General features: G+C 44.3%; 48 protein-coding genes and 1 riboswitch. Of the genes, 32 read left to right on the top strand and 16 right to left on the bottom strand.

Annotation, left to right across the window (positions count from 1 at the left end; genetic code table 11):
• Nucleotides 1-66: 66 nt before the first annotated feature.
• The gene (gene clpS / locus ED652_RS03855; RefSeq protein WP_009846337.1) at nucleotides 67-387 is read left to right on the top strand and encodes an ATP-dependent Clp protease adapter ClpS; all 321 of its coding nucleotides are present in this window, start codon (nucleotides 67-69) and stop codon (nucleotides 385-387) included.
• A gap of 39 nt (nucleotides 388-426) precedes the next feature.
• Nucleotides 427-2700: an ATP-dependent Clp protease ATP-binding subunit ClpA gene (gene clpA / locus ED652_RS03850; protein WP_122053531.1), complete on the top strand. Its 2274-nt coding sequence runs from the start codon at nucleotides 427-429 to the stop codon at nucleotides 2698-2700.
• Nucleotides 2701-3063: 363 nt separating this feature from the next.
• Here clpA and infA read toward each other — a convergent pair whose 3' ends face one another.
• The 3 genes from infA to aat all read right to left on the bottom strand — a co-directional run bounded on the left by infA (nucleotide 3064) and on the right by aat (nucleotide 4772).
• Nucleotides 3064-3282, bottom strand: coding sequence for a translation initiation factor IF-1 (gene infA / locus ED652_RS03845; protein WP_001040192.1), 219 nt, complete (start codon nucleotides 3280-3282; stop codon nucleotides 3064-3066).
• A gap of 81 nt (nucleotides 3283-3363) precedes the next feature.
• Entirely contained in the window at nucleotides 3364-4062 is a 699-nt protein-coding gene (locus tag ED652_RS03840; RefSeq protein WP_122053530.1) for an arginyltransferase, read from the bottom strand.
• A complete protein-coding gene (aat, locus tag ED652_RS03835) occupies nucleotides 4059-4772 on the bottom strand; it encodes a leucyl/phenylalanyl-tRNA--protein transferase (protein ID WP_122053529.1) in 714 nt (237 codons plus the stop codon). The genes ED652_RS03840 and aat overlap by 4 nt, the downstream gene beginning before the upstream one ends.
• A 53-nt stretch (nucleotides 4773-4825) precedes the next feature.
• Between aat and ED652_RS03830 the strand changes: the two genes are divergently transcribed.
• Together ED652_RS03830 and aroA are read left to right on the top strand one after the other, a co-directional pair.
• Entirely contained in the window at nucleotides 4826-5281 is a 456-nt protein-coding gene (locus ED652_RS03830; RefSeq protein WP_122053528.1) for a glycine zipper 2TM domain-containing protein, read from the top strand.
• Nucleotides 5282-5443: 162 nt separating this feature from the next.
• Nucleotides 5444-6724 (top strand): 3-phosphoshikimate 1-carboxyvinyltransferase, encoded by a 1281-nt coding sequence (gene aroA / locus ED652_RS03825; RefSeq protein ID WP_017111055.1) that lies wholly within the window; start codon nucleotides 5444-5446, stop codon nucleotides 6722-6724.
• Between the two features lie 62 nt (nucleotides 6725-6786).
• Here aroA and ED652_RS03820 read toward each other — a convergent pair whose 3' ends face one another.
• Nucleotides 6787-7032: a YciN family protein gene (locus ED652_RS03820; protein WP_017105775.1), complete on the bottom strand. Its 246-nt coding sequence runs from the start codon at nucleotides 7030-7032 to the stop codon at nucleotides 6787-6789.
• A 440-nt stretch (nucleotides 7033-7472) separates the two neighbouring features.
• Between ED652_RS03820 and topA the strand changes: the two genes are divergently transcribed.
• The 4 genes from topA (at nucleotide 7473) to ED652_RS03800 (ending at nucleotide 14383) form a co-directional block, all read left to right on the top strand.
• Entirely contained in the window at nucleotides 7473-10103 is a 2631-nt protein-coding gene (gene topA / locus ED652_RS03815; protein ID WP_122053527.1) for a type I DNA topoisomerase, read from the top strand.
• A gap of 523 nt (nucleotides 10104-10626) precedes the next feature.
• Nucleotides 10627-11856, top strand: coding sequence for a glucose-1-phosphate adenylyltransferase (gene glgC / locus ED652_RS03810; protein WP_076668920.1), 1230 nt, complete (start codon nucleotides 10627-10629; stop codon nucleotides 11854-11856).
• Entirely contained in the window at nucleotides 11846-13300 is a 1455-nt protein-coding gene (glgA, locus tag ED652_RS03805) for a glycogen synthase GlgA (RefSeq protein ID WP_122053526.1), read from the top strand. The genes glgC and glgA overlap by 11 nt, the downstream gene beginning before the upstream one ends.
• A gap of 285 nt (nucleotides 13301-13585) precedes the next feature.
• A complete protein-coding gene (locus tag ED652_RS03800; protein ID WP_065111048.1) occupies nucleotides 13586-14383 on the top strand; it encodes an alpha/beta fold hydrolase in 798 nt (265 codons plus the stop codon).
• Between the two features lie 124 nt (nucleotides 14384-14507).
• On the opposite strand, the gene ED652_RS03795 is transcribed toward ED652_RS03800, so the two are convergent.
• From ED652_RS03795 to torD, 5 genes are all read right to left on the bottom strand, one after another.
• Nucleotides 14508-14825 carry a DUF2007 domain-containing protein gene (locus ED652_RS03795; protein WP_017111051.1) on the bottom strand — a complete coding sequence of 106 codons (318 nt, stop codon included), beginning with the start codon at nucleotides 14823-14825 and terminating at the stop codon, nucleotides 14508-14510.
• A gap of 63 nt (nucleotides 14826-14888) precedes the next feature.
• Entirely contained in the window at nucleotides 14889-15569 is a 681-nt protein-coding gene (locus ED652_RS03790; RefSeq protein WP_122053525.1) for a TVP38/TMEM64 family protein, read from the bottom strand.
• A 133-nt stretch (nucleotides 15570-15702) separates the two neighbouring features.
• A complete protein-coding gene (locus tag ED652_RS03785; RefSeq protein WP_076668914.1) occupies nucleotides 15703-16293 on the bottom strand; it encodes a TfoX/Sxy family DNA transformation protein in 591 nt (196 codons plus the stop codon).
• Between the two features lie 127 nt (nucleotides 16294-16420).
• Nucleotides 16421-16506, bottom strand: a riboswitch (cyclic di-GMP riboswitch).
• A gap of 170 nt (nucleotides 16507-16676) precedes the next feature.
• Nucleotides 16677-17681: an HTH-type transcriptional repressor PurR gene (gene purR, locus ED652_RS03780; RefSeq protein ID WP_017105767.1), complete on the bottom strand. Its 1005-nt coding sequence runs from the start codon at nucleotides 17679-17681 to the stop codon at nucleotides 16677-16679.
• Between the two features lie 317 nt (nucleotides 17682-17998).
• Nucleotides 17999-18646, bottom strand: coding sequence for a molecular chaperone TorD (torD, locus tag ED652_RS03775; protein WP_122053524.1), 648 nt, complete (start codon nucleotides 18644-18646; stop codon nucleotides 17999-18001).
• A 288-nt stretch (nucleotides 18647-18934) separates the two neighbouring features.
• On the opposite strand from torD, the gene torR reads away from it, so the two are divergent.
• On the top strand, nucleotides 18935-19648 hold the full coding sequence (gene torR / locus ED652_RS03770; protein WP_122053523.1) for a two-component system response regulator TorR: 714 nt from the start codon (nucleotides 18935-18937) through the stop codon (nucleotides 19646-19648).
• A gap of 169 nt (nucleotides 19649-19817) precedes the next feature.
• On the opposite strand, the gene elyC is transcribed toward torR, so the two are convergent.
• Nucleotides 19818-20672, bottom strand: a complete 855-nt coding sequence (gene elyC / locus ED652_RS03765; RefSeq protein ID WP_029223559.1) for an envelope biogenesis factor ElyC — start codon at nucleotides 20670-20672, stop codon at nucleotides 19818-19820.
• 115 nt (nucleotides 20673-20787) lie between these two features.
• Here elyC and cmoM point away from each other — a divergent pair, with 115 nt between their 5' ends.
• From cmoM to fdhF, 5 genes are all read left to right on the top strand, one after another.
• The gene (cmoM, locus tag ED652_RS03760; RefSeq protein ID WP_122053522.1) at nucleotides 20788-21573 is read left to right on the top strand and encodes a tRNA uridine 5-oxyacetic acid(34) methyltransferase CmoM; all 786 of its coding nucleotides are present in this window, start codon (nucleotides 20788-20790) and stop codon (nucleotides 21571-21573) included.
• A gap of 125 nt (nucleotides 21574-21698) precedes the next feature.
• Complete coding sequence (mukF, locus tag ED652_RS03755; protein ID WP_017105762.1) at nucleotides 21699-23036, top strand: chromosome partition protein MukF; 1338 nt, start codon at nucleotides 21699-21701, stop codon at nucleotides 23034-23036.
• Nucleotides 23017-23817 (top strand): chromosome partition protein MukE, encoded by an 801-nt coding sequence (gene mukE, locus ED652_RS03750; protein ID WP_102308654.1) that lies wholly within the window; start codon nucleotides 23017-23019, stop codon nucleotides 23815-23817. The genes mukF and mukE overlap by 20 nt, the downstream gene beginning before the upstream one ends.
• The gene (gene mukB / locus ED652_RS03745) at nucleotides 23814-28274 is read left to right on the top strand and encodes a chromosome partition protein MukB (RefSeq protein ID WP_122053521.1); all 4461 of its coding nucleotides are present in this window, start codon (nucleotides 23814-23816) and stop codon (nucleotides 28272-28274) included. Before mukE ends, mukB begins: the two co-directional genes overlap by 4 nt.
• A gap of 325 nt (nucleotides 28275-28599) precedes the next feature.
• Nucleotides 28600-32829 carry a formate dehydrogenase subunit alpha gene (gene fdhF / locus ED652_RS03740; RefSeq protein ID WP_122053520.1) on the top strand — a complete coding sequence of 1410 codons (4230 nt, stop codon included), beginning with the start codon at nucleotides 28600-28602 and terminating at the stop codon, nucleotides 32827-32829.
• Between the two features lie 125 nt (nucleotides 32830-32954).
• Here the strand turns inward: fdhF and ED652_RS03735 are convergent, their stop codons facing one another.
• The 6 genes from ED652_RS03735 to ED652_RS03710 form a co-directional block, all read right to left on the bottom strand.
• On the bottom strand, nucleotides 32955-33935 hold the full coding sequence (locus ED652_RS03735; RefSeq protein WP_017105758.1) for an alpha-L-glutamate ligase-like protein: 981 nt from the start codon (nucleotides 33933-33935) through the stop codon (nucleotides 32955-32957).
• A 3-nt stretch (nucleotides 33936-33938) separates the two neighbouring features.
• On the bottom strand, nucleotides 33939-35444 hold the full coding sequence (locus ED652_RS03730) for an inactive transglutaminase family protein (protein ID WP_017111041.1): 1506 nt from the start codon (nucleotides 35442-35444) through the stop codon (nucleotides 33939-33941).
• Between the two features lie 17 nt (nucleotides 35445-35461).
• Complete coding sequence (locus tag ED652_RS03725; RefSeq protein WP_065103269.1) at nucleotides 35462-36202, bottom strand: ATP-dependent zinc protease; 741 nt, start codon at nucleotides 36200-36202, stop codon at nucleotides 35462-35464.
• A 287-nt stretch (nucleotides 36203-36489) separates the two neighbouring features.
• A complete protein-coding gene (gene cmoB / locus ED652_RS03720) occupies nucleotides 36490-37461 on the bottom strand; it encodes a tRNA 5-methoxyuridine(34)/uridine 5-oxyacetic acid(34) synthase CmoB (RefSeq protein ID WP_017105756.1) in 972 nt (323 codons plus the stop codon).
• 182 nt (nucleotides 37462-37643) lie between these two features.
• A complete protein-coding gene (gene cmoA / locus ED652_RS03715) occupies nucleotides 37644-38372 on the bottom strand; it encodes a carboxy-S-adenosyl-L-methionine synthase CmoA (RefSeq protein WP_017105755.1) in 729 nt (242 codons plus the stop codon).
• 139 nt (nucleotides 38373-38511) lie between these two features.
• Nucleotides 38512-39417, bottom strand: coding sequence for a DUF72 domain-containing protein (locus ED652_RS03710; protein ID WP_122053519.1), 906 nt, complete (start codon nucleotides 39415-39417; stop codon nucleotides 38512-38514).
• A 314-nt stretch (nucleotides 39418-39731) separates the two neighbouring features.
• Here ED652_RS03710 and aspS point away from each other — a divergent pair, with 314 nt between their 5' ends.
• The 18 genes from aspS to ED652_RS03620 all read left to right on the top strand — a co-directional run bounded on the left by aspS (nucleotide 39732) and on the right by ED652_RS03620 (nucleotide 57575).
• On the top strand, nucleotides 39732-41504 hold the full coding sequence (gene aspS, locus ED652_RS03705) for an aspartate--tRNA ligase (protein WP_017111038.1): 1773 nt from the start codon (nucleotides 39732-39734) through the stop codon (nucleotides 41502-41504).
• A gap of 211 nt (nucleotides 41505-41715) precedes the next feature.
• Nucleotides 41716-42237: a crossover junction endodeoxyribonuclease RuvC gene (ruvC, locus tag ED652_RS03700; protein WP_004736470.1), complete on the top strand. Its 522-nt coding sequence runs from the start codon at nucleotides 41716-41718 to the stop codon at nucleotides 42235-42237.
• A gap of 197 nt (nucleotides 42238-42434) precedes the next feature.
• Complete coding sequence (locus tag ED652_RS03695) at nucleotides 42435-43895, top strand: methyl-accepting chemotaxis protein (protein WP_122053518.1); 1461 nt, start codon at nucleotides 42435-42437, stop codon at nucleotides 43893-43895.
• 92 nt (nucleotides 43896-43987) lie between these two features.
• Nucleotides 43988-44599, top strand: a complete 612-nt coding sequence (ruvA, locus tag ED652_RS03690; RefSeq protein ID WP_017111036.1) for a Holliday junction branch migration protein RuvA — start codon at nucleotides 43988-43990, stop codon at nucleotides 44597-44599.
• 73 nt (nucleotides 44600-44672) lie between these two features.
• Nucleotides 44673-45689, top strand: a complete 1017-nt coding sequence (gene ruvB / locus ED652_RS03685; protein WP_017105751.1) for a Holliday junction branch migration DNA helicase RuvB — start codon at nucleotides 44673-44675, stop codon at nucleotides 45687-45689.
• A 552-nt stretch (nucleotides 45690-46241) separates the two neighbouring features.
• Nucleotides 46242-47828 (top strand): cytochrome ubiquinol oxidase subunit I, encoded by a 1587-nt coding sequence (gene cydA / locus ED652_RS03680; RefSeq protein WP_029223557.1) that lies wholly within the window; start codon nucleotides 46242-46244, stop codon nucleotides 47826-47828.
• A 13-nt stretch (nucleotides 47829-47841) separates the two neighbouring features.
• Complete coding sequence (cydB, locus tag ED652_RS03675; RefSeq protein ID WP_017111035.1) at nucleotides 47842-48978, top strand: cytochrome d ubiquinol oxidase subunit II; 1137 nt, start codon at nucleotides 47842-47844, stop codon at nucleotides 48976-48978.
• Between the two features lie 31 nt (nucleotides 48979-49009).
• Nucleotides 49010-49117: a cytochrome bd-I oxidase subunit CydX gene (cydX, locus tag ED652_RS03670; RefSeq protein ID WP_000270284.1), complete on the top strand. Its 108-nt coding sequence runs from the start codon at nucleotides 49010-49012 to the stop codon at nucleotides 49115-49117.
• Nucleotides 49110-49412, top strand: coding sequence for a cyd operon protein YbgE (gene ybgE / locus ED652_RS03665; RefSeq protein ID WP_017111034.1), 303 nt, complete (start codon nucleotides 49110-49112; stop codon nucleotides 49410-49412). The genes cydX and ybgE overlap by 8 nt, the downstream gene beginning before the upstream one ends.
• A gap of 173 nt (nucleotides 49413-49585) precedes the next feature.
• Nucleotides 49586-50023, top strand: a complete 438-nt coding sequence (gene ybgC / locus ED652_RS03660; protein ID WP_017105747.1) for a tol-pal system-associated acyl-CoA thioesterase — start codon at nucleotides 49586-49588, stop codon at nucleotides 50021-50023.
• Complete coding sequence (gene tolQ / locus ED652_RS03655; protein WP_017111033.1) at nucleotides 50013-50696, top strand: protein TolQ; 684 nt, start codon at nucleotides 50013-50015, stop codon at nucleotides 50694-50696. The genes ybgC and tolQ overlap by 11 nt, the downstream gene beginning before the upstream one ends.
• Nucleotides 50697-50699: 3 nt before the next feature.
• Nucleotides 50700-51143, top strand: a complete 444-nt coding sequence (tolR, locus tag ED652_RS03650) for a protein TolR (protein ID WP_017105745.1) — start codon at nucleotides 50700-50702, stop codon at nucleotides 51141-51143.
• A gap of 13 nt (nucleotides 51144-51156) precedes the next feature.
• Nucleotides 51157-52224, top strand: a complete 1068-nt coding sequence (gene tolA / locus ED652_RS03645; RefSeq protein ID WP_122053517.1) for a cell envelope integrity protein TolA — start codon at nucleotides 51157-51159, stop codon at nucleotides 52222-52224.
• A 12-nt stretch (nucleotides 52225-52236) separates the two neighbouring features.
• Nucleotides 52237-53589, top strand: coding sequence for a Tol-Pal system beta propeller repeat protein TolB (gene tolB, locus ED652_RS03640; protein ID WP_122053516.1), 1353 nt, complete (start codon nucleotides 52237-52239; stop codon nucleotides 53587-53589).
• 111 nt (nucleotides 53590-53700) lie between these two features.
• Nucleotides 53701-54243 (top strand): peptidoglycan-associated lipoprotein Pal, encoded by a 543-nt coding sequence (gene pal, locus ED652_RS03635; protein WP_017105742.1) that lies wholly within the window; start codon nucleotides 53701-53703, stop codon nucleotides 54241-54243.
• 33 nt (nucleotides 54244-54276) lie between these two features.
• Entirely contained in the window at nucleotides 54277-55062 is a 786-nt protein-coding gene (ybgF, locus tag ED652_RS03630) for a tol-pal system protein YbgF (RefSeq protein ID WP_029223556.1), read from the top strand.
• 207 nt (nucleotides 55063-55269) lie between these two features.
• Nucleotides 55270-56331, top strand: coding sequence for a quinolinate synthase NadA (nadA, locus tag ED652_RS03625; protein ID WP_017105740.1), 1062 nt, complete (start codon nucleotides 55270-55272; stop codon nucleotides 56329-56331).
• A 212-nt stretch (nucleotides 56332-56543) separates the two neighbouring features.
• Nucleotides 56544-57575 carry a potassium channel family protein gene (locus ED652_RS03620; RefSeq protein ID WP_017105739.1) on the top strand — a complete coding sequence of 344 codons (1032 nt, stop codon included), beginning with the start codon at nucleotides 56544-56546 and terminating at the stop codon, nucleotides 57573-57575.
• Nucleotides 57576-57671 lie beyond the last annotated feature (96 nt).

Below are 57671 nucleotides of genomic sequence, written 5' to 3'. Positions count from 1 at the left end.
AATGTGGTAAATTTGAGTTAACTAAACATTCACTACTTCCGAAAAATAACCCTTAGCAAAGCTAATATGAGCAGAAACTTTGAATGGGCATCTCCAGGCTCAGATTTACTGGAGAAAGAGAGAACGAAAGTAAAGCCACCGGCAATGTATAACGTTGTATTACATAACGATGACTACACGCCTATGGACTTTGTAATCGAGATCCTAGAGCGATTTTTCTCACTAGATATCGAAAAAGCAACGGAAGTGATGCTCAAGGTTCATTATGAAGGTAAAGCTATTTGTGGCACATACAGTGCTGAAATAGCCGAAACAAAGGTAGCGCAGGTAACGATGTACTCAAAGGAAAATGAGCATCCGCTACTATGTACAATGGAGCAAGTGTAAATTGCTCGAACAACACTGTTGTTCCCTTAGGAGGTACTTATGCTAAATAAAGAATTAGAGACGAGTTTAAATGGCGCATTTTCTCGTGCGCGAGACAAGCGACATGAATTCATGACTGTCGAACACCTCCTACTAGCATTATTAGAAAATGATGCGGCCAAGGAAGCGCTCCAAGCTTGTCAGGCTGATCTCGATGCTCTTCGCAATGAGCTCGATATTTTTATCGACCAAACGACCCCACTTATCCCTGAAAGCGACGAGACTCGTGAAACCCAGCCCACGCTGAGCTTTCAACGAGTACTTCAGCGCGCTGTTTTTCATGTTCAATCTTCAGGTCGCAGCGAAGTAACAGGTGCAAATGTACTTGTGGCTATTTTTAGTGAGCAAGAATCTCACGCGGCGTATCTTCTTAAGAAAAACGACATCAGCCGCTTAGACATAGTGAATTTTATTTCACACGGTATTACCAAAGGCAGTAATGAAGGCGATAGCGGTTCATCACCTGATTCATTTGGTGGTGCAGAGAATGCCGAAGAAGCTAACTCAGAAGATCGTCTAGAAAATTTTGCGACCAACCTTAACGAAGTAGCGAAGCAAGGTAACATTGACCCACTCATCGGTCGTGACAAAGAGCTAGAACGTACCGTTCAAGTTCTGTGTCGTCGTCGTAAGAACAACCCTCTATTAGTGGGAGAGGCGGGTGTGGGTAAAACTGCTATCGCTGAAGGTCTTGCATGGCGCATCGTTGAAGGCCAAGTCCCTGAAATTATTCAGAGCAGCGTGATTTACTCTTTGGATATTGGTTCACTGCTTGCGGGAACGAAATATCGTGGTGACTTTGAGAAGCGCTTTAAAGCGATTCTGAAGCAACTCGAGAAAGAAGAAGACGCTATCCTGTTCATCGATGAGATCCATACCATTATTGGTGCGGGTGCAGCATCGGGTGGTCAGGTGGATGCGGCAAACCTAATTAAACCGCTATTAAGCAGCGGTAAATTACGTTGTATTGGCTCAACCACTTACCAAGAGTACAGCAGTATTTTTGAGAAGGAGCGTGCTTTATCTCGTCGCTTCCAGAAAATCGATATTGTTGAACCATCGCTAGATGACACGACCAAGATTCTGATTGGCTTGAAGCCTAAATACGAAGCTCACCACGAAGTACGTTACACCAACAAAGCGTTACGTGCTGCTGTGGAGTTGTCTGCTAAGTATATTAATGAACGTCACCTTCCAGATAAGGCGATTGACGTTATTGATGAAGCGGGTGCTCGTAGTCGTTTGGCGCCAGCAAGTCGTCGTAAGAAGACAGTGAGCGTGGCTGATATCGAGTCGATGGTTGCGAAAATGGCTCGTATTCCTGAAAAGTCAGTATCGTCTTCAGACAAAGATACGCTGCAGAAACTGGATGACCGCATGAAAATGTTGGTATTCGGACAAGACCCAGCGATCGATGTATTGAGCGAAGCGATCAAGCTAACTCGTGCAGGATTAGGAGCAGACAATAAACCTGTTGGTTCATTCTTGTTTGCTGGCCCTACTGGTGTCGGTAAAACAGAGGTGACTGTTCAACTGTCTAAATTGATGGGTATTGAGCTTCTGCGCTTTGATATGTCGGAGTACGGTGAGCGTCACTCGGTAAGCCGCTTGATCGGTGCGCCTCCTGGTTATGTTGGTTATGATCAAGGTGGTCTGCTAACCGATGCTGTCATTAAGAACCCACACTCTGTTGTGCTACTTGATGAGATCGAGAAGGCACACCCAGATATCTTTAACTTGTTATTACAGGTGATGGACAACGGTACGCTAACCGACAACAACGGTCGCAAAGCAGATTTCCGCAATGTGATCCTAGTGATGACAACCAACGCTGGTGTCGCAGAAACCGAGAAGAAATCGATCGGTTTGATCCAACAAGATCATGCGCCAGACGCGATGAGCGAAATCAAGAAGGTCTTCACACCAGAGTTCCGTAACCGTCTTGATAATATCATCTGGTTCAACAGCCTTGATCCAAGTGTGATCAGTCAAGTTGTTGATAAGTTCATTGTTGAGCTTCAGGTCCAACTGGACGCTCGTGGTGTATCTTTAGAGGTTTCTGAGGATGCTCGTCATTGGTTAGCTGAAAGAGGCTATGACAAGACCATGGGCGCTCGTCCGATGGGACGTGTGATTCAAGAGAAGCTTAAAAAGCCTCTTGCTAATGAGTTGCTGTTCGGGAGCTTGGTTGACGGCGGTACTGTGAAAGTGTCACTGAAGAAAGATGAACTGGACTTCGTTTACGTAGGCGCCAAAGAAGAAGTGATGCACTAAGAAGCTAGGGAATCACAGTTAACTACTATTAGTAACTAACGATGAGTAGACGCACTTAAACGTAATACTTTGATAAAAACGCATGACTTAGGTTGTGCGTTTTTTTGTATCTGCGTGCTCGAAAAGACAGCTAGGAATGCGTGTAGATACAACTAGAGCGTAGTAGTGAGTATTTACTTGGTGATATAGAGTTAGGGCTAAACATTGAAGGGTGAGGCTTTAGCTGGGTGTGACGCGGGTTAGGAACTCTACCTTAGGAAATAGAGTGACTTATAAAGCGATTATCTAATCTGTTTGCCTTTGTATAGGCGGTAAAAAACGGAGCACAGAGCTCCGTTTTTTATCGTATTCGATAATTAAAAATTAACGAGCACGGAAGACGATGCGGCCTTTAGAAAGGTCGTATGGAGTCATCTCAACAGTTACTTTATCACCAGTAAGAATACGGATGTAGTTCTTACGCATTTTACCAGAGATGTGTGCTGTCACTACGTGACCATTTTCAAGCTCAACACGGAACATCGTGTTTGGTAGAGTATCAAGGACAGTGCCTTGCATCTCGATTACGTCTTCTTTAGCCATCTAATCCTCTTTCGAAACTTGGCGGTTTTCAACGGCTTGATTGTGCCGTTAAAATCAAAATATGTAAAGTTGTCGCGTATTCTACCCTTGCCACCGCTGATTTACTAGCCTTTGATGACGTTGAAATCGTACTTTATAGTTCATCGCAGGACATTCATCGATTTGATAACCCAAATATAACCAATGTTTCTGTTCTTTCTGGGCGTGCTGGATTTGAAACAGAACACCTAGTGTTCCCATAGAGATGTCGATATCAGGATCGAAGAAGGTATAAAATGCGCTTGTGCAGTGAGACATCACATCAGTGACGGCGATGCCGACTAACTGGCTATCATCATAGATGTGCATGAACTTTGTGGCAAGCCATTCATTTTTAGAGAATTGTAGAAACTCTTCTTTTTTTGGGGGATACATGGTTCCGGAACGGTGACGAGCGGTTATATAGCGACTATATAAGTCAAACCAGTTGTCATCCATCTCGTCTTTCAATTCCCAACGTAGTGATTTGGCTTTGTTGAGGATTCGTCGTTGGCTTTTGGAAAACTTGACCTCGGGAATCGAGAGGCGAATAGCTTGGCACGCAGAGCAATTATCGCAATGTGGCTTATAAATGGTCGCTCCACTGCGGCGAAATCCGTTGGCCAGCAGGACTTCATAATTATCTGAAGTATGCATGTGTTCATCAAGCGTGACCGCCACTCTTTCTTGAAGATGTGGCAGGTAGCTGCAAGCATGGTTATCGGTCAATCCAATTCTGATTTGTTGTAAATCTGAACTCATGAAGGCGTTCCCTCTAGCCATTGTGATTTAAAACATCCATCGCTAAGTTGATTTTCTTTAAGTATTTTCAAAGCACTAAGGAACTCATCTCTTTCTACTTCGATAGCGCCTAATGAGTCCAAGTGAGGATTCATGACTTGGCAGTCGATGAGCTTTCCTCCAAATTGCTTAAAGTGTCTGCAGAAATACCATAGCGCAATTTTGGAGGCATTGGTCTTCAAGCTAAACATCGATTCACCACAAAATACCTGACCTCTCTGCAAGCCGTATAGGCCTCCAATCAGCTCATCGTCTTGCCAAACTTCTACCGAGTGACAAAAACCTAATGCTGATAATTCACGGTAGGCGGTTTGCATGTCTTCGTTTAACCACGTTTCTTCTTGAGGTCTGAGCGATGAACAGTAACCAATCACTTTATCGGTCGCTTGGTTAATGCTAACTCGATAATTGTGCTTTCTTTGAAACTTTTTAAGACTTTTTGATGGTTCGAATGTCTTAGGATTAAATACTGCTCGCGGTGCAGGGCTCCACCAAAGTATAGGCTCCCCAGGCCCATACCATGGAAATATACCTTGGCTATAAGCGTTTAAAATTCGCATCGGAGACAAATCACCCCCAAAGGCGAGCAAGCCATTCGGTTCGTCGAGGGCTTCAAAGGGCGAAGGAAACTCTATACTAGTAGTATCAAGCTCGGTTAGGTATATAGTCATAAGTACCGCATTACAGATTAATCAATGACCAAGAGGTCTTTAGGAGTTTTACCATGAAAAAGTTGCTTTGGATTTTACTTGTTTTGCCCATGTTGGCAAATGCAGCTTACAACAGAAACCAAGCTCGTCCTGTTAACGAGGTCGTTTATGGTGAGATTGACACGGTCAGATACATTACCCAACAAGAGATCGTAGAGTCGAAAGCGAATGGTTGGGAAACCTTGTTGGGTGCTGCAATTGGTGGCTTGATAGGTAATCAATTTGGTGGCGGTACCGGCAAAGAAGTCGCAACGGCCGTCGGTGCTGTGGCGGGCGCCGGGATTGCGCGTAATCGAGGTAACTCCCAATATAGGGTTGAATACAAGTTGGTCGAGTTATTGGTCAAAACCAAAGACAATAAGCTGGTCAACATTATTCAAGATGTCGACAATTCTATGTTGTTTAATCGTGGCGATGACGTGCGAATCCTATATTTTTCTGATGGCGTTCGAGTTGATCTCGTGTACTAGTATGTAAATGTGTTTAGTTGGCTAGTTAATCGCCTTTATCGAGGGGATTAGCTCTGGAGTTCATCGGAAAAGTTCGTTAGTCTGCAAGTACGAAGAATTATTCATCACCCGAAAATAAATACGCGCCAGTGGCTTCGGGTGGTACAAGGACTAAAAGATTTAATGGAAAGCCTTACGTTACAACCAATTCAAAAAGTGAGCGGGGAAGTTAACTTACCTGGTTCAAAAAGTGTATCTAACCGAGCACTTCTTTTAGCGGCACTTTCGACTGGAACAACACGCCTAACCAATTTGTTAGACAGTGATGATATCCGCCATATGCTGAATGCTTTGACTCAGTTGGGCGTTGATTATCAATTGTCTGCAGATAAAACCGTCTGTGAAGTAACGGGTGTTGGTGGTGCATTCTCAAGCGACCAAGCTCTTGAACTTTTCTTAGGTAACGCTGGTACAGCGATGCGTCCATTAGCCGCAGCATTATGCTTAGGCCATGGCGAATATGTACTGACTGGCGAACCTCGAATGAAAGAGCGCCCAATTGGTCATCTAGTCACCGCATTACGAGCAGCAGGCGCCGATGTAGAATATCTAGAAAACGAAAACTTCCCACCGTTAAAAATTAAGGGCACTGGCCTTAAGAGTGGTACGGTTTCTATTGATGGTTCTATTTCTAGTCAGTTTTTGACGGCATTTTTAATGGCTGCACCTTTAGCTGAAGGTGAAGTGACCATTAAAATTGATGGCGAATTAGTTTCAAAACCTTACATCGATATCACGCTACACATTATGAAACAATTTGGTGTGGATGTGATCAATAACGATTATCAAGAGTTCGTAATTCCTACGGGGCAATCGTACTCTGCACCTGGTGACTTCTTGGTTGAAGGCGATGCGTCATCGGCATCGTACTTCCTTGCCGCTGCGGCGATTAAAGGCGGCGAAATTAAAGTCACGGGTATTGGTAAAAACAGTATCCAAGGTGATATCCAATTCGCTGATGCGCTTGAAAAAATGGGTGCTGAAATTGAATGGGGTGATGACTACGTTATCTCTCGCTGTGGCGAGCTGAAAGGCATTGATATGGATTACAACCATATTCCAGACGCAGCGATGACTATTGCAACGACAGCCTTGTTTGCTAAAGGTACAACGGCTATTCGTAATGTTTACAACTGGCGTGTTAAAGAGACCGATCGCTTAGCGGCGATGGCGACAGAGCTTCGTAAAGTTGGCGCAGAGGTCGAAGAGGGTGAAGATTACATTATCGTTAACCCTGTTGCTGAACTGACACATGCGGCGATTGATACCTATGATGATCACCGTATGGCGATGTGTTTCTCGTTGGTGGCGTTGAGTGATACACCTGTGACCATTAATGATCCAGGTTGTACTTCAAAGACTTTCCCTGACTACTTCGACAAGCTGAAGATGCTGAGCCAATAAAAATACTGAGTGTATAGAGATTCAGGAAGTAAAAAAGCTTGCCTAAATGGCAAGCTTTTTCATTATTGCTGAAGCGTAAATTCTTTTGAAAGATGGTGCGCTAAGTATTTAAACATGTTAAATACTGCGGTTGTATTCTCTGTTGGCAATCCGTTGCTGTCTAAGAAGTATTCACCCTTAAAGACGAGTACGTCGTCTTTTTCTACTACGCTGTTTGTGCGCATGCCTTCAATGTAGTCATCATGTGATTGGATAATTTGGTTTGCGATAAGCAGTAAATCAAATTCTGCTATTACTTTCTTTGTCATGAGTTCATCTCTGATAACTGAATATATCGTTGAGTTTATTGTGTAGCACTAGAAATTCAATGATTTCACAACCGAATAAGAGAGTCTTTTCGAATCTCCATCATTTATTTTGTGATTTATGACAAAAATAATTGAATGGGGCTCGCGTTAGATTCGCGGACAAGCTTAGTATGACCGCGTTTATACGTAATGCCTGATGAATAGGCTCTTGCAAGTATTCTTCGTGAGTACTTTATCGCTTTTTTACATTGTGACCCTTTTATCCGCTGAGTCGTCGATTTGTCGACCGATCAGATCCAATTTTGAAAAAAGCGGTTGATCTTCTAGTAATCTCGCACAATAGTAAAAAAAGAAGCAATGAATTTAGAATATCATGCGTAAAAGCCCACAAGTTAAATTGTTGGTGCTGAAGCATCGTGATTAAGGACGTTAGAGTCAATATGGGTAAATCGCTAGTTATAGTGGAGTCGCCGGCCAAGGCTAAAACCATCAATAAATATCTTGGCAAAGACTTTGTCGTTAAGTCGAGTGTAGGTCACGTACGTGATTTACCAACGGCAGGTCAAAGCACCGGTAAAAAGGCTACTGCAGTTTCAACCAAAGGTATGAGCCCAGAAGATAAAGCTCGTATCAAGAAAGAAAAAGATCGCAAAGCGCTTATAAAAAAGATGGGTATCAACCCATATAATGAGTGGGAAGCGAACTACCAAATTCTACCAGGTAAAGAAAAAGTCGTTGCTGAATTGCAAAAACTGGCTGAGAACGCAGACCATGTTTATCTCGCAACCGATTTGGATCGCGAAGGAGAAGCTATCGCATGGCACCTTCGTGAGATCATCGGTGGCGATGAAACGCGATACAAACGAGTGGTTTTTAACGAAATTACTAAAAATGCTATTCAGCAAGCTTTCGAAACTCCAGGTGAGCTAAACATCGATGGCGTAAACGCTCAGCAAGCACGACGTTTCATGGACCGTGTTGTGGGCTTTATGGTGTCACCTCTGCTTTGGAAAAAAGTAGCACGAGGCCTGTCCGCTGGCCGCGTTCAATCAGTAGCGGTAAAACTGCTGGTTGAGCGTGAGCGCGAGATCAATGCCTTTATCCCTGAAGAGTTCTGGGATGTGCATGCTGATACTAAAACGACGGATAAAACAGATTTCAGACTGCAAGTTGCACAGAAAGATGGTGTTGCTTTCAAACCTGTAAACGAAGCGCAAACTTTGGCTGCCGTCAGTGTATTAGATAAAGCTCAATACGAAGTATGTAAACGAGAAGACCGCCCAACGAAGAGTAAGCCGTCTGCTCCTTACATCACGTCAACGTTGCAACAAGCTGCGAGTACGCGTCTTGGCTACGGCGTAAAGAAAACCATGATGTTGGCTCAGCGTCTCTATGAGGCGGGTTACATCACTTATATGCGTACTGACTCGACTAACTTGAGTTCAGAGGCTGTAGAGGCCGCACGTGAATACATCGGTTCTGAGTTTGGTGCGCAATATTTGCCAGCTAAAGCACTTGTTTACGGTAGCAAAGAGGGCGCACAAGAAGCCCACGAAGCGATTCGTCCTTCAAGCGTTGATGTGAAGTCTGAAGACTTAAATGGTGTTGATGCTGATGCTCACAAACTTTACTCGCTGATTTGGAATCAATTCGTCGCGTGTCAAATGACGCCTGCGCAATACGATTCAACAACAGTAAGTGTTAAAGCGGATGAGTACACGCTGAAAGCGAAAGGCCGTATCCTTAAATTTGATGGTTGGACTCGCGTTCAACGTCCAATGGGTAAGAATGAAGATACTATTCTCCCTGCAGTTCAAATTGGCGACAAGCTTGACCTGATTGCTCTAGACCCTAAACAGCATTTCACTAAGCCACCAGCACGTTTCACTGAAGCTGCGCTGGTTAAAGAGCTTGAGAAGCGCGGTATTGGTCGTCCTTCAACTTACGCATCAATCATCTCGACGATTCAAGATCGCGGTTATGTAAAAGTTGAACAGCGCCGTTTCTATGCTGAGAAGATGGGTGAAATTGTTACTGACCGTCTAGATGGCAGTTTCAATGATCTAATGAACTATGACTTTACTGCTCGTATGGAGCAGAAGTTAGACCAAATTGCAGAAGGCGAAGCAAGCTGGAAAGGCGTGCTAGATAACTTCTTCGAAGACTTTACTGGCGATTTGGAAAAAGCGGATTTAGACGAAGACGCTGGTGGCATGAAGCCAAATCATATCGTAGAGACCGATATTGAGTGTCCAACTTGTAGCCGTAAAATGGGTATTCGTACGGCTTCGACAGGCGTATTCCTAGGTTGTTCTGGTTATGCACTTCCACCAAAAGAGCGTTGTAAGACAACAATCAACCTTGGTGATGAAGAAGGTATTATCAACGTTCTTGAAGAAGACGTTGAAACAGCAGCACTTCGAGCGAAAAAGCGTTGTCCTATTTGTGAAACGGCAATGGATGCTTATCTGATTGATGATAAGCGTAAGATGCACGTGTGTGGTAACAACCCTAACTGTGAAGGTTATGTGGTTGAACACGGTGAATTCAAAGTCAAAGGCTACGATGGTCCACTTGTTGAGTGTGACAAATGTGGTTCTGACATGGTTCTGAAGAACGGTCGTTTCGGTAAATACATGGACTGTACGAGTGAAGATTGTAAGAACACTCGTAAGATTCTGAGAAATGGCGAAGTAGCGCCACCTAAAGAAGACCCAGTGCATTTTCCTGAACTTCCATGTGAAAACTCAGATGCGTACTTCGTACTTCGTGACGGTGCTTCTGGTCTATTTATGGCAGCGAGCAACTTTCCTAAATCACGTGAAACACGTGCGCCATTAGTGGAAGAGCTGGTACGTTTTAAAGACCGTATTTCACCTAAATTCCAATACCTGACATCAGCACCAGTTGCTGATCCTGATGGCAAGCCGACAGTCGTTCGTTTTAGTCGTAAGACCAAAGAGAACTACGTTCGTACTGAAGCGGATGGTAAACCATCTGGTTGGACTGCGTTGTACATCGATGGTAAGTGGGAAATTACGGATAAACGTAAAAAGCCTAAAGAGAAGTAACTGAACGTTATTTGAAAAAAACAGCCATTAGGCTGTTTTTTTTTGACCAAAATACGACTAATTATGCAACTGGTTGATTCGGTGTATTGATTGCGAGAATTTATTAAATTCACAGGGTAAAATAAATGGAGATGATTAATTATATCTTCTTATGCAACTTTAACGAGAATGTAACTTAATTCAAATATTGTAACTCAAAGATCAGTGTTTAGTTGTATACCTGATGTGTGACGGGTGTTAATGTAATGTTTCGCCCGCACGGTGTAGTGTGAGCTGCTTTAAGTCTTAGGAAAGCAATCAGCTTACATAGCACAGAATGGCGTATTAAAAATTGAAATCGACCGAAAAGTCGATAACGTATATAAAACCAAGTGCAAAGAATAGTGCACGCATAACAACGTTTGGCTTAGGATATTGTCACTGTATGTGAATGAATATTCGTTAAGTACCGAAATAAGTGTTAGTGCTCATCCCCCAGAGGAAGACACCTCTACGAGTACTGACATCGACAAGCTATAAATATATGGAGAATAAAATGGCTGGTGTATTGGGAATGATTCTTGCTGGTGGTGAAGGCTCTCGCTTAAGACCTTTAACTGAATCTCGCAGCAAACCCTCGGTTCCTTTCGGTGGTAGCTACCGCTTAATTGATTTCGCTTTGAACAACTTCGTTAATGCTGATCTGATGAAGATCTATGTATTAACACAATTCAAGTCACAATCACTGTTCCACCATATGAAAAAAGGTTGGAATATCAGTGGTATAACAGATCGCTTCATTGACCCTATTCCTGCGCAAATGCGTAAAGGGAAGCGTTGGTACGAAGGCACAGCAGATGCTATCTACCAAAACATGGGCTTTATGGAGTTGGAAGAACCCGATCAAGTCTGTATTTTTGGTTCTGATCATATCTACAAAATGGACATCAAGCAGATGCTTGATTTCCATAAAGAGAAGAAAGCAGCGTTAACCGTTTCTGCACTGCGCATGCCGCTTGCTGAAGCATCAGAATTCGGTGTTATCGAGGTTGATGCTGAAGGCCGTATGATTGGCTTTGAAGAGAAACCTGCAAATCCGAAGCCGATTCCAGGCGATCCTGAATCTGCGCTCGTTTCAATGGGCAACTACGTGTTCGAAGCAAAAGAGCTTTTTGCCGAACTAACAGAAGATGCAGATAAGCCTGATTCTACTCACGATTTCGGTAAAGATATTATTCCAAACATGTTCCCACGTGGTGATGTGTTTGTTTATGACTTCAGTACCAATCGCATTACTGGTGAAAAAGAAGAAGTGTACTGGCGCGATGTAGGTACGATTGACGCGTACTGGCAAGCTCATATGGACCTTCTTAAGAAAGATGCGCCATTCTCGCTATACAACCGCAAATGGCCTCTACACACTTATTACCCGCCACTACCACCAGCTACCTTTACTGACTCGGCAAATGGTCGAATTCAGATAATTGATAGCCTTGTGTGTAGCGGTAGTTATGTTCGCGGTTCACGCATTGAAAAGAGTGTATTGGGTTTCCGCAGCAATATCGCATCAGCGTGTGATATCAGCGAGAGTATTTTACTTGGTGATGTAAAGGTTGGCGAAGGTTGTATACTACGTCGCGTTATCATTGATAAAGATGCCGACATTGCACCAGGCACTCAGATTGGTGTAAACCTGACAGAAGATAAAAAACATTACCACGTATCTGACGATGGTGTAGTCGTGATTTCTAAAGGAGCACGAGTTGGTTACTAAGACTCTCTCGGTACTTTTTGTAGCGTCTGAAGTTGAAGGCTTAATTAAAAGTGGTGGCTTGGCTGATGTAGCCAAGGCACTGCCTAAAGCGTTACAAACACTCGAACAAGACGTTCGAGTGACCATCCCCGCTTATCGAAACATTCCAAACATTGATTCAGCAGAAGTCATCTTGGCTACCGAGCTGGATCATTGGCCTCACACCGCTTATCAAGTTAAGAAATTGAGCGTCGAAGGTGTTCAAGTTTTTGGTATTGAATGTGCCAAGTATTTCGATCGCCCTGAAATGTACGCTGAAAATAATCACGCTTATGCCGATAACGGAGAGCGTTTCTCGTTCTTTAGTGCTGCGTGTTTGGATATGCTTCCTAAACTTGGCTTTCAGCCCGATATCGTTCATGCCAATGATTGGCATACGGGTTTTGTTCCCTTCTTGCTTAAGTCTCGTTATCAACAACACGACTTTTTTAAAAACACACGCAGCGTAATCTCGATTCACAATGCGGTTTTTAAAGGCGTGTTTTCTTACGAAGAGTTGCAGTCTCTGCCTGAAATGCACAACCATAATGTTCCAGAAGCTGCCGTAAGTGATACTCACGTGACGATGCTGAAAGCGGGTGTGTTGTGTGCAGATAAAGTGAATGCAGTTAGCCCAACTTATGCACAAGAGCTGAAGACGGAATTAGGTAGCCATGGTATGGCAGCTGAATTCCAACACAGATCTAACGACCTGTTTGGTATTCTGAATGGCTGTGATTACGGTGCCTGGAATCCGGAAACGGATGCTTTCCTACCTCGTAAATACAAAGCGACCAAACACAGCATGGTTCGCGGAAAATCAGCTTGTAAGCAAAAACTGCAACAAGATGTTGGCCTGCCAGTCACCGATTGTGCGGTTTATGGCATGGTTTGTCGTCTGACTAATCAGAAAGGTGTTCACTACTTACTGCCTATCATCGAACAGTTCTTGAAGAACGACTTGCAGATTGTGATTGTGGGTACAGGTGACCCAGTATTGGCGAGTCAGCTAAAAGAGTTGTCGGCACTTCACTCAAACAAGTTCTCGTTTGTTGAAGCGTATAACAACGAATTAGCGCACTTGGTTGAAGCGGGCTCTGATTTCTTCTTGATGCCTTCTGAATTTGAGCCTTGTGGCTTAAATCAAATCTATAGCATGGCTTACGGTACGTTACCGATTGTTCGTTCTGTCGGTGGTTTAAAAGACAGCGTGAATGATTACGATCAGGATCCTGAGATCGCAACGGGGTTTGCTTTTGATGAACCAACACCACAAGCGTTACTGGCTGTGTTACATCGTTCATTACTGCTTTACGCACAAAACCCATCCGAAATTAAGCGTGTTCAGCTTTATGCCATGCAGCAAGATTTTAGTTGGGAAGATGCGGCTAAAGAATACCTTGCGATGTATCATGCGGCATTTTAACTCGCTGAAATAGTTTTAAAATTAAGCTGACAGATAGTAATGGTTTGTAATGAAAGAAGGCGCTCTGAGACTAGAGTGCCTTTTTGTTTTCTGGTCAGATCACATCACGTTTACGCAGACAAAACTTGCAAACTCATTTTAGTCAGGTAGAAAAGGAGGGTAGGTATTCACATGACTAATAGTAGGTTTGACACTATTATCACTTAATCTGCTCAATAGCGTGATATCCTTAGCCATCGCCTCACCATGAGGCATAGCTCCATTATTATAATTAAAGCGATAGGTATGTCTGAGAGTTTATTATTTCATAAAACATTTACTCACCCTACGAGCGATGAGTGGGTTGTGTTTGTGCATGGCGCGGGGGGCAGCTCCTCTATCTGGTTCAAACAGATCAAAGCGTATAAACAACATTTCAACTTGCTTCTCATTGATCTTAGAGGGCATGGCAAGTCAGACAACATACTTAAAGGCTTGATTACGAACCGCTATACGTTCAAATCGGTCACGCTCGATATCCTTAAAGTTCTTGATCATCTAAAAATCCGTTCAGCGCATTTCGTTGGCATGTCTCTCGGAACGATTATTGTTCGCAACGTAGCGGAATTAGCCGCAGGGCGCGTGCGTTCAATGGTGCTCGGTGGTGCAGTGACTAAGCTCAATACTCGCTCTCAAGTACTAATAAAGCTGGGTAATTTAAGCAAGCACATCATTCCATACATGTGGCTATACAGCCTTTTTGCTTATGTTGTCATGCCGCAGAAAAGCCAAAAAGAATCTCGCCATCTATTTATCCGCGAAGCCAAAAAATTGTGTCAAAAAGAATTTAAACGTTGGTTCATCCTTACCGCTGATGTGAACCCTCTAATGAAATACTTTAAAGATAGAGAGTTGCCGATCCCGACTCTTTATTTGATGGGAGAACGTGACTACATGTTCATCAAGCCCGTAAAAGAGATGGTTGAAGCGCACGAGTCGAGTGAGTTAGTGGAAATAGCGAATTGCGGACATGTGTGTAATGTTGAAAACCCTGAAGAATTCAATCAACATTCTATCGAGTTTATCCAAAAGCAAATCCAGTGAGCTTCTCGGTTCATGCTCTGAGGCGAGAATTAAATCGAATTGAAATAAAAACGGGAAGCTAGTTAGCTTCCCGTTTTTATTTGGAGGAGGTATTTGACGAATCTCTGGTTGTCGTCGTGAGATATTATTCAGGAGATGCTGCGCCACACTGCCAACAAGAACCGAATTGCGCTTCATTAACTTCATGGCACTCGCCGCAACGCCACTCTTCATAGATGATCGAATCTTGCTGTTTTTGGTAGTCATTGACGATCGTACGGGCTTTACTGGCCAATTCTGGCTCATATAACCATACGTAAGGGTCAGTTTCTTCAGTGAATGGGATTTCCCCTTTCAAACCGAACAAACCCTCACCACGGACTTCACACGCAATATTCTCACTTTCTAACAATCCACAGATGATATGGGCTTCTGTAGGATTCGATGCACTGAAGATTTTCATTGAAATAGAACCTTATTCGGCTTTGGGTTTTAGTCAGCTATATACGTTATTCCGCTATACACGTTAGTCAGCCACAGGTGCTGAGCGAAACTTACTCATCAACCATTTAGCAATAATTGGGAATACTCCCAACAAGGCAAATGACAATAGTACTGAAGGAGATACGATACCCGAAAGTGAATCAATTTCTGCGAGTTGAGTACCAGCATTTAAGAAAACCGCAGTACCTGGCAACATCCCTATTTGGCTTGTGATGTAGTAACGAGTTACCGACATTGGGGTTAACCCCATTAACAGGTTGATAAGGAAAAACGGGAAGACAGGAATCAGACGTAGAGAGAATAAGTAAAATGCCCCGTCTTTTTCAACACCCTTGTTAATCGTTGCCAACTTGTCGCCAAACTTGGTTTGGATACAGTCACGTAAAAGGTAACGGCTACTTAAGAAAGCAAGGGTTGCACCAATAGCACTTGCAAAAGATACCAGCAGTAAACTGTTCCAGAAACCAAACAAGGCAGCGCCTAACAGCGTAACAACCGCAGCGCCAGGAATTGAGAAAGCCGTGATCATGACATAGGCGGCGAAGTAAATTGCAGCAGCAGCAATAAAATTGCTCTCGATGTAGTCATTCAAAACAGCTTGTTGAGCTTTCGCATTCTCAAGTGTTAGGTATTGGCCGAAATTGACGCCTAACAAGACGATCGTTACGACCAATACGATACCCAATATCATTTTCTTACTCATTGATACTTCCTCTAATTTTTCAATGCATACCATTAGTATAGATAGACAGGCAAAGCATAGATTAACTTTCAACAGATATAAAAAAAGCCGCAAGAATGCGGCTTAGTTATGTAGATAGTTTGAACTAACAATATTAATTGACGCGACTGATAAGCTCTTCACGACGTTGCTGCGGTATAACAGACCAATGAGTACCATTGATCGCACCTTCTAGCGCCCAAAGCAGCTCAATGCTGACTGAGGAAGCATGCGATTCCTTGATGGCGTTAAATGCGTTTACAGAGCCAGATTCATATAAACATTCTACGGAATCGATCCCCGCCTTTTTCAACATACGCTCGGTAGCCAGTCGAAGGTTAGGGAGGTCCTTTAGTCGAGTTGGCTTAGCAGAAGACTGCTCAGCTTTCTCTTCTTTAGCAAAACCCAGAGACGTCGTAGCAAGCTGCAAGATTTTTTCTTGGTCTTGCCACAAACCTTCCGGCAATGCGAAATACTTAGTGACGACAGGGAAACCACGTTTTTTGTAGACGTATGGTTGAAACCCTTGTTGCTCGAATTGCTTTGTTGTGTCTTTGTCCGCTCTTATGTGCAGCTGGTCATTTACAACCAGAGCAAACATAGTGTCATCAGCAAAAAGCCCGAATCCACCAAACATTGAGCGTGATTTTATTTTTCCTAGGGGCTCAAATAATTTCATTGAGTCCTTTAGTATCGGTTTATCCATGTTATCTATCTCGGTGTATTTGAACTACGCCACCAAATAAGCAGGTCCGAGAGATTAGCAAAATGTTGCAATTAAATTGTCAATAAGCCGTAAATTACTAAATTGTTAGTAATTACCGCATTTTGCCATCGGTAACCCCGCTACCATACCAACGAGTGGTTTAGGCCGGAAGCTTTGCGTCTCACTCTTTCGAGTGGTTTGCCCTGTGCGTGACTGACTGAATAGAATAAAGTTTTTGTTGAATGAGGCTCACACCTGATATTTCAAAATGTGATATTGCTTCAATTAATGATCTTGGTATTATGCAACTGGGTTTACTTTATCTGCTTATAAAAAAAGCGCACTCAAAGGTGCGCTTAATGAAATTAAACTCGATTTATCAATTAATTTAACGTTTTAACTGTGCTTCGCTCAACAATTTCTGGGTGCATTTCGAAGACACGTTTTTCATGATCTTTATCTTTAATGCGTTCCAACAAAATTTCGAATGCATTTTTACCAACACGACGCTTAGGTTGGTGAACCGTCGTCAATGGTGGAGAGAAGTATTCTGCAAGTTCAATGTTGTCGTAACCGATAACCGAAATATCTTCAGGAATACGAATACCTTGCTGTTGCAGGCGACTCATCAGGCCAAGTGCCATTGTGTCGTTAAAACAGAACACTGCAGTAGGGCGATCTTCCATCTGAGCAATTTTATCAGCCGCAAGTACAGCGGTATCACACTCAAAGTTACCTTCAATGATGAGCTTTTCGTCGGTTGCGACCTTCGCTTCATTGAGTGCGCGTTTGTAACCCGCGATGCGTTCTACACATGCTGCTTTGTCTAAGTGGCCACTTAAACAAGCAATCTTTGTGTGACCACGTTCTAGCAGGTACTTGGTTGCTAGATAGCCGCCTTCTTCAGAGTTATCGATGATCTTATCAGCCTGAGAGGTTTCAGGGCCCCAGTCCATGACAACTTTTGGGATATCAGCATGGCGATCTAACATGCCACGAAGTTCTTCTGTTAAGTCAGAACACATAACCAAGATGCCATCTACACGTTTTTCTGCAAGCATTCGAATGTAGTCACGTTGCTTCTCATAGATACCCCCCGTGTTACACAGAATCAAAGTGTAACCTTGGCGGTAGCAGTAGCTTTCAACACCATCGATCACTTCAGAGAAGAAGAGGTTTGTTGATTGAGTCACTAGCATGCCGATAGTGCGTGTTGAATTGCATTTCAAGCTACGCGCTACAGCACTTGGTGCGTAGTTTAACTCGTCTACGGCTTTATTTACTTTCTCTTGAGTCGCTTCTGCAACAAAACGTGTTTTGTTGATTACGTGAGAAACGGTGGTAGTTGATACGCCTGCTAAGCGAGCGACATCTTTTATAGTGGCCATGGTTTTATCCTATTAGAAGCTACTTTCCCAAAGTACGGAATAAAGTAGCCGTTAAGCTACCTAACTAAGAGCTTAAATTTGTAGGGCTCTTTGGGGTACTAAAGTGCTAAAAAACAAAAAACCGCTATTGAGCGGCTTGTCTTAACACCGAAATGCTCTGAACTTAAATAAGCATAGCATTTCGTGAATGTTTCATATTTTATCGTTTGCGGTCACAATTTTAGACTGACTAGAAATTACTCGCAATAAAATTCACCCAGAAATCTGGGTGAATTGTCACATTCTATTGAATTTGTTTACTTAATCATCAGCGAATCTTATTCACCCGCTAAATACTGAGTGTCCAGATTACAGAAGGCCACGAGAAGAGTTGCCACAGATGCATAGAAACCGAATGAATCGATCTCACAACATTTAACGTTGAACTTTGGTAGCCAAGTAAGGAGTTGTTGTTCTATAAATTGCTGTTGAACAGTGAACGATTTCTCTAATTCTTCTTCAAGCTCAGTTTCATTTGAACGGATGATGAGATTACCAAGGAAATCAAGTTCGATAGCAATGTGGTCTGCTGGCTCTTTCAGATCTTGGTTAACCACCAAGTTGTGCTTAGCCATGATCTCTTCCATGTCTTTAGCTGGCTTATCGTTTAATAGACCTGTTTCGCCGATATACATTGAAGCGTATGGAAGGGCGCCGTGTTTATCTGTCTTTAAGAAAAGGTCGCAAAAGTCAGCAGACAGTTCTAGTTGGGCATCTTCACGTGTTTGTAGACGGTTCAATGCGTCTACCAGTTTATCAATCGCAGGCTTGAGTGTTTCGTTTTCGCCTAAACCAGTCAGGAAAGAACGGATCTCAACAGAGTGGTAGTGGTCGAGTTCTTCTTGTGTGAGCTCTTTAGCGAACAAGCTTGATAGCCACCAGTAGATTTCAGCTCTTTGTTCGTTGAATGCTTTCGTATCTTTCATTTCATAGATCCTGATTTAGTCTTGTGATGTTTATATACCCAAGCATCGTGAAGTCATTTGGGCATAAGCACACCAAGGCTCAATAACAAGGTTAATTGCTAAACGCAAAGTGACTCGTTAGTCGTAATGCCTATATTGAATTGCGATGGACGATAAATAGCAAGGTTTTAGATTGTCTTGTATCAAAAAAGATTCATGTTTCTCGCTTTTATCTGCTGTACCACTAGAATTGTTACTAGTTATGAATAGAATGGTTACTGAAACTATTAAATAAGAAAAGTGGTGTAGATGAGCTATCACGTATTAGTCGTAGAAGATGATGTGGTAACCCGAAGTAAGCTGGTTGGATATTTCCAGAACGAAGGTTACACAGTGAGCGAAGCGGAAAGCGGCGCTCAGATGAGAAACGTGTTGGAAGAAAACAACGTTGATCTCATTATGCTAGACATCAACTTACCAGGCGAAGATGGATTGATGCTAACTCGCGAATTACGCAGTCAATCGGACATTGGGATTATTTTAGTTACTGGACGCACGGATAGCATCGACAAGATCGTTGGCCTTGAAATGGGCGCAGACGATTACGTTACTAAACCCTTCGAACTTCGCGAGTTGTTGGTTCGAGTTAAAAACCTCTTGTGGCGTATTTCGGCTGCTCGTAAAACTGCAGCGGTTGCGGTAGAACAAACAGAAGACGAATCTGTGGTTCGTTTCGGTGAATGGACGTTTGATATACCTCGCCGTGCGCTAAGCAAGAACAGCGAGCCGGTGAAATTGACCAAAGCTGAATATGAACTATTGGTTGCACTCTCTTCTTACCCTAACCAAGTATTAAGCCGTGAACGTATTTTGAATATGATCAGCCATCGAGTGGATGCGCCTAATGACCGCACTATCGACGTGTTAATCCGTCGCATGCGTGCGAAGATGGAGTTTGACCCTAAGAACCCACAGATCTTTGTGACGGTTCACGGTGAAGGTTACATGTTTGCTGGTGACTGATTCTCTTCGGGAGCTTTAGTCAGCAACAAAATTTGAACGTAAAAAAGCCGAGGCATCATTGATGCCTCGGCTTTTTATTACTTGGTTTTTACAGTTAACGAATTGAACAGCTGAAACTTACTCGATTACTCAGTTTTACTCATTCGCAGAGTGTCTGATTAGCTTGCGTTTATTGAGGTTGCGCTGCAGAAGCTGCGCTGTTTTCATCGACTAAGCTAGAAGCAGCAGGAAGAACAATCGGTTCTTCAACTGGGTCGCTGCTTGTGTCTAGCCAATCACGTAGGCTCTGCCAAACCAATCCCATCGTTTCGTGCCAGTAACGCTCTGTTTGTTCAAGATAGAGTGCTTTTGGCATGTACTTATTCCAAGGTTCAACAATCCCTTCTTGTGCAAGGTAGTTGGTTGGAGCGGGCAATGGTTTCATGCCTGCGGCATTGAATTCATTAAGTGCGCGAGTCATATGGCTAGCTGAAGTCACGAGCACCATTCTCTTATTCTTAACAAACGCAGCGGCTTGGCGAGCTTCTTCCCACGTATCTTTCGCGGTTTCAAGCAGAATGATATCGGGCTTTGCAACACCTAGAGCCAACGCTACTTTGGCCATCATTCTTGCGTTGCTCACTTCAGTACCTGCACCGTAGCCAGACAAAATAAGTTTTGCACCAGGGTAAAGGCGCAGAATACGAATGCCTTCACTTAAGCGCATTAAACCTGTGCGGCTAAGCTCCGAGGTTGGTGGTATTTGATCATCGACGACGTGACCACTTCCGAGGACCATTACGTAATCAACGGTTTCATCGACGGGTAAAAATGCAGTGTGTTGCCTTTCCATTGGCATTAAAAGTTGACTAGAAACTGGTTGGAAAGCGATTAGGAAAATACCACAGAGGGCTGAAAGGGTAATTAGGCAACCCGTCTTCCTTTTGGTAGTAAACATCACTAGGGCTAAACCCAGAAAAGCGAGAATTAACATTGCTGGCAGTGGCATCAATAGCGAAGACACTACTTTTTTCAGCTCAAACATATCCGAATAGTCCGAAAAAACATCACTTAGTAGTAAAAAGAGACATCGCCTCTTTATTCCTGAAATTCCTGTGACAGAATAGCAGGCACGATAGGACATAATAACTCAAGTAGCCGTGACTGAAGACCGTAATTTCGACGATATTGCCCACAAATTTGCAAAAAATATTTACGGCTCTGACAAAGGAGAGATCCGTCAGATCATCGTATGGGAAGATTTAGAACAAGCTTTGAGCAAATTTGAACAATCAACTTCACCTTTGCATGTTCTTGATGCTGGAGGTGGTCTTGCACAGATGTCACAAAAAATTGCGGCGTTAGGGCATAGAGTTTCTCTGTGTGACCTCTCTTCTGAAATGCTGAAGCTTGCAGAAGAAAGTATTAGCGAAGCGGGTTTGTTAAAACAGTATCGGTTTATTCATTCTCCGGTACAAAAAGTCGCAGAACATCTCGATGAGAAAGTCGATTTTGTGATGTTTCATGCCGTAATGGAATGGCTCGCAGATCCTAAAGAGGCGCTTGATTTATTACTGGAACAAGTAAAACCCGGTGGCGTTGCCTCGATAATGTTTTACAACCACCACGGATTAGTCCTGAAAAATGTGATTTGTGGCAACATTCCTCATGTATTGAATGGGATGCCACATCGAAAACGGTTTAAGCTGCAACCACAAAAAGGCTTGAAGCCAGAAGAGGTTTATCAATGGATAGAAGACGCTGGTCTAGAAATCTGTGGTAAATCAGGCATTCGCTCCTTTAGTGACTACATAGGTAATATGGAGTACATGGGCGATTACCAATTTGAAGATGTATTGGAACTAGAAAAACAGCTATGCCGCCAAGAGCCATATCTGTCACTAGGCCGTTATATTCACGTTTGGGCTCAAAAACCTGCGCAATAGCAGCGGTGAATGTGGTAAAAGAAGCCACAACATGCGCTATGCAATCGTAAGAAGCCCGCGTCATAAAGAAATAGGCGTAATATCTAACATGTTCGATATTACGAAAAACAGTAACAGGAACCACAATGAGTGAAATGACTCAAACTGCCGAAGAGCAGCCAATTGATGAGTTGGTAGGCTGGGTCAAGCAGCATGACTTTTCATTAAACTTGCCGCCAGAGCGTTTAGCATTTTTGATTGCTATCGCAGTGCTAAGCAATGAAAGGTTCGATGAAGAGCTAGGTGAAGGTGAATTGCACGATGCATTTACCATTGTCACTCGTCTGTTTGAAGATACCGGCGAAGCGTCTGCATTCCGTGCAAACAACGCTATCAACGAGTTGGTTAAACAAAAACTGATCAGTCGTTTTACTAGTGAGATCACCGACGGTGCAAGTATTTACCGTCTTTCTCCACTTGCGATCGGAATTTCAGATTATTACTTACGTCACCGTCAATTCTCTAAGTTAAAACTGTCGATCCAACTTTCGATGGTTGCTGATGAGATGGCTAAAGCCATTGAAGCTGCGCAAAAAGGCGGAACACCTGGCCACTGGCAAAAGAACGTTTATGGCGTTTTGAAATATTCAGTGGGTGAGATCTTCGATCAGATCGATTTAAACCAGCGTGTGATGGACGAGCAGCAACAAACCGTCAAACAGCAAATCGCTGATCTGCTTAATAAAGATTGGCGAGAAGCGATCAATAACTGTGAGTCTTTGCTATCGGAAACCTCAGCCACGCTAAAAGAATTGCAAGATACCTTGCAAGCGGCCGGTGACGAACTGCAAACCCAGATCCTCGATATTCAAGAAATTGTGTACGGTGACGATGAACTCGAGTTCGTAGGCGAAACCTTGTTTGGTTTGCAAATGAAACTCGATCGAATCACAAGTTGGGGCCAACAGGCGATCGACTTATGGATCGGTTATGACCGTCACGTGCATAAGTTTATCCGTACCGCGATTGATATGGATAAAAACCGTGCCTTTAGCCAGCGCTTGCGTCAGTCGGTTACCGACTACTTTGATGCGCCTTGGTTACTGACTTATGCCGATGCTGAAAAGCTCACCGATCTTCGTGATGAAGCCCTGGTGCTTCGTGATGACGAAGTGATGGGGCAAGCACCAATCGACGTAGAGTACGAAGAATTTGAGCAAGTGAACGACCTGCTTTCAGACCGAATTGCAGAGATGTTAAAAGCTCACAAACAGCAAGGTGCGCCAATTGATCTTGGTCTTGTGCTACGCGATTACCTCGCAGCACACCCTCGCACACACCATTTTGATTTAGCCAGAATTGTTGTCGACCAAGCCGTGCGCTTAGGTTACTCAGCGTCTGACTATCAGGCTATTCAGCCGGATTGGCAGGCAATCAACGATTTCGGTGCAAAGGTACAAGCAAATGTCATTAACAAGTACTGATGATTACATGCCAGAGAAACTGGTAAAAGCGATAGCGAACCCGTTGTTCCCTGCGCTAGACAGCATGCTACGTTCAGGTAAGCATGTTTCAACAGAAGATTTAGACAACCACGCGTTGCTTTCTGATTTCGAAGTAGAACTTCAGCATTTTTACCAACGCTACAACACGGAACTCGTGAAAGCGCCTGAAGGTTTCTTCTATCTGCGCCCCCGTTCTACGTCTTTGATTGGCCGAAGTGTTTTGTCTGAGCTCGATATGCTCGTTGGCAAGGTATTGTGTTTTTTGTACCTAAGCCCAGAGCGTTTAGCCCACGAAGGTATTTTTACTAATCATGAGCTATTTGATGAACTGATTTCGCTAGCCGATGAGAAAAAACTCATGAAACTGGCGACGAACCGAGCTTCGGGTTCTGACTTGGATAAAGAAAAGCTCTTTGAAAAAGTACGCACATCTTTACGTCGTTTACGTCGTATCGGCATGCTGATTGCGATTGGTGAAACGGGCAAATTCCGAATCAGTGAAGCGGTGTTCCGTTTTGGTGCTGATGTTCGTGTTGGCGACGATATGAAAGAAGCTCAGTTACGTCTTATCCGTGATGGTGAAGCAGTGGTTCATACACAAGAGCCAAACCAAGGCAGCTTGCTAAATGAAGAGCAGGCAGAAGCCGCATTAGAACTAGACGTAGACGAAAACGGTCAGCAAGACATTTTTAACGATCAAGCCGACTTTGATGATGAATCAAACCTTGGCGAACAGAACAAAGTAGAAGGTGATGCATGATTGAAAGAGGTAAGTATCAATCATTAACCATGATCAACTGGAACGGCTTCTTTGCGCGTACTTTTGATATCGATGGATTGGTTACAACGCTTTCTGGCGGTAACGGTGCGGGTAAGTCGACCACAATGGCGGCATTCATCACTGCACTTATTCCTGACCAAAGCCTTCTGCATTTCCGTAACACAACGGAAGCGGGTAGCTCACAGTCATCACGCGATAAAGGCCTTTACGGTAAGCTTCAGCCGGGTGCATGTTATGCCGCGCTAGATGTTGTGAACTCTCGTAATCAACGCCTATTGTTTGCAGTAAAACTGCAGCAAGTTGCGGGTCGTGATAAGAAAGTAGACATCAAACCGTTTGTTATCCAAGGCCTGCCAAGCCATGTGAAACCAACCGATGTTTTGATTCAGAACGTTTCAGACAGCCATGCTCGCGTATGCCAGTTGAATGACGTGAAAGCGGCGGTAGCGCAATACGAAGGCGCTCACTTTAAAGCCTTCTCTTCGATTGTTGATTACCACTCACAGATGTTTGAATACGGTGTGGTACCGAAGAAACTGCGTAACAGCAGCGATCGTTCTAAGTTCTACCGTCTGATTGAAGCATCGCTTTATGGTGGTATCTCAAGTGCAATTACGCGTTCACTGCGTGATTACCTTCTGCCACAAAATGGTGGTGTGAAGAAAGCATTCCAAGACATGGAATCAGCACTTCGCGAAAATCGCATGACACTTGAAGCGATCAAAACGACTCAGTCGGATCGTGACTTGTTCAAACACTTGATCACAGAATCGACCAATTACGTGGCAGCTGACTACATGCGTCATGCGAATGATCGCCGTAATAAGCTTGATCAAACCATGAAGTTCCGTGGTGAATTGTTTGGTTCGCGTGAAACCTTGCTTAATCAAAACAACCTGTTGAATCGAGTTCAAGAAGAGTTGGAGCAATTGGTTGATCAAGAATCTGCACTTGAGCAAGATTATCAAGCGGCTTCGGATCATCTTCAGTTGGTTCAAACTGCACTTCGTCAGCAAGAGAGAATTGCTCGCTACAGCGAAGATCTAGAAGAGCTTAATGAGCGTCTAGAAGAGCAGATGATGGTGGTTGAAGAAGCTCAAGAACGAGTACTTCTTGCTGAAGAACAGGCAACCATTACTGAAGAAGAAGTGGATAGCCTGAAAACTCAGCTTGCTGACTACCAACAAGCATTGGATGTTCAGCAGACTCGTGCACTTCAATACCAACAAGCCGTTCAAGCGTTAGAAAAAACTAAGCAGTTGCTGGGTGATGACTCTATTACCGCAGAAAGCGCATTAACTTTGGTTTCTGAGCTAAAAGCACAAGAAGAATCAAGCACTCAAACGCTACTGTCTACTAAACATAAGCTAGACATGTCTTCTGCTGCCTCTGCACAGTTCGACAAAGCGCTGTCTCTTGTTAAAAGCATTGTTGGTGATGTTGAGCGTAAAGATGCCTCTCACAGCGCTAAACAAGCGTTAGAGAAAGGCCGTAACGCAAAACACGTTGTTGAAAACGAACAGCAATGGCGTGCACAGCACCGCGATATGGCTCGTGATGTAGCGCAGCAGCATCAAGCTAAAGAGCTAGCAACCGAATACCAAAAGCAACACAACGTGTTACTCACGGATGAAGCGATCTTTGATGAAGAACGCGAACGTCATGCTATGCAGATCGAGTCTCTTGAGTACGCTCAAGAAGAGTTGCGTGAAGCGAAGAGTGAGCAACGTCGTGTACAACAAAACCACGACCAAGAGATTCAAAAACTTGAGTCCATTGCTCCTGCGTGGATCACGGCAAACGATGCACTTGAAGCTTTAAGAGATCAAACAGACGCTGAGCTAGAAGATAGCCAAGCGGTAATGACTCAAATGCAGCAAGTACTTGAAGACGAGAAATCTCAAGCGGTAGCAAAAGATCAGTTGGCAACGCGCCGAGCTGAACTTGAGCAAGAGATTGAGCGTTTAGCTTCACCAGGTGGTTCTAATGATCCTCGTTTGAAAGGCCTAGCGGATACCCTAGGTGGTGTGCTGCTTTCTGAGATCTATGACGACATTACCATTGGTGATGCACCGTATTTTAGTGCGATGTATGGCCCGGCTCGTCACGCGATTGTTGTGTCTGATCTTGATGGTATTAAAGAGAAGCTGGTGGATCTTGAAGATTGCCCAGACGACCTTTACATCCTTGAAGGCGATGTCGATGCATTTGATGACAGCTCATTCAATGCTGACGAACTAGAAGGCGCGGTGTGTGTTCAGCTGAACGATCGCCAAATGCGGTACTCTCGTTTCCCTGAGATCCCATTGTTTGGTCGCGCTGCTCGTGAGCAACGATTAGAGAAATTACGCGAAGAGCGTGATGTTGTTGTGGAAAACCACGCGAAAGCGGCGTTTGATGCACAAAAGCTGAATCGCCTATACCAAGCATTCAATAACTTTGTAGCCAAGCATCTACACGTTGCGTTTAACGCTGATCCAGAGCAGGCGCTAGCGTCTATTCGTGATAAGCGTAACCAAATTGTTCGTTCTCTGGCAGAGTTAGATTCTAAAGAACAACAGCAACGTAGCCAGCTTCTACAAAGTAAGCAGGCACTTGGTGCACTAGACAAATTAGCACCAATGGTTCGTATTTTAGAAGACGAAACATTGGTTGAACGTCTTGCTGAATTGGAAGCGCAACTAGAGCGCTTGAGTGAAGCGAAGTCGTATCTGAACAACCATGGTAAAGCATTGGCGTCTTTAGAGCAGATCGTTTCAGCACTTGACGCTGATCCTGAACAGTTTGAGGCACTAGAAGCGCAATACCAACAAGCCGACCAAGCTCTACAAAGCTTGAAAGGCAAAGTGTTTGCTCTGTCTGATTTAATTGAACGTCGTCACTACTTTGCTTACGCGGATTCTGTTGATCTTCTAAACAAGAGCAGCGAACTGAGCGAGCAATTGAAAGCGAAGTTGGTTCAAGCAGAACAAGCAAGAACCAAAGGCCGTGATGGCTTGAAGCAAGCTCGTGAACAGATGAACCAGTACAACCAAGTATTGGCAGCACTGAAGAGCTCACATCAAGCGAAACAAGAAACGGTTCAAGAGTTCAAACAAGAGCTTCAAGAGTTTGGCGTAAATGCTGATGAAGGCGCTGAAGAACGTGCTGTACGTCGTCGTGATGAACTGCACGAGCGTTTGCACACTTCACGTGGTCGTAAGAGTGAATACGAGCGTACCATTACGTCGACTGAACTTGAGATGAAAGCACTGGCTAAGCGTCTTAAGAAAGTACAGAAAGAGTACACCGAGCTTCGTACCTTCGTTGTTGCAGCGAAAGCGGGTTGGTGTTCAGTACTTCGTTTAGCACGTGAGAATGATGTTGAACGTCGTCTGCACAAACGTGAGTTGGCTTACCTAACGGCAGGCGAGCTTCGCTCTATGTCGGATAAATCACTGGGTGCACTACGTTTGGCTGTGTCTGACAATGAAGACCTACGTGATTCGCTGCGTCTATCTGAAGACAACGCGCATCCAGAGCGTAAAGTTCTGTTCTACATTGCGGTTTACCAACATCTTCGTGAGCGCATTCGCCAAGACATCATTCATACGGATGATCCAGTTGAAGCAATCGAAGAGATGGAAGTTGAACTTGCTCGTCTAACAGAAGAACTGACGCAGCGTGAAAACCGCTTAGCGATCAGCTCTGAATCGGTAGCAAGCATCATCAAGAAAACGATTCAGCGTGAGCAGAACCGTATTCGTATGCTCAACCAAGGTCTGTCGAACATCTACTTTGGTCAGGTTAAGGGCGTGCGTTTGAACGTTAAGATCCGTGAAAGCCACGAGATCTTGCTATCAGGTCTAGCGACTCAACAAGAGCAGCATAAATACTTGTTCGAATCAACGCGCTTTACCTTCTCTGAAGCGATGGCGAAACTGTTCCAACGTGTGAACCCACATATCGATATGGGTCAACGTTCTCCACAAGTTCTTGGTGAAGAGTTACTGGATTACCGTAACTACCTAGAGCTGAGTGTTGAAGTTAACCGTGGTTCAGATGGTTGGTTACAAGCGGAATCGGGCGCACTGTCTACGGGTGAAGCGATCGGTACGGGTCAGTCTATCCTATTGATGGTTATTCAGAGCTGGGAAGAGGAGTCTCGTCGACTTCGCAGTAAAGATATCGTTCCATGTCGTTTGTTGTTCCTTGATGAAGCTGCACGTCTGGATTCTAAGTCGATTTCTACGCTGTTTGAACTGTGTGACCGTTTAGGTATGCAACTTCTGATTGCAGCACCTGAAAACATTAGCCCAGAGAAAGGTACGACTTACAAACTGGTTCGTAAGGTCTTCAAAGACCACGAACATGTACATGTTGTTGGCCTGCGTGGTTTTGCTCAAAACAAACCGGCATCTCCGGTGCAAGAGCTTATCGAAGAAGCTGAGCAATAACCTTGATAGCCGGGCTATAAGCTCGACAGCGACTCAATGATATTTATTCAAAGCCCCTAATCATTAGGGGCTTTTTTGTATCTCGAATATAACTTTCTGAATTCAAAATGCATTCAAACTCTTCATCCAATCCACTCTCATAATTACTGATAAGACCACTCACACCTTATGGTTATTATCAATGGAACTTGTTTGAGGTCACACGCACAAAACCACAAATAATGTATGGTAATGACATAGGTTTAATAATATTAATAATATTGTATTACTTAGATTTTAATTATTGATAACTCGCGTGTGCGAAAGGTAAAGGTAGGACTTAGGTATGATTCAAATCGTTATTGATGGGAAATATCGAATCGTCGAGCAAGGGCAAACCGTTCTTGAAGCGGCAAAAACATGTGGTTTGGAGATCCCATCTTTATGTGGTTTGAACAAAACAGCGGATAAAGTACCGTGTGATTTGTGTGTCGTTGAAGTTGATGGCGTTGGGGTTACTCGCTCTTGTGAGCTTGAAGTGTCTAATGGGCTGAATATTACCACTCAGTCAAAACAGCTAACGAACCATCGACAAGAAGCGTTGAACCGCATCATGACCGATCATTACGCTGACTGTGAGGCACCATGCCAAACCGCTTGCCCTGCTGGCGTCGATATCCAATCTTACCTACATCATATTGCTCAAAATGATCACATCAAAGCGATAGAGGTGATTAAAAAGACGCTACCGATGCCGCTTTCGATTGGTCGTGTATGTCCTGCTTTCTGTGAAACCGAATGTCGTCGTAACTTGGTCGATGAATCCATCGCGATTCGCCAGCTCAAACGACATGCAGCGGACGCGGATCTAGCGGCTCAAGAGAGCTACATGCCTCCTAAGAAGCCAAACAAAGGCAAGCGCGTAGCAATCGTCGGTAGTGGCCCCGGTGGTCTTACGGCAGGCTATTATCTGTCGAATGAGGGGTATGACGTCAGTGTTTATGAGTCGATGCCTAAAGCGGGTGGTTGGCTGCGTTACGGTATCCCTGAATATCGCTTACCAAAGTCGATTCTCGATAAAGAAATTGAGTTGATGTGTCGCAACGGGATGGCCGTTGAATGTGACAAAAAGTTAGGTGTTGATTTTACATTGTCGGATTTAAGCAACGACTTCGATGCGGTTTGTTTAGCGGTTGGTGCATCACAAGCCGTTGAGATGAATTATACCGGAAGTGATTTAGCAGGTTGTTACCTAGGTGTCGATTACCTAAAAGACTATGTGACCGACAAGCATTTCATTACAGGTAAAAAAGTCGCAGTGATCGGCGGTGGTAATACCGCGATTGATTGTGCTCGAACTGCAGTCCGTGATGGAGCCGATACCACGCTAATTTATCGACGTACACGAGATGAGATGCCGGCGGAAGACTACGAAATTGAAGAAGCCGAACACGAAGGCGTCAAATTCCACTTCTTGACCAATCCAGCTGAAAATATCGCGGATGAAAATGGTCATGTATCTGAAATCCGATTAGAACGCATGGCGCTTGGCCCCGCGGATGCATCGGGTCGACGAAGCCCGAAACCGACGGGTGAGTTTTTTGTTGAAGCGTTTGATACGGTTATTGCTGCCGTGTCGCAAAAGCCTGATCTGAGCTTTATGGACAATGAGTCACTAGAAATCCCGTTAACGCGTTGGAATACCGCTGACGCTGATCCGCAAACCATGCACACGGGAACAGGCAATATCTTCAGTATTGGCGATTTCCGACGTGGCCCTGCAACCGCTGTCGAAGCAGTGGGAGATGGCCGAATTGCTGCGCAAGCGATCGACCGATTCTTTAATGGTGACATGAACCAGATCCCTGCTAAGCCTTTCAATTCAAGAAAGCAAAAGCAGCTAAAATCCGTTGACCCAGAGCAGTATAAATCGATACAGCGAATGGCTCGTAAGATCATGCCAGAGCTCACTCCAGAGCAGCGCGAGCAAAGTTTTGAAGAAGTAGAAACTGGCTTTGATAATACCGATGCGATAGCTGAAGCAGCAAGGTGTTTAGAGTGTGGCTGCCAAGCCAATACCGATTGCGACCTGCGAGACTATTCGACTGAATACAAGGCAACGCAAACGCATCCAGAATACAAAATCGATGTCGCTTCTAACGACAGTTGGCAAGCGATTCGCGCGGAAGAAACTAAGGTCGGTTTAACAAGACAAAAATTCGCGGTCGATGACAGCTCTGAATTCATTATTTTTGATGCCAATCGCTGCATCAGTTGCGGTCAGTGTATCCAAGCGTGTCGTGAACAGAATGTTCATGGCGTTTTAAGCTTCATGAATCAATCAGATGGTAAACCTGCGTCAAGGCCTGAGTGTCGTCCTAACTTCGGGGCCGATAAGACCTTAATGGGCGATTCTAACTGTGTTCAATGTGGTTCATGCGTTCAGGCATGTCCAACCGGCGCGATGGTGGATGCTCGTGACAGAAAGCAAGGTGATACAGACTTACTTAAGAAAGTCGACACCATCTGCACCTATTGCGGTGTGGGTTGCAAACTCACTATGCATGTCGACGAGAAGAAAAACAAAATCCGTTATATCGAAGGGGGAGACTCTCCGGTCAATGAGGGCATGTTGTGTGTGAAAGGGCGATTTGGTTTCGACTTTGTCGGCAGCGATGCGCGTTTAACCACACCATTAATCCGCAAAGATGGCTGGTTACAACCCGCAAGTTGGGATGAAGCGATTAAACTGATCGCTGATAAATTTACCGCGATTAAACAAGGCTTTGGCAGCAATGCTCTAGCGGGTTTCTCATCGGCTAAAACCACCAACGAAGACAATTATGCTTTCCAAAAATTCATCCGCCGTGAGCTTGGAACCAACAACGTCGACCACTGCGCTCGTCTTTGCCACGCTTCAACCGTAACTGGGCTTGAAGCTTCTCTGGGCAGTGGGGCGATGACCAATGATATTCCAAGCATCAAGCACTCAGATGTGATCTTTATTATTGGGTCAGACACCACTTCGGCGCACCCAATTATTGGTTCGCACATCAAGCAAGCAGTGAGACATGGTGGCGCTCGTCTTATTGTCGCCGATCCAAAAAAGATCGACATTGCCGATCATGCGGAACTTTATTTAGCGCATCGACCGGGAACTGACGTGATGTTGATCAATGGTGTGATGCAACAGATCATCAAGCACGGTTGGTATGATCAAGAGTATATTGAAGACCGAGTTGATGGCTTTGATACCTTGTTACAAGAGGTGATGTCGCCAAGCTATGCCTTAGACAAAGTGGAGCTGGTAACAGGTGTGAAAGCCGAAGATATCTTCGCGATGGCGCGTTTGATTGGCACCGCAGAACGCACAGCTGTGTATTACTCAATGGGTATTACGCAACACACCACAGGGCACGATAATGTTCGCTCGATTGCTAACCTGCAACTCTTGTGTGGAAACATCGGTATTGAAGGTGGTGGTATCAACCCTTTACGTGGTCAATCCAATGTTCAGGGTGCATGTGACATGGGCGCGTTGCCAAACAATCTACCGGGTTATCAGAAAGTGTATAACCCAATGGTTCGTCAAAAATTTGCGATGGAGTGGGGCGTTTCCGATTTACCTGCTGAAACGGGACTAACACTCACCGAGATCATCGATGCGGCGTGTCACCGTGACGTACGTGGTTTATACGTGATGGGCGAAAACCCAGTGCTCAGTGATCCGAACCAAGCACACGTGGTTGAAGGGCTTGAAGCACTGGATTTCCTTGTCGTTCAAGACATCTTCTTAACAGAAACCGCGCAGTATGCAGACGTGGTTTTACCATCTTGCTCATTTGCTGAAAAGTCGGGGCACTTTACTAATACTGAGCGACGTGTTCAGCGTATTAACCCTGCGGTTAATCCTCCTGGTGAAGCGAAAGAAGACTGGGTGATTATTCAGATGCTCGCCAACGCAATGGGTGGCGGTTGGGGCTATAACACCGTTGCCGATATCACCAATGAGATAGCTAGAGTAACACCGCAGTATGGTGGCTTACGTTGGGAGAATATTACTGTGAATGGTGTTCAGTGGCCGAGTAATAAGAACAACCCTGACGGCACTCGTATCATGCACCAAACTCAATTCACTCGTGGGCGTGGTCAAATGGAAGCTATTCCGTTTCGATACGCGGCGGAGCTGCCAGATTCAGAATACCCATTAGTGCTAACAACGGGACGTGTGCTGGAGCAGTTCCATACGGGTACCATGACTCGCAAAACAAAAGGGTTAGACAACTTAGCCGGACCGCGAGCAATGGTCAGCGTTCATGATGCTGAAGCGTTAGGGATCTCCAATGGACAGATGTTAAAAGTCTCGACACGTCGTGGTGAGATAGAGATTGCTGCTTTTGTCACTAAGAGGATGCAGAAGGGGGTGGTGTTTATTCCATTCCATTTCGTGGAATCTCCGGTGAACCGCTTGACGACGACAGCGACGGATCCACATGCCAAGATCCCAGAGTTTAAAGTAGCGGCTGTGCGTATTGATCCAATCCGCAAGCCTGAAATTGAAGCAACAGAGGCCTAACCTAAACTTCAGACATTAAAAAGCCGCGTAACTCTCAGAGTTATGCGGCTTTTCTATTGAACTCGATTAGGCATCGAATTACTTACTCAGTGACCAAGGTTAACTTGGTTAGCTCTTCATCTAGATTAGCTCGATACAATTTCGCTACCGTGAACACCAAATTGCTTAGCAGCGTAGGCAACGCGCTCTGCAGCTTTTGGGTATTCAGCAGGTGTACCTAGATTTTCAATATGATGCAAGCGAGGTAATAAACCTGCGCCGTTTGCAATCTGTATTGCTAATCCAGGACGAGCATTAAGCTCCAGTACCATAGGGCCTTCTTCTTGGTCTAAAACCATGTCAGTACCCATGTAGCCAAGACCTGTCATTTCCCAAGCGCTAGATGCAAGAGTCAGTAGTTTTTCCCAATGCGGCACTTGAAGTGCCGCCAACTCTTTCCCTGTATCTGGGTGATGAGTTACTGGTTGGTCAAACTGAACCGCACGCACGGCTTTCCCGGTCGCGATGCAAATACCAACACCCACAGCACCTTGGTGCAAGTTTGCCTTGCCGTCAGAAGCTGAAGTAGAAAGGCGCATCATCGCCATCACAGGGTAGCCTTTAAATACGATGATTCGTACATCTGGCACGCCTTCGTAACTGAAGCCTTCGAAACACTCATCAAACTTGATGAGGTTTTCAACTACGGCTACGTCGTTCTTACCACCTAGTGAGAAAAGACCGGCTAGAGCATTACTGATGTGACGCTCTACGTCTTCTTCGTTAATGGTTGACCCCGATGGTTTAGTGTAAACCCCATCTTTATGAGAGATCACTACAAGGATGCCTTTACCGCCACTTCCTTGTGCTGGCTTAATAACAAAGCCAGGCCACTCTTTAACCATTTTATGGATTGTTTTTACTTCAGCTTGGTGACCAATTACGCCAATCAACTTTGGTACGGTTGCACCAGCCTGTTCAGCAATAATCTTAGTCTTAAGCTTGTCATCAACGAGTGGATACTTGGAACGATCATTATAGCGACCAATATAACTATGGTTACGCTTGTTCATTCCCATTATGCCTTTATCTTTCAACTTAAACGGTGAAGTAAATTGATCAAACATAACTTAGTCCTCCGCTAGCGGTTTAAAGCGACGAAGCTCGGTTAGGCGGTAGCCTGTGTAGTTACCTAGTAGCAAGATGGTCGCTAGAATTACAAGCTGCAAACCAATAAAGTTGAACGTTAAGTGTTGAATGAACGGGTTAGTCATACCTAAGTAAACAAGTACCGCGGTAAATAGCGAGCCGCCACCTTGTAGTACAACTTCTTTCGCGCCTTCTTCTTCCCAAAGGATAGACATACGTTCGATAGTCCAAGACAAGATAATCATTGGGAAGAACGTAATCGATAGGCCTTCGGTAAGTCCGATTTTAAATGCGACGACAGTAAATATCGAGATAATCATAATTACCGTAATAATTACGGCGGATATCCTGGCCACGAGCAAGAGGTTGAGTTTGGATAAGTAACTTCGAATTATAAGACCAGTACCAACAATCAGTAGGAAGCCAACAATACCTGTCACCAACTGCGTTTGAACGAATGCCACGGCAATCAGAACGGGCATGAATGTACCAGAAGTCTTAAGACCTATGATAACTCGCAGGAACACAACGATAAGCGCACCAATTGGAATCAGCATGATGGTTTTAAACATCGCTTGCTCTTCTAACGGTAGGCTGTGGATCGACAGGTTCAACAGTTGGTCGGCAGAGACTTTACTGCTGGTTGCTTCTGTTGGTGAGATTTCCTGAGCAATCATCGAGAAGTGAACTTTACTGTTCTGGCCGCCCACTACATCTAATAGAGAGACATTTGATTCGTCCCAGATGAGTAGGTTTGGTTGAACTTGTTGCTCGCTAGATTCAGGAGAGAATAGAACCCATTGGTTATTATCCCAAATTTGGTTCATATGTTGGATTGATTGGCGACGACGTCCGTCTTCCAGTTCAATAACACCGACGACTTTGTTGTGGATTTTAGCGGCAGAAAGTAGCTTGTGTGTCGCTTCCACTTTGGTCATGTTATTCAGAATCAGCGCTGAGTTTTGGCTGTCTGGATCGTTAAGCGTTTTGATTAACTCACGAGTAAAGGTGATGTTGTCTGCTGAACGCTTGGTTGCTCTGTCAATCAAAGCAAGAGCTGCAGCTTCTTCAGGGCCGTCAAAGCTTGGTTGAGCCACATCACCTTCTGGAGGTGTTGAGGTAACGTTCGCTTGGCTATCGACTAAGAACTGGGTCTTGTAGTAGATAGTCTGTGGGCCATCTGCATGACGAATTGACCACTCAGCACGGCGACCTGAATCTGTATTCAAGTATGAAATACCGTAGCCTGGTGATGAAGCTGACTCGCCGATAAGTGTAAAGTTAGACTGTGTGTGAGGTGCGGCTAGTGAAACTTTTGCTTCTTTGCCCACTGCATTGAATTCGATACGAGCTTCAATATCCCAAACCTGATTAGTTTCGCCTGGAGTCCAGGGTACACCGTAGGTTGTATGTCGGAACATACTCAGTGTTATACCTGCTACGATGAGCAGGAAAATTGAGATATAAAATGGAATTCTTGACGTCATAGCTTACCCTACTATTGTTATTTAACTTCCGTTTGTACGTATTTTTTACTTACATCTACTAGCGCTATGTCTTTGATAAATTCGCGCCCTAGTAATACAGGGTGACTCATTTGAGAGCGATCCGCCAATGTAAATTGCGCTTTTTCATGGATTTTTCCAACTTTCACCCATAATTCAATCACAGCTCTACGTTCTGTCTGATCATTGGTTGATTGGCGGATTTTCACAAAACGTACAACAGGTGCTTCAATCCATTTCTGGTCTTCTGGCGATTGTGCTTTATCTGCTAAGTGGAACTTCACCCAGTCTTTACCGTTACGCTCGAATTCTTTGATGTCTACAGCATTTAAAGAAGAGGTTGTTGCGCCGGTATCAACACGCGCATCAAAGCTTTGGTTGATAGAATCAATGGATACTTTTTCGATTCCGCCAAGGATGGTCGGTTGTGATGTAGGAGCGATCGGTGGGGTTGTCACTGCTACAGGTTCTTCTTCCTCTAGCTGTTCAATAACTTTGTGTTCCATGCTCGTTAGGTGAACATCTAATTGGTTAGAAAGGGTGATAACTTCCTCTTCTAAGCTTTCTATATAATCACTTTGATTGCTGACTTGCAGTTCAAGGTTTTGAACCTTATTTGCGATGTTTGTCTCTGAGCGGGCAATAGCGTCGAGAGTTTCTTGGTGGTAGGCCGCACCATTGGTGAGGGTACAGCCAGAGAGCAAACCAACCGCCACAATTGGCGATAATCGCTTAAACATAAAAAAAACCTTTGGAAATTAGAGAATAGTTCAGACTATTTAGAAGTTTAGCCTACAAAAAAGGATGCGTGAAGCATCCTAATGTAAGAGTCTGGTCATATTGAATCGCAATGTGAGCGCTGCGCCAGTTATCGTCAATTGAAATAGCTCACTTATTAAACACAAGTCAATTTTTGTTCAATTTACGCGCTTTTAAGTCAAAGTTTACTGTGACAGATGTGATTGCTTCATTGCTACCAAAAACTATTATTCGGTGGTCACCAGAATAATAGTTTGGGACAACAAATTTACGGCTTTGTCGCCACAAGAACGGCACGTCTCGGCGCTGGGTGACCTTCTACGGTTTTACTTGGATCATTAGGATCTAAGTAATCCGGTAAAGAGTTGTGTGTCATCCACTCTGTTGTGCGTTGTTCGCCAACTGTCGTGACATTTTCATCAACGATACGCACGTCTTCAAAGCCTACCTGTTCAAGCCAGCGTTTCAGTGCGCGTGCAGATGGGAAGAAGTAAACGTTTCTCATTTGCGCGTAGCGGTCAACAGGCACAAGAACAGCGTTTTCGTCACCTTCAATCACTAACGTTTCAAGTACCAGTTCGCCACCAGATACCAATTGGTCTTTTAGTTGAATCAAATGATCAAGCGGTGAACGGCGGTGGTAAAGCACGCCCATGCTGAATACAGTGTCGTAAGCTTCCAGTTTTGGCAGCTGTTCAATACCTAAAGGTAAAAGGTGCGCGCGTTGGTCATCGCCCATCAGCTTACGGATAGCTTCAAACTGAACAAGGAAAAGGTGAGACGGGTCGATACCGACGGTCAAACGAGCACCTTCACCTAACATACGCCACATGTGGTAGCCATTACCGCAACCTACATCGAGTACTGAACGGTTTTTAAGCGGTGAGATATGTGGAAGTACACGGTCCCATTTCCAGTCGCTGCGCCATTCTGTATCGATATGAATGTCATGAACGGTATAAGGACCTTTACGCCAAGGGTGGAACGTCTTTAATAAGCTCTCTAGCTTTTTAAGCTCACCCGTTTGAAATGGTGTGCTGCTGCCGATAGTCACAGAGTTTTTCAAATCAACTTGATCAGGCACGCCTTGCGGGATTTTATTCAGTGCACGTAACCATCGGTCAAAGTCACCGTGCTCTGCATTTTGCCAATCCGTCAGCTGTTGAGGAAGAACATTGAGCCATGGTTGTAGGCGAGTGTCTTGGGCAATAAGTTGATAAAAATTGGCAAAATTAAACATAGTTTTTCACTGAGTTAATAGGGTCAATAAACCCTAAAATAAAAATTAAATTTGTCATTCCCTACAGTGAGGGACGAACATGATAGGGAATCTCGATTTATCGTACTTGATAGAGATTCCCAACTCGCTCGTTCCTCGTTCTTGAGGATGATGTTTTAGTACGAGCTGACTGAGTATGTGCGCTATTTAATCGCGAACATCGAACCGAAGTTGAAGCATTGGAACCACACTTCGCTACTTGAGAAGCCAATCTTTTCAAAACGTTGCTTATGAACGGGAATCGAATCTGGACGCATCACATTTTCGATAGCACTGCGTTTTTGGCTGACTTCGAGCTCGCTGTATCCGTTTGCACGTTTGAAATCATGGTGCAGATCAATAAGCAGTTCATTTGAACTTTCATCTTCAAACACAAACTTTTCTGACAGAATCAAAATACCGCCTGGACGTAATCCAGCATGGATCTTTTCAAGCAGAGCGTAGCGGTCGTCTGGTGATAAGAACTGCAAGGTGAAGTTCAACACAACAACTGAAGCGTCTTTAATCTCGATTTCACGGATATCAGCTTCGATAACTTCGACTGGCGTATCGCTTCGGTAGGCGTTTACATGCAGCTTACAGCGTTCAACCATGGCTTCCGAATTATCGACAGCAAAAATCGTACAGCCTTCTTGTTGGATGTGACGGCGCATTGAAAGCGTTGCTGCACCAAGAGAGCAACCCAAGTCGTAGATGTTTGAGTGTGGTTTTACGAAGCGTTCAGCTAACATGCCAATAGCAGAGATGATATTGCTATATCCAGGAACCGAGCGTTGAATCATATCTGGGAATACTTCAGCAACCCTTGCATCAAAGGTGAAATCACCAATTTTATCAATGGGAGCGGAAAAGATATTGTCTTTGTTGCTCATTGCATTCTCTCTCGACAGTCAGCGTAATCGGCACAGAATTCGTACCAAATAAAAGGGGACGTATTTTACGTAAAAAAATCGCTTGTGTCACGAAAACTGAGATTGATGAAAATGAACGCGTGTTAGTGGTTGTTTACTATCAAAACATCGAGATTTGATGAACACCTTTTTGAGCAGGAAACTCCGCCAAATTAGGCAAGGTTATCTGTGTGTGTTCAGCAACTTGCGTCTGTAATTGCTTATAGATAGCAATCGCCAACTCAGGGGCGTGATTATTGTCTGGTGTGTGAATCATTAAATAAGGCTGTTTACCTTCATTTAACCAAGTTGGTAATTTCGCGAACCAAGGTTTAAAGAAAGCCAGATTGGGTTCTTGGTCTGGATGTCCAATAAAGCGAACCATCGGATTGTTTGCTGTCGCAATGGCATGAACCGGAACACGTGGTTTCTTTTGATGTGCATCGATCACCGCTTCTGTGGTTGGTGGTGCGGAGAAAACAGGGCGGCTATCCATGATGATGCGATTGATCCCTTCTTCTATTAACCAATGATTGAAACGTTTTTCGGCATCGCCTTTATCAAAGAAACCAAGGTGACGAACTTCAACACCGAGCTGCATGTCATTTGGAAACAAGGTACAAAATTTTTGCAGGGCAGGGAGCATGCTGGGTTCGAAGCTATGGGGTAATTGAATCGTCCACTGACCAATGCGTCTGTGTAGGGGCGACATGGTGAGCAGAAATTCTTTGAGTTCGGCTTGGCAATGTTTTAAGTGCTGCTGGTGGGTGATGAACTTAGGCAGCTTAAAAGTAAACTTGAAATCATCGTGACTCGCGGCTTTCCAGTTATTGACCGTTGAGATACTGGGTGTCGCATAGAAAGTCGTGTTGCCTTCAACGGTATGAAAAACTTGGGTGTATTTTTCTAAGCGCTCAGCAGGTTTTGTTCCTTTACCATAGAACTGACTTTGCCACTCGGAATGAGACCACATTGTTAACCCAAGTCTTAGAGGTAAAGTTTCTGTTGTTATTACACGAGCATCCATCTATTACACCGTTAGTTTTCACGCCATTAGTCATTACAAAACGTTTTTCAGTTGAAACGAAAAACTACTGTACGAGACTTTTGCTGATTAAGGTACTTTCGAGATATAATCAGCACAATTTTTTCGGTTTTGATGAATCTTTGCGCACTTGATGGGCTAAAAAGCAGCAAAGCCAGATAAAACACAATAAATTCGAATGTGGAAGGTCGATTTTAAGCGAGTTTCCGCGTATAAATGTTCCTTTGCTCTGTTGTGTGGAATGACCACTGACAGCTTGGAAATTAGTAAATAATTAAGAGATTGGGAAATTCATTATGCGTACCCATTACTGTGGTAACCTGAACAAGTCCCTGGCGGGACAAACTGTAGAATTGTGCGGCTGGGTAAACCGTCGCCGTGATTTAGGCGGTCTTATCTTTATCGATATGCGAGATCGTGAAGGCGTCGTTCAGGTTGTTGTCGATCCAGATATGAAAGATATCTTTCCGATCGCTAACCAACTGCGTAATGAATTCTGTATCAAATTTACTGGTGAAGTACGTGTTCGTCCTGACAGCCAAGTAAATAAAGATATGGCGACGGGTGAAGTTGAGCTTTACGCAACTGGCCTTGAGATCATCAACCGTTCAGAAGCGCTTCCACTAGATTTCAACCAAACGAACTCTGAAGAACAGCGTCTTAAGTACCGTTACATCGATCTTCGTCGTCCAGAAATGAGCGATCGTATTAAGCTTCGTGCACGTGCTTCTAGCTTCGTTCGTCGTTTCCTAGACGAGAACCTATTCCTAGACATCGAAACACCAGTACTAACGAAAGCGACACCTGAAGGCGCTCGTGACTACCTAGTGCCAAGCCGTGTTCATAAAGGTAGCTTCTACGCACTTCCTCAATCTCCTCAGCTGTTCAAGCAATTGCTGATGATGTCTGGTTTTGACCGTTACTACCAAATCGTTAAATGTTTCCGTGATGAAGATTTACGTGCTGACCGTCAGCCTGAATTTACTCAGATCGATATCGAAACATCATTCCTGTCTTCTCAAGAAGTACGTAACATCACTGAAAAGCTCGTTCACGATATGTGGAAAGAGCTTCTAGATGTTGAACTGGGTCAATTCCCAGTAATGCCATTCTCTGAAGCGATTCGTCGTTTCGGTTCTGATAAGCCAGATCTACGTAACCCACTAGAACTAGTAGACGTTGCTGACTTACTGAAAGATGTAGAGTTCAAAGTATTCTCTGGCCCTGCGAACGACGAAAAAGGTCGCGTAGCAGTAATCCGTGTACCGGGTGGCGCTAAGCTGACTCGTAAGCAAATCGACGGTTACGCAGAGCATGTAGGTATCTACGGCGCGAAAGGTCTAGCTTGGATGAAGGTTAACGACCGTGCTGCTGGCATGGAAGGTATCCAATCTCCAGTTGCTAAGTTCCTAAACGAAGACGTAATCAACGGTCTTCTTGAGCGCACTCAAGCTGAATCTGGCGATATCATCCTATTTGGTGCAGATAAAGCGAACATCGTTGCTGAAGCAATGGGCGCACTTCGTATCAAGCTAGGTGATGACTTAGAGCTAACAGACAAGAAAGCGTGGGCTCCACTTTGGGTTATTGATTTCCCAATGTTCGAAGAAGATGGCGAAGGCAACCTTCACGCAATGCACCACCCATTCACATCACCACTTGGTGTGAGCGCGGAAGAGCTAAAAGCAAATCCAGCAGCAGCTAACTCTGATGCATACGACATGGTAATCAACGGCTACGAAGTAGGCGGCGGTTCTGTACGTATTCACAGCGCAGAAATGCAAACGGCTGTATTCGGTATCCTAGGTATCGAAGCTAAAGAACAGCAAGAGAAGTTCGGTTTCCTACTTGAAGCGCTTAAGTACGGTACGCCACCACACGCAGGTCTAGCATTCGGTCTTGACCGTTTAGCAATGCTTCTTTGTGGTACAGAGAACATCCGTGACGTTATCGCATTCCCGAAAACAACAGCTGCAGCATGTCTATTAACAGACGCGCCAAGCCTAGCAAACCCAGCGTCACTGGAAGAGCTAGCAATCGCTGTTAACTTAGCGAAGAAAGAAGACTAATCAAACGATTAAGCTCAACTTTCTAATCAAGCAGTGAGTTTTCGATAGAGCTTAAGTCTAGATAGCACTTAAGCTTTCAACAAAACTGAGTTTTTGATAGAACTTTTTCTTTCGCAGAACAACGAAATGCCCGTTAATTTGACGGGCATTTTTTTTTGCGTTCGATATACTAAGCTCATAAAGCATGTATAAATAATCAGTATTTGAAGTTATGTCTATTATCTTAGGGATTGACCCTGGCTCTCGTATTACCGGCTATGGCGTGATTCGTCAAAATGGTCGCCATCTATATTACTTAGGTAGCGGTTGTATTCGCACCTCTGAAAAAGAACTGCCAGGCCGACTTAAACAAATCTACGCCGGTGTGAGCGAAATCATCACTCAGTTTCAGCCAGATGTGTTTGCGATAGAACAGGTCTTTATGGCGAAGAATGCCGATTCAGCACTTAAACTTGGTCAAGCTCGTGGCAGTGCGATTGTAGCAGCGGTGAATGCAGATTTACCTGTACATGAATATGCGGCTCGTTTGATCAAACAAGCGGTGACGGGTAATGGTGGCGCTGATAAGTCTATGGTTCAGAATATGGTGATGAGCATGCTCAAACTACCCGCTAAGCCACAAGCCGACGCAGCGGATGCGCTAGGCGTAGCGATCACTCACGCTAACACCAATAAAACCTTGGTCGCACTTGCAGGCAAAGCAACGGGAGCAAGAAAAGGGCGCTATCGTTAAGTCCCCCCCCTCTGTTTTCTAAAAGTTTGCGTTACGTGAGCCTCACGCCCTGTTTGGCTCATATCAAAACAATACGCCTCTAAATCCTTGATGAAATGAGATCTTTCGAACATAACCCAGATAATAACATTGCGTATCATTTAACATGTTATTAACATTGGTCGGAGGTCTTACAAGTTAATCAAGGATGATCACTGATGAACCCAATCAAGCTGTGGCGCGCGCTGTTTCTACCTAAAAACAATGGGTGGAGTAACAACGAAGTCAGACAAGCCGATATCTTATTACTCTTCACTTTTATCGCATTCTTCGTGGGTGTCTATAGCTTAATCAAGTGGACTAAGCACGAAGAGCAACTTCTGATCGCCACATCTGTATTTCTTATCGTATTCGAACTGATCTCTGCATTGCTACTTCGTGTGACGAGTAAGCCGAGCCTTGCACTTAACTTTGGTTTTGTCGGCATGGCTGTCCACGCGTTGAACATCATTTATCAAAGCGGTGGGGTTGTGGCTTCCACTCAAGCTTATTGGGTGCCTTTGTTAGTGGTCGCTTTTTTCTTATCAGGAACACGAATTGTGGCTTTGGTATGGAGTGGACTGGTTATCGGTGTTTCATTGGTGATGACGTCTGCACATCTCAATGGATTTGCATTTCCCCAGCTTGAGCTAACCCCTGATGCGGTAGCGGTAGAAACTTGGTCCGGTGTGATTATGCCACTGGTGGTCATCTGCATTGCTCAAGCCTTTACCGCTAAGCAAAAAGAGGTGGCGATCGAAATGGCAGAGGATGCGATTTCAGAAAGCCAACACGTTGCCAATCAAGCGACGCAAAGTGAAGGTCGACTCTCTATCGTGCTCGACCAAGCCAATTCGAATTCAGAGAGCCTGCAGGGTGTTTCGGTTCATTTAGATCAGCAGTCACAAGACTTGCATGCTCAAGTCGAAGTGTTGAATGTCAATTGTGAATCTCAAGCGAGCGCTGCGGAAGAGATGAGTCAACAACTCCATCAAATGACTCAAGGCATTGAAGAATCCAATTCATTTGTAGGTGAACTGAAAGAACGCAGCGAAGCGGTTGGAACCAAAGCGCAAAAGAGCTCAGAGTCACTAGAAGCTTCAACCGATGCGATCAGTCAGATCATTCAAAGTAATCAAGAGATCATGAAAGTCGCTGATTTGATCACTTCGGTTGCTGAGCAAACCAATCTGTTAGCACTTAACGCGGCAATCGAAGCGGCTCGAGCAGGTGAGCAAGGAAGAGGCTTTGCTGTGGTAGCTGATCAGGTAAGAGAGCTATCGGCGAAAAGCAGTCATTCGGCGATAGAGATTCGAACTTTGTTAGATCGCAGTAAAGAAGAAGTTGAACACGGCAGAGCAATCATCGAAACCACGGCGAGCGAGATGAACGGCATTATCTCTGAGGTGCAAACCATATCAACAGATGTTAATCAGCTCACCAATATTATGGCAATGCAGATGAATTCGCTAAAAGAGCTCGATCTCGCCAGTTCAGAAGTCGCCCAAAGTGTGGCGGAAACTAAATCGGTGTCAGGCTTAGTCGCGAATTATGGTTCTGAGCTAACAGGTCATGTGACTTCGGTTAAAGAATTGGTCGCGAGCTTGAACAGCGTGGTCTCGCAAGCCAAACAAGCCTAAATAATTCACTTCAAAAAACACAAAGAACTGGATAAGTATCCAGTTCTTTTATATTCTGTCCTTCAAATTAAATTCCATCAAGAGAGTGAATTGTGATCGGACGTCTCCGCGGTACATTAATAGAAAAACAGCCACCAGAATTATTGATTGAAGTCAGTGGTGTTGGTTATGAAGTTCAAATGCCAATGAGCTGTTTTTATGAGTTACCAAACGTAGGCGAAGAAGCAATTATCTACACTCATTTTGTGGTACGTGAAGATGCTCAGCTACTTTATGGTTTTAACACCGTTAAAGAGCGTGCCTTGTTCCGTGAAGTGATTAAAGCGAATGGTGTCGGTCCTAAACTTGGTCTTGGTATCCTTTCTGGAATGACGGCAAGCCAATTCGTTCAGAGTGTTGAACGTGAAGATATCTCAACATTGGTTAAACTGCCGGGTGTTGGTAAGAAAACGGCAGAACGCCTTGTTGTTGAAATGAAAGACCGCCTGAAAGGGTGGGGCGCAGGTGATCTGTTTACGCCTGCAACAGATGCAGCGCCAATGGACTCGATGCCAGCGGTTCACGATGCTGAAGAAGAAGCCGTAAGCGCACTACTTGCGTTGGGTTATAAACCGACTCAAGCCTCTAAAGTTGTTGCTCAAGTGGCTAAAGATGGCATGACCAGCGAACAATTGATTCGCGAAGCACTGAAGTCGATGGTTTAATACCTCATATACTTGTTCTACAAAATAGACTCATTCACTTTGCCTATACGCAGAGTTAGGAATAACAGAATTTATGATTGAAGCCGATCGCCTGATTGCACCGGATAATCCGGTCTTTAAAGATGAAGATGTTATCGACCGTGCAATACGTCCAAAGGCGTTAGCCGACTATCAAGGTCAGGACCACGTTCGTAACCAGATGGAGATTTTCATTCAAGCAGCCCAAATGCGAAATGAAGCTCTGGATCATCTGTTGATTTTTGGCCCTCCCGGTTTAGGTAAAACCACGCTTGCGAACATTGTTGCTAATGAAATGGATGTGAGCATCCGTACGACTTCAGGTCCGGTTTTAGAAAAAGCAGGCGATTTAGCCGCGCTATTAACCAACCTCGAAGAAAACGATGTGCTTTTCATTGATGAGATCCACCGCTTAAGCCCTGTGGTTGAAGAGGTTCTGTATCCAGCAATGGAAGATTACCAACTGGATATTATGATTGGTGAAGGCCCTGCAGCTCGCTCTATCAAGATTGACCTTCCTCCATTTACTTTGATTGGCGCAACCACTCGTGCTGGCTCACTAACATCGCCATTACGTGACCGTTTTGGTATTACTCAGCGTCTTGAGTACTACAAGGTTGAAGACCTTCAAAATATCGTTCAGCGCAGTGCAGATTGCCTTGGACTTTCATTGGAGTCGGATGGGGCATTAGAAATTGCTCGTCGTGCTCGTGGTACACCGCGTATCGCGAACCGTTTATTACGCCGTGTACGAGATTACGCGGAAGTGAAAGCCGACGGACATATTTGCCCAGACGTGGCGGATAAGGCACTCAACATGTTGGACGTGGATGCCAAAGGCTTTGACTACATGGACAGAAAGCTTCTACTTGCGATTATGGAGAAGTTTGGTGGTGGTCCGGTCGGTATCGACAACATGGCAGCTGCGATTGGTGAAGAAAAAGATACGATTGAAGATGTATTGGAACCGTATTTGATTCAGCAGGGTTATCTGCAAAGAACACCAAGAGGTCGAATTGCTACCGACAGAGCGTATTTACACTTCGGAATAGACAAACCCTCAAATCGTTAACTTATTCATTTCTAAAGATCCCAGTTGCATAAGCGCTGGGATTTTTTGGTTTTTATTGAATAACAACTCTTTGAGCAAATCGATAAAAAGGCTAAATATCGAAATTCAAAAATGGAAACTTTGATTTCAAGTTTGATTTAGCTAACAAAAAATGAAATAAACTGTCATATCTTTTGTTAATACTTTATAGGTAGTTGTAATTTGGATGTTGAAGTGGTGCTGAGCTTTTGTCACAGATATCATGCGCGGTTATTAACAACGCTAAAATTGGTGTGATTTTAATCATGATTGTTTAAAAATAACTCTAATTTGCTTGAATAAAATTGATACAAATCAACGCAGACTTCTCCTATAAACCTTTTGAAACATACTGATTTTACCAGTAATATTAGCGCCAGCTATATTAGCTCATGCTTAACAATAATCTAACTATAACGGTACGTTTTTGCTACAAATTTCAATTTGTAATAACAATTATATAAATTGTTTTAACATGGATATTTGCGGTGAATAATCACACAAGTGTCATTCAGCCGACACAAAGGAGTTACCATGATTGATGTTGTTGATCTGTCGCGATTGCAGTTTGCATTTACAGCGATGTATCACTTCCTATTTGTTCCACTGACTTTAGGTATGGCATTTCTTCTTGCCATTATGGAGTCAGTATATGTAATGACTGGCAAACAAATTTACAAGGACATGACCAAGTTCTGGGGTAAATTGTTTGGTATTAACTTTGCTCTTGGTGTAGCGACAGGCTTAACCATGGAGTTTCAGTTTGGTACGAACTGGTCTTACTATTCTCACTACGTTGGAGACATCTTCGGTGCTCCGCTAGCTATTGAAGCGCTTGTTGCATTCTTCCTAGAGTCTACTTTTGTTGGTCTTTTCTTCTTCGGTTGGGACAGATTGTCAAAGCGTCAGCACTTAGCGGTAACGTGGTTAGTAGCACTTGGCTCTAACTTCTCAGCGCTTTGGATCTTGGTAGCGAACGGCTGGATGCAAAACCCAGTGGGTGCGGAATTTAACTTTGAAACCATGCGTATGGAAATGGTGAGCTTCGCTGAAGTTGTACTAAACCCAGTAGCACAAGTTAAATTTGTACACACAGTGGCGTCTGGTTACACAACGGGTGCAATGTTCATCCTTGGTATCAGCTCATACTACATTCTTAAAGGTCGTGACCTTGCCTTTGCTCGTCGCTCTTTTGCGATTGCAGCATCTTTCGGTATGGCGGCGATCTTGTCAGTAATCGTGCTAGGTGATGAATCTGGTTACGAGCTTGGTGAAGTTCAAAAAGTGAAGCTCGCTGCGGTAGAAGCAGAGTGGCACACTGAAGAAGCACCAGCTGCATTTACTGTTTTTGGTATTCCAAACCAAGAAACAATGAATACTGACTACGCAATTAAAATCCCTTACGTAATGGGTATCATCGCAACGCGTTCGCTTGATACTGAAGTAACGGGCCTGCGTGACTTACGTGATGATCACGTTGATCGTATCCGTACTGGTATGTACGCATACGAGTTGCTTGAAAAGCTACGTTCAGGCGACAAGTCTGAAGAAAACATTGCAGCGTTCGACGAAGTGAAAGGTGACCTAGGTTACGGTCTGCTTCTTAAGCGCTACACAGACGACGTTGTTGATGCAACAGAAGATCAAATCCAAATGGCTGCGGATGATTCTATCCCAACAGTTTGGCCTCTATTCTGGTCATTCCGTCTGATGGTTGCTTGTGGCTTCATCATGTTGTTTGTATTCGGTGCGGCGTTTGTTCAAACGTGTCGTCAGAAGATCGAACAGAAACCATGGATACTTAAAGCTGCGCTATTCTCAATCCCACTACCTTGGATTGCGATCGAAGCGGGTTGGTTCGTTGCTGAATTTGGTCGTCAACCATGGGCGGTTGGTGAAATCCTACCGGTTAACGTGGCTGCATCAGCACTAACTATTGAACAGCTTTGGACTTCTCTATTCGCGATTCTGGCACTGTACACAGTGTTCTTAATTGCTGAAGTTTACCTAATGCTGAAATTCGCACGTAAAGGTCCAAGTAGCTTAAAGACAGGCCGTTACCACTTTGAACAAAACGATAACTCTGTTGAAGACAAAGTTAGCCGTTCAGTCGAAGTATAAGTGAGGGAATATTATGTTTGATTACGAAAGCTTACGACTTATTTGGTGGGTATTGATCGGTGTTCTACTGGTTGGTTTCGCCGTAACTGATGGCTTCGATATGGGTGTTGCAGCCCTTTCACCTGTTATCGGTAAGAGCGACACTGAACGTCGTATTATGCTGAACACGATTGCCCCTCACTGGGATGGTAACCAAGTTTGGCTTATCACTGCGGGTGGTGCCTTGTTTGCTGCATGGCCACTGGTTTACGCGACATCTTTCTCTGGTTTCTACTTCGCAATGTATGCGACGTTAGCAGCGCTTTGGTTACGACCACTTGCTCTTGATTACCGTTCTAAGATTGAAGATCCAAAATGGCGTAAGACTTGGGACTACGCACTTTGCTTTAGTGGCACAGTTCCACCAATCATTTTCGGTGTGGCATTTGGTAACCTATTACAAGGTGTTCCATTCGAACTGAACGAATTCATGATGTCTAAGTACCATGGTACGTTCTTCGCTCTGCTAAATCCGTTTGCATTGCTTTGTGGTGTGTTGGCTCTGATGTTGTTCGTGATGCAAGGTGCAACATGGCTTCAAATGAAGACAACAGAAGAGCTGCACAGTCGCGCTCGTAACGTTGCTCAGATCACTGGCCTAATTGCTATTGCTCTATTCGTTATTGGTGGCTTCTGGGTTCAATCTATCGAAGGCTATGTAATTACAAGCACTATCGATACGTTTGCTGATTCAAACCCACTAAACAAAGAAGTATCACTTCAAGTTGGTGCTTGGATGACAAACTTCGAAACGTATCCAGCAATGTGGGCTGCACCGATTCTTGGTGTAGCAATGCCACTGCTTGCTGTAATTGCATCTCGCTTTGAGCGTGGTGGTTTCGCATTCTTGTTCTCAAGCCTATCTAACGCTGGTGTTATTTTAACGGCTGGTTTTGCAATGTTCCCATTCGTAATGCCATCAAGCCTGAACCCTAGCCATAGTTTGACTATGTGGGATTCAACAGCGAGTGAGCTAACGCTTGGTCTTATGACCGGAGTTGCGGCGGTAATGGTTCCTGTGATTCTGGGCTACACGACTTGGACATACTACAAAATGTTTGGTCGTCTAGATAAGAAACACATCGAAGATAATGACGTTTCAGCTTACTAAGCTAGAAGTTAAATAACTTAGGAGAAATTTTATGTGGTATTTCGCATGGATTTTGGGTGTACTTCTAGCATGTGCATTCGGCATCATCAATGCTCTTTGGCTTGAGCATTCAGAAATGATGGATAAAGACAGTGAGTAATCTCGCAGAGCAAGTTGCTAAATTGCATCAACCAATGGATAAGACTCTGTTAAGAGCTTTATCCTTAATATTGGGTTTCATGCATGTTGGTTTAGTAATGTGGGATCCTGAAACGTATGCGGCAAGCATCGGTGGCTTTAACGCTATCATTGGGCCTATGTTCATCTGGGCCGTATGCTCGAGCATGGTTTATGGTATCGGTTTTAAACCAAGAGCTTGGATGTGGCAGTTATTATTCAGCCCTTACGTTTCACTCACGATTTTGCTCTATCTAACCGTGCTGCGCCTTATCTAAATGGGGGCGTGGACTAGGTTTATAACAAAGTAAACCTAGGTGGTTGTTGGGTTTTTAGCCAAAAAGAGGTCATCTTATACAGATGGCCTTTTTTTTCGTCTTTCAAATCAAATAAATCACTGCCATATACTTTTAATGATAAAGAGTTAGGTTATAGTGAGATCTTTATCGTTTTGGGTTGTGGTAGCAAATTGCAGGGATTATCTAAGCCATTTACTTGGCCTGTGACAGTGTATTACGAAGACACCGATGCTGGTGGGGTGGTATATCATGCCAACTATCTTAAGTTCTTTGAGCGCGCTCGAACTGAGATGTTGCGCTCAATTGGCGTCTCTCAGCAAGTCTTGTTAGAACAAAATATCGGTTTCGTAGTCCGACATATGGACATTGATTTTATTCAAGGTGCGCGGCTTGATGATTCTTTACAAGTCATTACAAATATTTACGAGTTGAAGCGAGCTACCTTGGTCTTCTGTCAAGAGATCGTAAATCCTGATGGCAAGGCATTGTGTAAAGCAATGGTTAAGGTAGCATGTATCGATAATCAAAAAATGAAACCCAAAGCAATGCCAACATTTATTCTCACGGAGCTAACGAATAGTGACTGCTGAAATCTCAATCTTAGGCCTAATATTAGAAGCTAGCTTACTAGTTAAGATGGTCATGCTGATTCTTATGGGCATGTCTGTTGTTTCTTGGGCAATGATCATAAAAAGAAGTAAAGTATTATCTCAAGCTTCTAAACAAACAGAAGTCTTTGAAGACAAATTTTGGTCTGGCGTTGATCTTGCTAAATTGTACCAAGAGAGCAATAAACGCAAAGACGAGCTTTCTGGTACTGAAGAAATCTTCTACGCAGGCTTCACCGAATTTGCTCGCCTGCGTAAATCTAATGCCACTTCTCCTGATTTCATTATGGAAGGCACTGGTCGTGCAATGCGCGTTGCGGTTGCCCGTGAAGTGGATGAGCTAGAAACCAATTTACCTTTCCTAGCGACCGTCGGTTCTATCAGTCCTTATATCGGCCTTTTTGGTACGGTCTGGGGCATCATGCACTCATTCATCGCACTAGGCGAAGTGAAGCAGGCGACACTCGCTATGGTTGCACCTGGTATTGCAGAAGCTCTGATTGCAACAGCAATGGGTCTATTTGCTGCTATTCCTGCTGTTATGGCTTACAACCGCTTCAGTAGCCGAGTAGGTAAACTCGAACATAACTACGCGACTTTCTCTGAAGAGTTCCACAGCATTCTTCACCGTCAAGCGATGGCTGGCAGGGAATAATAGATGGCTGGATACCAACCTAAAAAACGCAAAATGACGGCAGAGATTAACGTTGTACCTTACATCGACGTTATGCTGGTTTTGCTGATTATTTTTATGGTGACCTCACCATTCGTCACACAAGGTGTTGATGTTGAATTGCCAAAGGCTTCAACGGCTAAATCAGCTCAAGATTTACTGGGTGACGAGAACGCGAGCTTCATTATCGTTGAAGTGAACAAAGACGGTGAGCTTGGCTTGAGCGTTAATGATGAAGAGGTTCAACGAGGCCTGTCAATTGAAGACATTATTGTTCGGGTTAAAGCTGAATTGTCTCTGAATCCTAACTCTCCAGTGGCGGTCGGCGGTGATGCCGCAACGCCTTACGCTGAAGTTGTTTTATTACTTGATGAATTAAGCCGTGCAGGTGTGCCAAAGGTTGGCCTTTTAACGGATATAAGGGAATAGCTCCGTAGCATCCATGAAAGCGAATAATAAAAAATCCAATAATTTCAAAACGCCGCTTCTAATTTCAATCGGGCTGCATGTCATTCTATTCGTCGCTCTTATTTGGGGAGCAGACTTCACGATGTCAGAACCTAAGCCAACAGGGCAGATGGTTCAGGCGGTCGTGATCGACCCTCAGTTAGTTCGCAAGCAAGCCCAACAGATTCGTCAACAAAGAGAAGCTGCGGGTAAGAAAGAACAAGAACGGTTAGACAAGTTACGTCGCGAAAGCGAGCGACTTGAAAAGAATCGTAAAGCGGAAGAAGAAAACATCCGCAAGCTGAAAGAAAAACAAGCCAAAGAAGCGAAAGCGACGCGAGAAGCTGAAAAACGCCGAGTTGAAAAAGAGAAACAACGTAAAGTCGAAGAGGCTCGCTTAAAGACAGAACAAAAGAAAGCCGCGAAAGCAGAAGCTGATCGTAAGCTAAAAGAAGCCGCTGTGGTTAAGGCGGAGAAAGAACGCAAGGCCAAAGAAGCGGCTGTCGCCAAAGCTGAACAAGAACGCGTGGCAAAAGAAAAAGCCGCGAAAGAGGCAGCAGACAAAGCTCGCAAAGAAAAAGAAGCCGCTGAACGTGCTGAAAAGCAGCGTATAGCGAAAGAGAAAGAAGCGGCAGCAGCAGCGGAGAAAGCCCGTAAAGCAAAAGATGCTGCAGCAAGAGCCGAAAAAGAGCGCAAACAACAAGAGGCAGCATTGAACGATATCTTTGCTGGGCTCGAAACTGAGACGACTCAAAACTCTTCGGCTAAACAACAATTTATTAGTGATGAAGCACAGCGTTACGGCGCTATTTATACTCAACTGATTCAGCAGAATCTGTTGTTAGAAGACAGCTATAGAGGACGCTCTTGTCGAGTAAACCTAAAGCTTATTCCTACGGGCTCAAATGCGATATTGGGTAGCTTGAGTATCTTAGACGGTGATCGCCGTTTATGCGCAGCAACGAAACGTGCAGTGGCACAAGTACAATCTTATCCACTGCCGAAAGACCCGGATATTGTGAAATCCTTGAAAGACATTAAACTACTTGTATCACCAGAGTAAAAGGACGAACTTGTGTTAAAGAAACTATTACTGAGTTTTGTTTTTGTAATAGCGACAAGCAGCCAGTTTGCACATGCAGCGCTGGAGCTGGTTATTACAGACGGTATAAACTCTGCTAGACCTATCGCTATTGTACCTTTCCGTTGGGAAGGTGCAGGACCTTTGACACACGATGTATCAGCGGTTATTGCTTCTGACCTACAACGTAGTGGGAAATTTAGCCCAGTTGCAACGAGCAAAATGCCTCAAACGCCTTACAGCGAAACAGAGGTCGACTTTGATGCTTGGACCAACCTAGGTGTTGATTCACTGCTAACGGGTAGCATCACTAAAAATGCCGAAGGGCAGTATGTGGTGAACTACCAACTGATCGACATTGTTCGTGGTCAACTGACTAAAGGGCAAAGCCGTGCACTAAGCGATGAAGGCCAATTAGTACTTTCTAAAGATCATGTGCTGTTCAACAAGAAAGCGACAGTGCCTGGTAAACGCTTGAGAGAGTACGCACACCGAATCTCTGATTTAGTGTATGAAGAGCTAACGGGTGAGAAAGGGGCGTTTCTAACGCGTATTTCTTACGTGGTAGTGAACGACAAAGATAAATACCCATACCAACTTCGTGTTGCTGATTATGATGGTTTCAATGAGCGTTTAGTGCTTCGTTCTAAGCAGCCTCTTATGTCACCAGCATGGTCTCCAGATGGTAAGAAACTGGCTTATGTAAGTTTCCAAAATGGCCAAGCTGAAATATTCATTATGAATATTTACACCGGTGAACGTGAGAAGGTGACGTCATACCCTCGCCACAATGGCGCGCCAAGATTCTCTCCAGACGGTAAGACATTGGCATTGGTATTGTCGAAAACAGGCAGCCTTCAAGTGTACACACTTGACCTTGCTAGCCGTAAGCTGACTCAAATTACCCGCGGCCGTTCTAATAATACTGAACCGTTTTGGCACCCAGATGGCAAGTCTCTTATTTTTACATCGGATCGTGGTGGTAAACCTCAGATTTATAATGTAAATTTGTCCAATAATTCGACTTCTCGTATTACTTGGCAAGGTAGCCAAAACTTAGGTGGCCAGATCACTCCTGATGGTCGATTCCTTATCATGGTGAATCGCAGCAACTCAGGCTTTAACTTGGCTAAGCAAGATTTGGAAACCGGCGCAGTTCAGGTGCTAACAAAAACACTGTTAGATGAATCTCCAAGTATTGCACCGAATGGAGGCATGGTTATCTATAGCTCTATTTACAACAAAACAAACGTGCTATCGATGGTTTCTATCGATGGTCGTTTTAAAGCTAGATTACCGGCAACCAACGGACGCGTACGAGCGCCTGCATGGTCACCGTTCCTCTAGTTAAAGTGATACATTCTTTTAGCTATTGATAGTGTTAACTATTGTGGCAATTAACTATCTATAGCACTTAGTCGCTGTAGAAACTAAGTTTGATAACGTAAGGAAAAAAAGATGCAACTTAACAAAGTTCTTAAAGGCTTGATGATTGCACTACCAGTGATGGCAGTAACGGCATGTAGCTCAACTGATGAAGCAACATCTGCAACTTCAGGTACTGAAAGCAACCAAACAACTTCAGGTTCAGAAGGCAACGTAGACACGACTGTTGTGACGCCAATTGATGCTAACGCACAACTGTCTGAGCAAGAGCTTAAAGAGCAAGCGCTACGCGAAACTCAAACAATCTACTTTGCATTCGATAACTCTACTATCGCTAGCGACTACGAAGAAATTCTAGCAGCTCACGCAGCTTACCTAAGCAACAACGTTGACATGAACGTTACTATCGAAGGTCACGCTGATGAACGCGGTACTCCTGAGTACAACATCGCACTTGGCGAGCGTCGTGCACAAGCTGTAGCGAAATACCTACAAGCTCTAGGTGTTCAAGCAGACCAAATCTCTATCGTAAGCTACGGTGAAGAGAAGCCACTTCTTCTAGGTCAATCTGAAGATGTGTACGCTAAAAACCGTCGCGCAGTACTAGTTTACTAATTTTAGTAGGCTATATAATTGAGGAATTGCCTCATGTTCAGTAACACAAAGCGAGTCATTTTGCTTTCGTTACTGGCAAGTGCAGCGAACATCGCGTTCGCTGCACCAGCTCCAGTATCCGATCTCAATAGCACCGCAACCAATTCATCATCTTCCTCTCGATCAGCAGCCTCTAACGAATCAGATATCGAGCGTTTAGAGCGCCTGCTTCAAAATCGAAACCTCGTTCAGCTTCAAATGCAACAGCAAATCGACGACATGGCACTGGAGATCAGTGAACTTCGTGGTGAGCTGGAACGAAACAGTTACGATATGAAGCAAATGCTAGAGCGCCAACGTGAACTGTTCATTGAACTGGATCGTGTAAGAGGCGAGGTGAAAGCAGCAGGAACAGCAACGGTAGCAGTGGCAGCGAGCGAAGGCTCCAAAGATGCTTCTGGTACGTTCAGTACTGATGTCGATGAGCAAACCGCTTATCAAAATGCTGTAGATATGATTCTAAAGCAACGAGACTACACGGGTGCTATCGCTGCATTCCAAAAGTTTCAAAAAGACTTCCCAGATTCTACCTTCACACCTAACTCACATTACTGGTTAGGTCAGCTTTATTTCGCTAAGAAGCAAGATAAAGAAGCCGTGAAGAGCTTTGCCGCTGTTGTGTCGTACAAAGACTCAAACAAGCGAGCAGATGCACTGGTTAAGCTTGGTGACATAGCTGCACGCAACAATAACGCGACGCAAGCTAAGAAATATTACCAACAAGTCGTTACCGAGTACCCAAACAGTGCTTCGGCTAAAGTGGCCAAAACCCACTTATAAACAAAATAGAGGTGCTCAGGTACCTCTTTTTTATACCTGCTTACTTCCTTAATTTTTACTCAGCTGCTTTGTGACGCCAACGCATCACCTTGTTTATGCGTTTTAAGTCTTAGCTAGTCACCGCTTGCAACCAATCCTTTTTGATCCTCATCGCTGTCCTGTGTAGAATACTCTAATCCTCGGAAGAAGTTGCGTAGAGCAAGAGCAATGAGTCATATACTAGATAAAATCGATACAGTTTACCCGTTTCCGCCGAAGCCAGTTCCATTGAGCGACGCTCAGAAACAGGCCCACATCGCTAACATCAAAAAACTACTTCAAGAAAAAGATGCAGTTCTAATTGCACACTACTACACGGATCCTGAAATTCAGGCTCTGGCTGAAGAAACTGGTGGTTTCGTTGGCGATTCTTTAGAAATGGCTAAGTTCGGTAACCGTCATTCAGCAAGCACTTTGATCATCGCTGGTGTTCGTTTCATGGGTGAGTCTGCGAAGATTCTTACGCCTGAAAAACGCATTCTAATGCCAACGCTTGAAGCTGAATGTTCGCTTGATCTTGGTTGTCCCGCTGACAAATTTACAGAATTTTGTGATGCTCACCCTGACCACACCGTGGTTGTATACGCGAACACCTCTGCCGCTGTTAAAGCTCGTGCAGACTGGGTGGTTACGTCGAGCATCGCTTTAGAAATCGTTGAAAGCCTAGACGCTGAAGGCAAACCCATTATTTGGGGGCCAGACCGCCACCTCGGTTCTTACATTGCAAATCAAACCGGCGCTGACATGTTGCTTTGGCAAGGTGAGTGTATCGTTCATGATGAGTTCTCAGCGGATGCTTTGAAGAAAATGAAATCGGTCTACCCAGAAGCGGCTATTTTGGTTCACCCAGAATCACCAGCAAGCGTGGTTGAACTGGCTGATGCTGTAGGGTCAACCAGCCAGCTGATTAAGAAGGCAAAAGAGCTGCCTCATCCACAGATGATTGTCGCGACTGACAAAGGTATCTTCTTCAAGATGCAGCAATTGGTTCCTGAAAAAGAACTGATTGAAGCACCAACAGCGGGTGCTGGTGCAACTTGTCGTAGCTGCGCACACTGTCCTTGGATGGCAATGAACGGCCTTGAAGCGATTGAAAACGCACTTGAGCATGGTGGTAAGCAACACGAAATTTTCGTTTCTGACGAACTGCGTGTGAAGTCTCTTATCCCATTGAACCGCATGCTAGATTTTGCTGAACAGCTTAACCTACAGGTTAAAGGCAACGCTTAATTTCGTTGCCGTGATGATATAAGCAGTCCAGCTTAATCACTGTTTTGCTTTTCCCATCAAGAGAAAAACCAGCCGAGTGCTGGTTTTTTTGTGTCTGAGTATCGGCTATCGATATCAATGTTGATCTTATGTATCTTTTTCTGATGATATATCTTGTTGATATCGCGTATTTTTTCTAGCATGTAAGTAACAGAAAAGGATTTGAGGCTCGAATGATAATCTGGTTACAACTCAAACGCTGGATCAAAGCAAACATCTTTGTTTTGAATGGCAAAAACTTACTGTTCACTTTTCTTGGCTACATAGTTCTTTCGTGGTCGATGCTGTATTTGGCGGGTGAAACAGATTTAACCAGTTCGGTTACCGTATTCGCTTACTATTTGGTGGTGACGGCTTCTACAGTTGGTTATGGTGATTTATCACCGACCACGGTAGCAGGGCAGTGGATCGTTATTCTATTTGTGATTCCCGGCGGGTTGAGCCTTTTCGCCGCACTACTCGGTAAAGTGGCGACAGAAGGTGTTGAATATTGGCGAGCAGGCTTGCTAGGAAAAAGGAGAGTTAGAGTGGACAACCACATTTTGATGCTTGGGTGGAATGAGCAAAGAACCATTCATCTCATTCGCATGCTGCAGCATGAAGAAACGGGTAAGCGACCAATCGTATTATGTACTCGTTCAGATATTGAGAATCCGTTACCTGGTGAAATCAACTTCGTTAAAGTGAATAGCTACACTGATGGCAAAGAGATGGAGAAAACGGGCATTGAGTCAGCCAGTTGTATTCTGATTGATAACCCTGAAGATGACATTACTTTATCTGCGGCGCTCTACTGTGCGAACCGAAACCCTAAGGCGCACCTTTTGGTTTACTTTAAAGATGAAGCATTGAGCGACCTGCTACACAAGCATTGTCCTAATTCAGAATGTATTCCGGCTGTTGGTGCGGAGATGCTGGCTAAAGCTGCTGTTGACCCAGGTTCTAGTGCGCTTCACCAAGAGTTATTAAGCTCCACAAGAGGCATGACACAGTATTCAACGTATTTCCCTGAAAACGCCGAGCCTGTGACCGTTGCGCCTATTTTCTCTGTGTTTAAAGAGAAGTATCAAGCGACGCTGATCGCGATTGATACTGGCAGCGGTATTGAACTTAACCCAGAACTTGATCAAGTTGTCAGCAGTGGGACTAAGTTGTTTTACATTGCCGATGAGCGAATCGATCACTTCGATTGGAAAGGCTTTTAAGCTAACACCGTTCCTTCAGATCTAAAAAAGGCCTCATCGTGAGTAATGCCGATCAGTTAGAACTAAAGTGATCGGTTGAACGATCCTTCAGAGCTG

Source organism: Vibrio sp. Evd11 (assembly GCF_900382755.1).
GTDB classification, from domain to species: Bacteria; Pseudomonadota; Gammaproteobacteria; order Enterobacterales; family Vibrionaceae; genus Vibrio; species Vibrio lentus.
The sequence above is the reverse complement of the archived record's forward strand: the minus strand, read 5'-3'. Positions and strand labels throughout refer to the sequence as shown.

What these genes read in the sequence shown, in the direction of transcription:
- clpS (WP_009846337.1), top strand. Translation starts at nt 67, where the DNA reads ATGAGCAGAAACTTTGAATGGGCATCTCCAGGCTCAGATTTACTGGAG.
- clpA (WP_122053531.1), top strand. Translation starts at nt 427, where the DNA reads ATGCTAAATAAAGAATTAGAGACGAGTTTAAATGGCGCATTTTCTCGT.
- infA (WP_001040192.1), bottom strand. Translation starts at nt 3,282, where the DNA reads ATGGCTAAAGAAGACGTAATCGAGATGCAAGGCACTGTCCTTGATACT.
- ED652_RS03840 (WP_122053530.1), bottom strand. Translation starts at nt 4,062, where the DNA reads ATGAGTTCAGATTTACAACAAATCAGAATTGGATTGACCGATAACCAT.
- aat (WP_122053529.1), bottom strand. Translation starts at nt 4,772, where the DNA reads ATGACTATATACCTAACCGAGCTTGATACTACTAGTATAGAGTTTCCT.
- ED652_RS03830 (WP_122053528.1), top strand. Translation starts at nt 4,826, where the DNA reads ATGAAAAAGTTGCTTTGGATTTTACTTGTTTTGCCCATGTTGGCAAAT.
- aroA (WP_017111055.1), top strand. Translation starts at nt 5,444, where the DNA reads ATGGAAAGCCTTACGTTACAACCAATTCAAAAAGTGAGCGGGGAAGTT.
- ED652_RS03820 (WP_017105775.1), bottom strand. Translation starts at nt 7,032, where the DNA reads ATGACAAAGAAAGTAATAGCAGAATTTGATTTACTGCTTATCGCAAAC.
- topA (WP_122053527.1), top strand. Translation starts at nt 7,473, where the DNA reads ATGGGTAAATCGCTAGTTATAGTGGAGTCGCCGGCCAAGGCTAAAACC.
- glgC (WP_076668920.1), top strand. Translation starts at nt 10,627, where the DNA reads ATGGAGAATAAAATGGCTGGTGTATTGGGAATGATTCTTGCTGGTGGT.
- ED652_RS03800 (WP_065111048.1), top strand. Translation starts at nt 13,586, where the DNA reads ATGTCTGAGAGTTTATTATTTCATAAAACATTTACTCACCCTACGAGC.
- ED652_RS03795 (WP_017111051.1), bottom strand. Translation starts at nt 14,825, where the DNA reads ATGAAAATCTTCAGTGCATCGAATCCTACAGAAGCCCATATCATCTGT.
- ED652_RS03790 (WP_122053525.1), bottom strand. Translation starts at nt 15,569, where the DNA reads ATGAGTAAGAAAATGATATTGGGTATCGTATTGGTCGTAACGATCGTC.
- ED652_RS03785 (WP_076668914.1), bottom strand. Translation starts at nt 16,293, where the DNA reads ATGGATAAACCGATACTAAAGGACTCAATGAAATTATTTGAGCCCCTA.
- purR (WP_017105767.1), bottom strand. Translation starts at nt 17,681, where the DNA reads ATGGCCACTATAAAAGATGTCGCTCGCTTAGCAGGCGTATCAACTACC.
- torD (WP_122053524.1), bottom strand. Translation starts at nt 18,646, where the DNA reads ATGAAAGATACGAAAGCATTCAACGAACAAAGAGCTGAAATCTACTGG.
- torR (WP_122053523.1), top strand. Translation starts at nt 18,935, where the DNA reads ATGAGCTATCACGTATTAGTCGTAGAAGATGATGTGGTAACCCGAAGT.
- elyC (WP_029223559.1), bottom strand. Translation starts at nt 20,672, where the DNA reads ATGTTTGAGCTGAAAAAAGTAGTGTCTTCGCTATTGATGCCACTGCCA.
- mukF (WP_017105762.1), top strand. Translation starts at nt 21,699, where the DNA reads ATGAGTGAAATGACTCAAACTGCCGAAGAGCAGCCAATTGATGAGTTG.
- mukE (WP_102308654.1), top strand. Translation starts at nt 23,017, where the DNA reads ATGTCATTAACAAGTACTGATGATTACATGCCAGAGAAACTGGTAAAA.
- mukB (WP_122053521.1), top strand. Translation starts at nt 23,814, where the DNA reads ATGATTGAAAGAGGTAAGTATCAATCATTAACCATGATCAACTGGAAC.
- fdhF (WP_122053520.1), top strand. Translation starts at nt 28,600, where the DNA reads ATGATTCAAATCGTTATTGATGGGAAATATCGAATCGTCGAGCAAGGG.
- ED652_RS03735 (WP_017105758.1), bottom strand. Translation starts at nt 33,935, where the DNA reads ATGTTTGATCAATTTACTTCACCGTTTAAGTTGAAAGATAAAGGCATA.
- ED652_RS03730 (WP_017111041.1), bottom strand. Translation starts at nt 35,444, where the DNA reads ATGACGTCAAGAATTCCATTTTATATCTCAATTTTCCTGCTCATCGTA.
- ED652_RS03725 (WP_065103269.1), bottom strand. Translation starts at nt 36,202, where the DNA reads ATGTTTAAGCGATTATCGCCAATTGTGGCGGTTGGTTTGCTCTCTGGC.
- cmoB (WP_017105756.1), bottom strand. Translation starts at nt 37,461, where the DNA reads ATGTTTAATTTTGCCAATTTTTATCAACTTATTGCCCAAGACACTCGC.
- cmoA (WP_017105755.1), bottom strand. Translation starts at nt 38,372, where the DNA reads ATGAGCAACAAAGACAATATCTTTTCCGCTCCCATTGATAAAATTGGT.
- ED652_RS03710 (WP_122053519.1), bottom strand. Translation starts at nt 39,417, where the DNA reads ATGGATGCTCGTGTAATAACAACAGAAACTTTACCTCTAAGACTTGGG.
- aspS (WP_017111038.1), top strand. Translation starts at nt 39,732, where the DNA reads ATGCGTACCCATTACTGTGGTAACCTGAACAAGTCCCTGGCGGGACAA.
- ruvC (WP_004736470.1), top strand. Translation starts at nt 41,716, where the DNA reads ATGTCTATTATCTTAGGGATTGACCCTGGCTCTCGTATTACCGGCTAT.
- ED652_RS03695 (WP_122053518.1), top strand. Translation starts at nt 42,435, where the DNA reads ATGAACCCAATCAAGCTGTGGCGCGCGCTGTTTCTACCTAAAAACAAT.
- ruvB (WP_017105751.1), top strand. Translation starts at nt 44,673, where the DNA reads ATGATTGAAGCCGATCGCCTGATTGCACCGGATAATCCGGTCTTTAAA.
- cydA (WP_029223557.1), top strand. Translation starts at nt 46,242, where the DNA reads ATGATTGATGTTGTTGATCTGTCGCGATTGCAGTTTGCATTTACAGCG.
- cydB (WP_017111035.1), top strand. Translation starts at nt 47,842, where the DNA reads ATGTTTGATTACGAAAGCTTACGACTTATTTGGTGGGTATTGATCGGT.
- cydX (WP_000270284.1), top strand. Translation starts at nt 49,010, where the DNA reads ATGTGGTATTTCGCATGGATTTTGGGTGTACTTCTAGCATGTGCATTC.
- tolR (WP_017105745.1), top strand. Translation starts at nt 50,700, where the DNA reads ATGGCTGGATACCAACCTAAAAAACGCAAAATGACGGCAGAGATTAAC.
- tolA (WP_122053517.1), top strand. Translation starts at nt 51,157, where the DNA reads ATGAAAGCGAATAATAAAAAATCCAATAATTTCAAAACGCCGCTTCTA.
- pal (WP_017105742.1), top strand. Translation starts at nt 53,701, where the DNA reads ATGCAACTTAACAAAGTTCTTAAAGGCTTGATGATTGCACTACCAGTG.
- ybgF (WP_029223556.1), top strand. Translation starts at nt 54,277, where the DNA reads ATGTTCAGTAACACAAAGCGAGTCATTTTGCTTTCGTTACTGGCAAGT.
- nadA (WP_017105740.1), top strand. Translation starts at nt 55,270, where the DNA reads ATGAGTCATATACTAGATAAAATCGATACAGTTTACCCGTTTCCGCCG.
- ED652_RS03620 (WP_017105739.1), top strand. Translation starts at nt 56,544, where the DNA reads ATGATAATCTGGTTACAACTCAAACGCTGGATCAAAGCAAACATCTTT.